The 57,671-nt window shown below is 57.1% G+C and carries 52 protein-coding genes and 1 pseudogene (1 of these 53 running past the window's edge); 29 read left to right on the forward strand and 24 right to left on the reverse strand.

Annotation, left to right across the window (positions count from 1 at the left end; genetic code table 11):
• On the forward strand, positions 1–201 hold a 201-nt coding region (locus J7412_RS17655), incomplete at its 5' end, for a hypothetical protein (RefSeq protein ID WP_209079897.1).
• 217 nt (positions 202–418) lie between these two features.
• Here J7412_RS17655 and J7412_RS17660 read toward each other — a convergent pair.
• Positions 419–808: a hypothetical protein gene (locus tag J7412_RS17660; protein ID WP_209079899.1), complete on the reverse strand. Its 390-nt coding sequence runs from the start codon at positions 806–808 to the stop codon at positions 419–421.
• Between the two features lie 53 nt (positions 809–861).
• Here J7412_RS17660 and J7412_RS17665 point away from each other — a divergent pair, with 53 nt between their 5' ends.
• Complete coding sequence (locus J7412_RS17665; protein ID WP_209079901.1) at positions 862–1,074, forward strand: hypothetical protein; 213 nt, start codon at positions 862–864, stop codon at positions 1,072–1,074.
• 774 nt (positions 1,075–1,848) lie between these two features.
• Here the strand turns inward: J7412_RS17665 and J7412_RS17670 are convergent.
• The 3 genes from J7412_RS17670 to J7412_RS17680 are packed head-to-tail and all read right to left on the reverse strand — an operon-like array spanning position 1,849 to position 5,170.
• A complete protein-coding gene (locus J7412_RS17670; RefSeq protein ID WP_209079903.1) occupies positions 1,849–2,880 on the reverse strand; it encodes an AbrB family transcriptional regulator in 1,032 nt (343 codons plus the stop codon).
• Positions 2,881–2,908: 28 nt separating this feature from the next.
• Positions 2,909–4,420, reverse strand: coding sequence for a M81 family metallopeptidase (locus J7412_RS17675; RefSeq protein ID WP_209079905.1), 1,512 nt, complete (start codon positions 4,418–4,420; stop codon positions 2,909–2,911).
• Positions 4,421–4,471: 51 nt separating this feature from the next.
• Positions 4,472–5,170: a GntR family transcriptional regulator gene (locus J7412_RS17680; RefSeq protein ID WP_209079907.1), complete on the reverse strand. Its 699-nt coding sequence runs from the start codon at positions 5,168–5,170 to the stop codon at positions 4,472–4,474.
• 44 nt (positions 5,171–5,214) lie between these two features.
• On the opposite strand from J7412_RS17680, the gene J7412_RS17685 reads away from it, so the two are divergent.
• The 7 genes from J7412_RS17685 to J7412_RS17715 all read left to right on the forward strand — a co-directional run bounded on the left by J7412_RS17685 (position 5,215) and on the right by J7412_RS17715 (position 13,115).
• Positions 5,215–5,982 (forward strand): RraA family protein, encoded by a 768-nt coding sequence (locus J7412_RS17685; RefSeq protein ID WP_209079909.1) that lies wholly within the window; start codon positions 5,215–5,217, stop codon positions 5,980–5,982.
• Positions 5,979–6,806: a creatininase family protein gene (locus J7412_RS17690; protein WP_209079911.1), complete on the forward strand. Its 828-nt coding sequence runs from the start codon at positions 5,979–5,981 to the stop codon at positions 6,804–6,806. Before J7412_RS17685 ends, J7412_RS17690 begins: the two co-directional genes overlap by 4 nt.
• Entirely contained in the window at positions 6,782–7,762 is a 981-nt protein-coding gene (locus tag J7412_RS17695) for a tripartite tricarboxylate transporter substrate binding protein (protein WP_209079913.1), read from the forward strand. Before J7412_RS17690 ends, J7412_RS17695 begins: the two co-directional genes overlap by 25 nt.
• A 66-nt stretch (positions 7,763–7,828) precedes the next feature.
• Entirely contained in the window at positions 7,829–8,356 is a 528-nt protein-coding gene (locus J7412_RS17700; protein ID WP_209079915.1) for a hypothetical protein, read from the forward strand.
• A gap of 34 nt (positions 8,357–8,390) precedes the next feature.
• Positions 8,391–9,908 carry a tripartite tricarboxylate transporter permease gene (locus tag J7412_RS17705; RefSeq protein WP_209079917.1) on the forward strand — a complete coding sequence of 506 codons (1,518 nt, stop codon included), beginning with the start codon at positions 8,391–8,393 and terminating at the stop codon, positions 9,906–9,908.
• An 86-nt stretch (positions 9,909–9,994) separates the two neighbouring features.
• A complete protein-coding gene (locus J7412_RS17710; RefSeq protein WP_209079919.1) occupies positions 9,995–11,164 on the forward strand; it encodes a M20 aminoacylase family protein in 1,170 nt (389 codons plus the stop codon).
• A gap of 556 nt (positions 11,165–11,720) precedes the next feature.
• Complete coding sequence (locus J7412_RS17715; protein ID WP_209079921.1) at positions 11,721–13,115, forward strand: pyridoxal-dependent decarboxylase; 1,395 nt, start codon at positions 11,721–11,723, stop codon at positions 13,113–13,115.
• A 51-nt stretch (positions 13,116–13,166) separates the two neighbouring features.
• On the opposite strand, the gene J7412_RS17720 is transcribed toward J7412_RS17715, so the two are convergent.
• The 5 genes from J7412_RS17720 to J7412_RS17740 form a co-directional block, all read right to left on the reverse strand.
• A complete protein-coding gene (locus J7412_RS17720) occupies positions 13,167–13,577 on the reverse strand; it encodes a PaaI family thioesterase (RefSeq protein WP_209079923.1) in 411 nt (136 codons plus the stop codon).
• Positions 13,578–13,765: 188 nt separating this feature from the next.
• Positions 13,766–14,206, reverse strand: a complete 441-nt coding sequence (locus J7412_RS17725; protein ID WP_247743997.1) for a peptide chain release factor-like protein — start codon at positions 14,204–14,206, stop codon at positions 13,766–13,768.
• Between the two features lie 189 nt (positions 14,207–14,395).
• Positions 14,396–15,526: an RNA ligase RtcB family protein gene (locus tag J7412_RS17730; RefSeq protein ID WP_209079925.1), complete on the reverse strand. Its 1,131-nt coding sequence runs from the start codon at positions 15,524–15,526 to the stop codon at positions 14,396–14,398.
• A gap of 300 nt (positions 15,527–15,826) precedes the next feature.
• Positions 15,827–17,242, reverse strand: coding sequence for an RtcB family protein (locus J7412_RS17735; protein WP_209079927.1), 1,416 nt, complete (start codon positions 17,240–17,242; stop codon positions 15,827–15,829).
• Positions 17,243–17,245: 3 nt separating this feature from the next.
• The gene (locus tag J7412_RS17740; RefSeq protein ID WP_209079929.1) at positions 17,246–18,229 is read right to left on the reverse strand and encodes a hypothetical protein; all 984 of its coding nucleotides are present in this window, start codon (positions 18,227–18,229) and stop codon (positions 17,246–17,248) included.
• Between the two features lie 283 nt (positions 18,230–18,512).
• Here J7412_RS17740 and rtcR point away from each other — a divergent pair, with 283 nt between their 5' ends.
• On the forward strand, positions 18,513–20,078 hold the full coding sequence (rtcR, locus tag J7412_RS17745) for an RNA repair transcriptional activator RtcR (protein WP_209079931.1): 1,566 nt from the start codon (positions 18,513–18,515) through the stop codon (positions 20,076–20,078).
• A gap of 296 nt (positions 20,079–20,374) precedes the next feature.
• On the opposite strand, the gene J7412_RS17750 is transcribed toward rtcR, so the two are convergent.
• Both J7412_RS17750 and J7412_RS17755 read right to left on the reverse strand, forming a co-directional pair.
• Positions 20,375–20,587 carry a hypothetical protein gene (locus J7412_RS17750; protein WP_209079933.1) on the reverse strand — a complete coding sequence of 71 codons (213 nt, stop codon included), beginning with the start codon at positions 20,585–20,587 and terminating at the stop codon, positions 20,375–20,377.
• Positions 20,588–21,082: 495 nt separating this feature from the next.
• Positions 21,083–21,226: pseudogene (locus J7412_RS17755) on the reverse strand (integrase); the annotation flags it as partial.
• Between the two features lie 62 nt (positions 21,227–21,288).
• On the opposite strand from J7412_RS17755, the gene J7412_RS17760 reads away from it, so the two are divergent.
• The 6 genes from J7412_RS17760 to J7412_RS17785 all read left to right on the forward strand — a co-directional run bounded on the left by J7412_RS17760 (position 21,289) and on the right by J7412_RS17785 (position 26,116).
• On the forward strand, positions 21,289–21,636 hold the full coding sequence (locus tag J7412_RS17760) for a hypothetical protein (RefSeq protein ID WP_209079937.1): 348 nt from the start codon (positions 21,289–21,291) through the stop codon (positions 21,634–21,636).
• A gap of 3 nt (positions 21,637–21,639) precedes the next feature.
• Positions 21,640–21,954, forward strand: coding sequence for a muconolactone Delta-isomerase family protein (locus tag J7412_RS17765; protein WP_209079939.1), 315 nt, complete (start codon positions 21,640–21,642; stop codon positions 21,952–21,954).
• Between the two features lie 17 nt (positions 21,955–21,971).
• Positions 21,972–22,367, forward strand: coding sequence for a VOC family protein (locus tag J7412_RS17770; protein WP_209079941.1), 396 nt, complete (start codon positions 21,972–21,974; stop codon positions 22,365–22,367).
• 248 nt (positions 22,368–22,615) lie between these two features.
• Positions 22,616–23,950, forward strand: coding sequence for a radical SAM protein (locus J7412_RS17775; RefSeq protein WP_209079942.1), 1,335 nt, complete (start codon positions 22,616–22,618; stop codon positions 23,948–23,950).
• The gene (locus J7412_RS17780; RefSeq protein WP_209079944.1) at positions 23,947–24,777 is read left to right on the forward strand and encodes a DUF547 domain-containing protein; all 831 of its coding nucleotides are present in this window, start codon (positions 23,947–23,949) and stop codon (positions 24,775–24,777) included. Before J7412_RS17775 ends, J7412_RS17780 begins: the two co-directional genes overlap by 4 nt.
• A 478-nt stretch (positions 24,778–25,255) precedes the next feature.
• Positions 25,256–26,116: an alginate lyase family protein gene (locus J7412_RS17785; RefSeq protein WP_209079946.1), complete on the forward strand. Its 861-nt coding sequence runs from the start codon at positions 25,256–25,258 to the stop codon at positions 26,114–26,116.
• 74 nt (positions 26,117–26,190) lie between these two features.
• Here the strand turns inward: J7412_RS17785 and J7412_RS17790 are convergent, their stop codons facing one another.
• The 5 genes from J7412_RS17790 to J7412_RS17810 all read right to left on the reverse strand — a co-directional run bounded on the left by J7412_RS17790 (position 26,191) and on the right by J7412_RS17810 (position 32,098).
• The gene (locus tag J7412_RS17790; RefSeq protein ID WP_209079948.1) at positions 26,191–27,069 is read right to left on the reverse strand and encodes an isocitrate lyase/PEP mutase family protein; all 879 of its coding nucleotides are present in this window, start codon (positions 27,067–27,069) and stop codon (positions 26,191–26,193) included.
• Positions 27,070–27,076: 7 nt separating this feature from the next.
• The gene (locus J7412_RS17795) at positions 27,077–28,351 is read right to left on the reverse strand and encodes a TRAP transporter large permease (protein ID WP_209065404.1); all 1,275 of its coding nucleotides are present in this window, start codon (positions 28,349–28,351) and stop codon (positions 27,077–27,079) included.
• Positions 28,348–28,845: a TRAP transporter small permease gene (locus tag J7412_RS17800; RefSeq protein WP_209079955.1), complete on the reverse strand. Its 498-nt coding sequence runs from the start codon at positions 28,843–28,845 to the stop codon at positions 28,348–28,350. Before J7412_RS17800 ends, J7412_RS17795 begins: the two co-directional genes overlap by 4 nt.
• 48 nt (positions 28,846–28,893) lie before the next feature.
• On the reverse strand, positions 28,894–29,877 hold the full coding sequence (gene dctP / locus J7412_RS17805; protein ID WP_209079956.1) for a TRAP transporter substrate-binding protein DctP: 984 nt from the start codon (positions 29,875–29,877) through the stop codon (positions 28,894–28,896).
• A 325-nt stretch (positions 29,878–30,202) separates the two neighbouring features.
• A complete protein-coding gene (locus J7412_RS17810) occupies positions 30,203–32,098 on the reverse strand; it encodes a methyl-accepting chemotaxis protein (protein WP_209079958.1) in 1,896 nt (631 codons plus the stop codon).
• Between the two features lie 818 nt (positions 32,099–32,916).
• Here J7412_RS17810 and J7412_RS17815 point away from each other — a divergent pair.
• The 3 genes from J7412_RS17815 to J7412_RS17825 all read left to right on the forward strand — a co-directional run bounded on the left by J7412_RS17815 (position 32,917) and on the right by J7412_RS17825 (position 37,280).
• Positions 32,917–33,621 (forward strand): AraC family transcriptional regulator ligand-binding domain-containing protein, encoded by a 705-nt coding sequence (locus J7412_RS17815; protein ID WP_209079960.1) that lies wholly within the window; start codon positions 32,917–32,919, stop codon positions 33,619–33,621.
• Between the two features lie 38 nt (positions 33,622–33,659).
• Positions 33,660–33,953 carry a helix-turn-helix transcriptional regulator gene (locus tag J7412_RS17820; protein ID WP_280637752.1) on the forward strand — a complete coding sequence of 98 codons (294 nt, stop codon included), beginning with the start codon at positions 33,660–33,662 and terminating at the stop codon, positions 33,951–33,953.
• Between the two features lie 120 nt (positions 33,954–34,073).
• Entirely contained in the window at positions 34,074–37,280 is a 3,207-nt protein-coding gene (locus tag J7412_RS17825) for a hypothetical protein (protein ID WP_209079964.1), read from the forward strand.
• Between the two features lie 6 nt (positions 37,281–37,286).
• Here J7412_RS17825 and J7412_RS17830 read toward each other — a convergent pair whose 3' ends face one another.
• Positions 37,287–38,339: a LacI family DNA-binding transcriptional regulator gene (locus J7412_RS17830; protein WP_209079966.1), complete on the reverse strand. Its 1,053-nt coding sequence runs from the start codon at positions 38,337–38,339 to the stop codon at positions 37,287–37,289.
• A 102-nt stretch (positions 38,340–38,441) separates the two neighbouring features.
• Between J7412_RS17830 and J7412_RS17835 the strand changes: the two genes are divergently transcribed.
• The 4 genes from J7412_RS17835 to J7412_RS17850 are packed head-to-tail and all read left to right on the forward strand — an operon-like array spanning position 38,442 to position 44,606.
• Positions 38,442–40,769: a DUF1989 domain-containing protein gene (locus tag J7412_RS17835; protein ID WP_348540509.1), complete on the forward strand. Its 2,328-nt coding sequence runs from the start codon at positions 38,442–38,444 to the stop codon at positions 40,767–40,769.
• A complete protein-coding gene (locus J7412_RS17840) occupies positions 40,766–41,821 on the forward strand; it encodes a glycine betaine/L-proline ABC transporter ATP-binding protein (RefSeq protein ID WP_209079968.1) in 1,056 nt (351 codons plus the stop codon). The genes J7412_RS17835 and J7412_RS17840 overlap by 4 nt, the downstream gene beginning before the upstream one ends.
• Positions 41,818–43,620 carry an ABC transporter permease subunit gene (locus J7412_RS17845; protein WP_209079970.1) on the forward strand — a complete coding sequence of 601 codons (1,803 nt, stop codon included), beginning with the start codon at positions 41,818–41,820 and terminating at the stop codon, positions 43,618–43,620. The genes J7412_RS17840 and J7412_RS17845 overlap by 4 nt, the downstream gene beginning before the upstream one ends.
• A gap of 32 nt (positions 43,621–43,652) precedes the next feature.
• On the forward strand, positions 43,653–44,606 hold the full coding sequence (locus J7412_RS17850) for a glycine betaine ABC transporter substrate-binding protein (protein ID WP_209065395.1): 954 nt from the start codon (positions 43,653–43,655) through the stop codon (positions 44,604–44,606).
• 97 nt (positions 44,607–44,703) lie between these two features.
• Here the strand turns inward: J7412_RS17850 and J7412_RS17855 are convergent, their stop codons facing one another.
• From J7412_RS17855 to bhcA, 5 genes are all read right to left on the reverse strand, one after another.
• On the reverse strand, positions 44,704–45,939 hold the full coding sequence (locus J7412_RS17855; RefSeq protein ID WP_209079972.1) for a urate hydroxylase PuuD: 1,236 nt from the start codon (positions 45,937–45,939) through the stop codon (positions 44,704–44,706).
• A gap of 269 nt (positions 45,940–46,208) precedes the next feature.
• Positions 46,209–47,174 (reverse strand): iminosuccinate reductase BhcD, encoded by a 966-nt coding sequence (gene bhcD, locus J7412_RS17860; RefSeq protein ID WP_209079974.1) that lies wholly within the window; start codon positions 47,172–47,174, stop codon positions 46,209–46,211.
• Between the two features lie 112 nt (positions 47,175–47,286).
• Positions 47,287–48,450, reverse strand: coding sequence for a 3-hydroxy-D-aspartate aldolase BhcC (gene bhcC / locus J7412_RS17865; protein ID WP_209079982.1), 1,164 nt, complete (start codon positions 48,448–48,450; stop codon positions 47,287–47,289).
• A gap of 55 nt (positions 48,451–48,505) precedes the next feature.
• Positions 48,506–49,462, reverse strand: coding sequence for a beta-hydroxyaspartate dehydratase BhcB (gene bhcB, locus J7412_RS17870; protein WP_209079984.1), 957 nt, complete (start codon positions 49,460–49,462; stop codon positions 48,506–48,508).
• A 16-nt stretch (positions 49,463–49,478) separates the two neighbouring features.
• Entirely contained in the window at positions 49,479–50,669 is a 1,191-nt protein-coding gene (bhcA, locus tag J7412_RS17875) for an L-aspartate--glyoxylate aminotransferase BhcA (RefSeq protein ID WP_209079985.1), read from the reverse strand.
• A 169-nt stretch (positions 50,670–50,838) separates the two neighbouring features.
• Here bhcA and bhcR point away from each other — a divergent pair, with 169 nt between their 5' ends.
• Positions 50,839–51,687, forward strand: a complete 849-nt coding sequence (gene bhcR / locus J7412_RS17880; protein ID WP_209079987.1) for an HTH-type transcriptional regulator BhcR — start codon at positions 50,839–50,841, stop codon at positions 51,685–51,687.
• A gap of 81 nt (positions 51,688–51,768) precedes the next feature.
• Here the strand turns inward: bhcR and J7412_RS17885 are convergent, their stop codons facing one another.
• Both J7412_RS17885 and J7412_RS17890 read right to left on the reverse strand, forming a co-directional pair.
• Positions 51,769–53,349, reverse strand: coding sequence for a xanthine/uracil/vitamin C permease (locus J7412_RS17885; RefSeq protein WP_209079989.1), 1,581 nt, complete (start codon positions 53,347–53,349; stop codon positions 51,769–51,771).
• 61 nt (positions 53,350–53,410) lie between these two features.
• Entirely contained in the window at positions 53,411–53,719 is a 309-nt protein-coding gene (locus J7412_RS17890) for a hypothetical protein (protein ID WP_209079991.1), read from the reverse strand.
• A 340-nt stretch (positions 53,720–54,059) separates the two neighbouring features.
• Here J7412_RS17890 and J7412_RS17895 point away from each other — a divergent pair, with 340 nt between their 5' ends.
• From J7412_RS17895 to J7412_RS21900, 5 genes are all read left to right on the forward strand, one after another.
• Positions 54,060–55,214, forward strand: a complete 1,155-nt coding sequence (locus J7412_RS17895; protein ID WP_209079993.1) for an ABC transporter substrate-binding protein — start codon at positions 54,060–54,062, stop codon at positions 55,212–55,214.
• A 66-nt stretch (positions 55,215–55,280) separates the two neighbouring features.
• Complete coding sequence (locus J7412_RS17900; RefSeq protein ID WP_247743998.1) at positions 55,281–56,342, forward strand: iron ABC transporter permease; 1,062 nt, start codon at positions 55,281–55,283, stop codon at positions 56,340–56,342.
• Positions 56,339–57,112, forward strand: coding sequence for an ABC transporter ATP-binding protein (locus J7412_RS17905; RefSeq protein ID WP_209079995.1), 774 nt, complete (start codon positions 56,339–56,341; stop codon positions 57,110–57,112). The genes J7412_RS17900 and J7412_RS17905 overlap by 4 nt, the downstream gene beginning before the upstream one ends.
• A 225-nt stretch (positions 57,113–57,337) precedes the next feature.
• Complete coding sequence (locus tag J7412_RS17910) at positions 57,338–57,640, forward strand: hypothetical protein (protein WP_209079997.1); 303 nt, start codon at positions 57,338–57,340, stop codon at positions 57,638–57,640.
• Positions 57,641–57,643: 3 nt separating this feature from the next.
• On the forward strand, positions 57,644–57,671 hold the beginning of the coding sequence (locus J7412_RS21900; protein WP_247743999.1) for a hypothetical protein. The gene runs 1,136 nt beyond the window's last position; the window shows 28 of its 1,164 coding nt (coding positions 1–28); its start codon is at positions 57,644–57,646; its stop codon lies beyond the right edge, outside the window.

Below are 57,671 nucleotides of genomic sequence, written 5' to 3' on the forward strand. Positions count from 1 at the left end.
ACCGTGCTACACAACGCAGCAAACTCAAACACACTGGTCACACACCCCCGCACTGCACCACAAGCCGCCCAAGGGCGGCTTGCTGCGTTTGCGCCCCAACCAAGTGGAAGCACCCTGGAAGCAATTGAAGCCAAAACTGAAACCAAGAGCATGGCCTCCGTCAGTACTGTCAGCACCGGCAGCAAAGTGAATGGCTGCTGAGAGCCCAAAGCGCAAAATTCTGCGCTGTGTATTGACAGCCGCATATCTCAAAAGCGGACGTTGGCACCGCTAAGAATGGTCCTTTTGAGTCGTTCGTCATGTGAAGCCATGCCGCTATTTGACTTCACCGAACCAGACTTTCGCTGAACCCACGAAATCTTGTTGTGCTCGAACTTACGGTCTGCGGACTTTGCACCAACTCGCTGCGCCTTGGCGACTACCTAGAAGGGCAACCGCTCAAAACAGACGATGCCAAATCGCTCACTTCACGAGATGCTTGAAAATGAGCGTCAAGTAAACGTTGTACTTCGGCGACTACAATCCGTGTTTCTGTCTCAGTCAATGTTACGTCGTCCCAGTTCTTTGACGTCAGGCTCGTAAAACTCAGATCAACTTGCGCCGGGTCAACAAAAAACATCAGGTTCACAGAATCTAGCGCGGGGTCGAATTCGTATTCGTCTAGTCGTCTTGCTAATGCTTCGCCTGCTGGAGCCTTGTTGAGAAGGTTGCAGCGTTGGCGCTGAGGGAACAAGGCGATGTTTAGGGCGTATGCCGCCAGCCTAGCAGGCCGCGCGATGTGGGTGGGCGTAGCAAAATTGGCTGTCATCCACGCACTGCTCGCAATGCACATTACCTCGCTGCTCTTTGAGGGGAGCCGTGATGTCAGGCGATGAACTAGAGGACACGGTCACTTTCTACTTCCGAGTTTCCTCTGAACAGGCGGATCAATTCAATCAACTTGCTGCCGCACAGTTTGGCATGAAAAAAGGTGCGAAGAGGCAGATGTTCTTGAAGCTGCTTGATGACCACCTGCGGTCCCAAAAGATTGCCCAATTGAAAGAAGAAATCTCGGTGCTTGAGAGGGAAGGGTGATAGGGCAGTTGTACGCGACGAATGGAGCAGCCAATGCGCGGTAGGCGCCAATTGCGTGTTTGGAGTTGGGCCGCTCAGTGCGATCCTGCCAAACATCTATTTGCTAAAAAAACGTGGGTGAATGCGAGTATCACTCGCAGAGGGCAACGCCCTTTTGAGAGCTTTTTTGGAGATGCCGCAGATTTATCATCTACTGCTCCGGAGCAAACAAAAACGGCTACGCAGGCTAACGGCTTGTAGTACGCGCTGCGCGTCTACTCCAACCCATACCTGCCTCCGAAGCGCCGCAAGCGGACCTCGGAGAGGTGGATGGATGCTAGGCTCATGGAGCTGAATTGATAGCGCAATTTGTAGGCAGGTGAGGAGGCCGATTTGGGGCGGAAACTGGCCATTTTCTGCAATCTGCAATAGTGTCCGCTGTGCGCAGAAAGCGAGCTTTGCAAAGTTCAGTTTTCATTGGCGGCTGTGCGGACAAACCCGCCTTTTGCTCGCACCCCGTTGCTGACCCAGCATCCGCTCGCATATGCGGCACGCCTGTTGTTGCGGAGCGGCGCAAATCACCGTTCCGGTCGTTCACGGCCATCAATTCCATCCGCAACATTACCGCTCTTTCTCTACAAGCTGATCAGATCATCGAGAGGCGGACAATGCGGACGATCTAGCCGATGGGGTGAACTTCTGCTTATGTTCAGCTTGATTGGATGAAACAGATCAGCAGCGTGCACGCGGCAAGTTGAACCTAGCTGACCGTAAGGGCTGAGCCCGGAGTTTACGCTAATATCTTGACCGGATTTTCAAAGTTCGAAACATGATCGGAGCAGCTGCGATCACCAGCAGAATTCTAATTATGTGCGCGGTCGCCACGAAAGCGATATCCGCGCCCATTGCAAGGGTCAGCAAACTCATCTCAGGCAAGCCTCCGGGGGCAAACGTCAGCAGGGTCTGCTTGATGTCGATACCTGTTTGCTGGCTGACCAATATCGCGCAAAGGCATGCGGCAAACATCATGCCCGTCGTCGCGATAATCGCTAGACCAATATCTCGCCAGATTTCGCTGATCGGAACACTCAAAAAGCGACAGCCGACAACCGTTCCCATGACCAACTGCGCAATATTTACGGCAGCCGTAGGGGGTGCGCTTTGCGTCAGCCCGGCCAGATGCACAAGCGAGGACAGGATCATTGGACCGATAACTTGCGCCGCTGGGAGGCGAAGTTTGGGGCCGACAAAAGCACCGACAACGGCACAAGAAATCAAGAGCGCGTACTCCTGCTGGCTTAAATCTGCGAACCCCACGCTTTGCGTGGACTGCCCCGTTGAGTGGACGTCAAAGAAGTACCAGAAGATGAACGACATGCTTGAGACAACCATCAACACTCGGCTGGCATGGGCCAAGGCAATACGAAGCTCGATACCGCCTGCTTCAGCTCCGATCAGCATCATGTCGTTCAAGCCGCCTGGAGCGGACGAGAAATATGCCGTGATAGGATCGAAGCGACCTATAAATCTATAGACTGCGAATGCCGACGAGAATGCCATGACCACGAACAGGGGAATGTAGGCAATCGTTTCTGCCCATTGCGCGATCTGTTCAAACGCCTCGGGGTGAAAACCAGACCCGAGCATAACCCCCAGTATTGGCATAATTACTTTGCGAATCTGAAGGGGTGCTTTGACCGGCGCGCCACCAATGGCGGCCAATGTCACCAAGACCATCGGACCCAACATCCATGGAAGAGGAAACCCAATCCCAACGGCGATTAATGCTCCCGCAAGCCCGATGGAAAGCGCGGTCACGTGGCCCATAGGATCAGGTTTACCTTTTTCTTGCTAGTTAGGGTTGACCGGCTACCAGGCCATCTTCGTCGGCGCGCCACTCTACGCCGTTGTCAATCGGGTGAATGGGGCGCGGCGTTTTCTGAAAATCTATGCGAGCCAATTCAGGGGAAGTTAGGCCGGGGCCGTCGATCTCAACCACTTGCGCCGGGTTAAAGAACTCATCGAATCCAGCCCTGAAGTGGCCGCGAGATTTCACGACGAGGGTATTGAAATTGGCGATGTTCAGTCCGAAGCGCTCGACGAAGGCAGGTTCGCACAATTGGCGGCGAATGCTTGACACAATGATCAATAGACCTGCGCAGCGTAGCAGCGCGCATTGGCCGAGATTCTGACTACTTCCGGCGTATAGACCGCGTCTGCACGCGACCGGACCGTTTGCCAGCTTCACAACTTCAACCTCTGCAACATGGTGCCCCGATTGCGCATCCGTCTCGCTGCGATTGAATTCGGCATAGAACTTTGCCCCCTCGCCATGTTGCACGGCCTCGGCGGCAAGATCCGGATCAACGTGCATACCGACAAGTGCGTTTTCGACGCCTGCTTCGAGCATCGCACGCAGAATGGAAATAGTGTTCCCGTGCCCACCGCCGCCGGGATTGTCGGCGACATCTCCGTAAATACGAGGGGTCTGCTCGTCCGACATTAGAGAGATGGCATCTTCAATTGAGGTTAGATTGGTCTGAAACTCTTCGCGGTCGTCCCAAAATGTCTGACCGATTTCGCGCGCCGTTTTCAGCGCCACGGAAGAAGTGTCAGCCGTAACGGTGACGTTCACGCCCGCTTTCGACGAATCGCCGACCGAGAACCCCGCGCACAGAGATACATTCCAGATCGGGTCGACCGCCCGAGCCACGGCATCTTTCATCATTCGCCCATAAGGCCCGCGGGTCGTGTCCAGTGTGGTCGAAGGCGGAATAAACGGCAAACGAACCAACGCGCGGCCGGTTTGCTGTCCGGCCAGAAGCCGTTTCATGGCGCCGGCGGCTTCTTGCCCCCTTTCAAACTGATCCACATGTGGGTTGGTCCGGTAGGCGGCGATAAAGTCTGCACCCTCGATCATGGCCTGGCTGACATGGGCATGCAAATCCAGCGTCACCACAAGCGGCGTGTTCGGCCCGACAATATCGCGGATCAGAGAAATCAGCGTCCCGTCGGGGTCTTCGTCATTGGTTGCGATGCAGGCCCCGTGCGCGTCCAGATAGACACCATCGACGTCAAACGGAAGCCGGTCCCGCACCGCTTGCAAAAGTTCGTCGAAAAACGCGCCATCCATCATGCCGCCCGCACCTGCGAATGCCGCAAAAACCGGCACAGGTTCAAAATCCCCGAAATCCTCTTGGAACCCTCTGATACCAGCGGATGCCAATACCGGCCGCTTCTCAAGATCTTGAGCGAAGTCTTCGCCGATGGCTAAGCCTTGGGCAGCAAAATCCGAGCGCTCGGTTAACGGCGCGGCACGATTGCTTTCCAAGTGGAAGTGGATCAGGGCAATGCGTGGCAGGGGCATGGTTTCAGCTTTACTTTATAAGGTGTATCGACAAGCAGTTCAGGTCCGCTGCTAGCGACCTTCCAATGCAATCAGCAGATCGGTTCGAGACCTTGAGCGGTGTTTTTTCAGTGCTTCGGCGGCTTCCTCGGCCCGACGTTCCAGCGCGAGGCGCATGATCTGCTCATGTTCCTCATCGACCACGCGAACGTATTCCGGCTCGAAGATCCTCTTGGGCAGTAGAATGCGGCGATACCGTTCAGAATGCAGGCTCAATGTGCGGATAAAGAATTGATGCCATTCAGATGTGTGCGCTCCGATCAAGGCCAGATGAAACTCCCTATGATAGTACTCCCGCTCGATCAAAGAGGTTCCCTCGCGAACGCGTTCCCTTTCAAGGCGATGAAACGCCAGAACCAGACGCTCTTCCCACTCGGTATCGCCATGCTGGATTGCTTGCACAAAGGCCTGCGATTCGAGTTGATCCCTTAGATCAAGCACTTCCACCAGATCCTGCGAGGAAAGATCGCGAACACTAAAACCAGTCATGCCCTTCGTTTGCACGAAACGTTCGCCAGAGAGCCGGTTTAACACTTCCCGGCATGAGCCGGTACTGCCACCATATTCGGACGTCAGTTCACGAACCTTAAGCTTTTGTCCCGGTTCAAGTTTTCCAGACCGAATGTCTTCGAGAATCGAATCATAAATCCGGTTCGTTATGGGTTCTTTGGCGGCAGAGGTCGTTGAGGGGGGCAGAATATCACTACGCATTTTTCTTTTTTAACATGCGATCGGGGATCAGAGAATAGTCGATTTTGAATTTATTGACCGAATATTTTCTATCTGATACATATTTCATAATCATCGAAATAATGAAAATGTTCGAACATATGACTGAGCGCTACCAAATTGCCCCCATGCCGGACCAGATCGGCAGCGAAATCTTGGCGATGTTGTCAAGCGTATCCGTTGCAACGGTCGGTCACCTGACCTGGAGCGGTTTTCTGGACCATCGCCACATCACCCCGCGTCAATCTGACAAGCGCATTGTGGGAACGGCCATTACGCTGCGGCTGCCCACTCCGGATTCAACGCTGTTGCATTATGCATCGGGGCGCGTGCGCCCAGGTGATATCGTCGTGATTGATCGTGCAGGCGACACACGCCTGGCCTGCCTGGGAGGCAATGTGGCATACGCTCTTGTGCGGGCAGGCGCAGCGGGCGCCATTGTCGATGGCCCGATTTGCGACCCGGACGAAATCCGTGAACATGATTTTCCGGTGTGGTCCTCTGGCGTCTCGCCGATCACAACGCGGCGAACGGGCCCTTCTGGCAGCCTGAACCTTTCGGTCAATTGCGGCGGTGTGGTGGTGCATGCGGGCGACCTGATCATGGCCGATGAAAGCGGCGTCATCTGCATTCCGCGCGCCGAAGCCCCTGCGCTTGCTAAGGCTGCGGCGGCAAAGGAAAGCACAAGCACTCAACGTCGGGCTGCTATGCAAGCAGGTGCAACTTTGGGTGCATTGTCCAGTGCAGATGAACTGGTTGCTCAACATGGCGTGAATGTCGGAGCTTCGTCATGACTATGCTTGCCGGAACCACTGCCCCCAACGCACGCCGCGCCTTTGCCTCGGACGTGCCCTTTCTGATCCCCGTCGGATCGACCGAGCCGCATGGGGGATCTACCCCGATGGGCGACTATCGGCTGGTGGAAGCTTTGGCACAGCGCCTCGCGTCTACTTCTGATTGCATTGCAGTGCCCACGCTGCCCTTTGGTCATGCCACATATTTCCAGAACGTGCCGGGCGGGATCGCGTTGTCGGCTGAGACCTTTGCCGCGGTGTTCGCGGAAATCGTGAATGGCCTCATTCGTGATGGTGCGCGGAATATCCTTGTTCTGAACGGGCATGGGGGCAATTCTGCTATCATCGCCGATCAGCTTCGGCTGGCCCGCGACAAGCATGGTCTTGTCATCCCCTCGGTCAATGTCTGGGGAAAGTTCGACGACGCAATCTGGGAGAGGGCGCATCCTCAGCTTGGCATTCGCGCCAAGGGCCACGGGACCGAGCCGATGGGCTCGCTCAGCCGTTACCTGTTTCCGGACGACTGCCCGGAACAGAAAGATGTGCACCGCTCCGGGAAGGGTGAGCTAACTGGGCTTCCGCTGATGTCCATGCATCAGGGCAAGTTCGAAGACCTCGACATTAACCTGCCAGTCTACGCTGAAGACATCAGCGAAGACGCAAAAATCAATGGTGAAAACGTGCCGTTCAGTGCCGAGGCAGGCAAAATCTTCTTCGACGACATCCTGCATAAACTCACCCGCTTCGCGGATGCCTACTTCAACCGCAAATCAGGAAAGATCAACCAAGGGAGTGAACCATGTACAGAACTTTCAAAAGCCTAGCGGCCGGTGCGAGCATCGCGCTGGCAGCCATGTCAGGGGCGGCGGCCGCTGACGATTTCCCGAACGGCCCGGTGACAATCGTTGTGGGCGCAAAACCCGGCGGCGGTCTTGATACGCTCTCGCGTATCTTTGCGCCTGCATTGACCGAAGCGTTGGACAATCAACCCATCGTCGTTGCAAACCGTCCGGGCGCAGGGCAGTTGATCGGCCTGAAGTTCACCAAACCTGCAAAAGCGGACGGCCAGACTGTCGTGATGATCTCGGGCTCAGCCATGATCGCTACCATGGTCAAGGAAACCGGAGTGGACGTTCTGAACGACTTCAAACCGGTGGCGCATGTTGCTGTGGCAAACCTCGCTGTTGTTGCACCCAAGGCGCGCAACCTGAACTCGGTTGCTGATCTGAAACAGGCCATCCTGGACGCGGATGCGGCGGGCGAACAGCTCCGCTGGGCGCATACCGGCAAGGGCTCGATCACCGATGTGGCGATGACAAGCTGGTTGCTGGCAAACGGTTTGCAGGACAAGGTGCAGGACGTGCCATTTGCCGGCGGTGCACCTGCTCGTGCTGCAATCATCGGCGACCAGGTAGCCTTTGGCGTGGTCGGCACGCACCACTATCTTGCCAACCTCGACACCATGAGCGCCATCGGTGTTATGGCCGAGGAACGTGATGGTCTGGCTCCCGACATGAAGTCTTTCGCTGAACAGAACACCGAGTTCGTCGCCATGCCCGCGCCTTACATCGTGTTGGCGCCGAAAGACACGTCTGATGAGGTTGTCGAAGAGCTGACGGCGGCATTCAAATTCGCCATCGATGACCCGGCCACTCAGGAAAAGGTCAAGAACGCCAACCTGAACGTCGTCTTTATGGACGGTGCCGAGACGCATGAACACATGAAAGACCTCATGAAAGCGTGGCGTCCGACGACCGACTCGGTTGCGGGCTCACTCTGACCGCGCTGATGAGTAGGGACTGTAGGCAGGTAAGCTGCCTACAGTCATCAGAATAGGGAGGGAACAATGCCAAAGAGGCTTGACGGAGAGGTCCTGTTCGGGCTCTTCATGATCATTGTTTTTCTGGCAGGCGCATATGATCTGCTGTCCGTCGGTGGCTTGGCTGGCATTGCCCAAGACAGCGGAGTTGCCTTCGCATTGGCCATCATCGTGTTGTCGGTCATTTTGCTGGCAGTGGTTGTGCTCTCACCATCTGCGCGCGCAAGCCTTGAAGAACGCGAGAACCCGGACGCCTATTTGCCCTTCATGACACGGCGCGGTGTCCTGATTGCTTTGGTAGGCTGTTCCTATCCAATCCTGTTTTGGGCCGCGGAGTACATCATCGCAACGGCCATCGTAGGTTTCGTCGCAATCAGCCTGTTTACCGGCGAATTCGGCCGCAAGCAGGTGACGCTCGCGCTGTACTTCACCCTGTTTTCTTACCTGCTGTTCTTCTTTGTCCTGGGCATCACCGAAAGCGACGGCGCGCTGATTTCAACCGGATTGAACGACAAGGTGCCCACATGGCGCCGCGATTTCTTTGCCGCGTTTTGAACGCAACTGAAGACCGATCAAAAGGAAATAGAAAATGTCTCCATTCCTGGATGGTATGTCAGCGTTCATCACCAGCCCCAGCGCTGTATTTGTCGCCATCGTCGGCTCGGTTGCGGGTATTCTCGTCGGCGCGGTGCCCGGGCTCAGCGGGACAACGGCTGTTGCTTTGCTTTTGCCTTTCTCGTTCTATCTGGATCCGCTGATCGCGTTGATCCTGATGTACACGATCTCAAAATCATCGGATTTTGGCGGCTCGATCCCCGGAATTCTCTTTAATACTCCCGGGACTCCTTCTGCGGCTGCGACCATGATCGAAGGTCATCCGCTGGCGCGGAAGGGTTACCCGGTAAAGGCGCTGCGTGCGGCCACAGCGGCGTCGGCAACCGGTGACTTCTTCTCGGAGTGTCTGCTGATCTTTGGCGCGGCCTATCTGGCGGTCTATGCTGTAAAAATCGGCCCGCCGGAACTGGTGACGATTTATATCATGGCCTTTGTCGTGATCTCATCAATCATTGGTGAATCGATGATCAAAGGCATCATCAGCACATTGTTTGGTATCACCATGGCTTTGGTTGGCTTCGACCCGATCTCGGGTAACCTGCGCATGACGTTTGATCAACTGCCGCTTATGGATGGTCTGCCGCTGGTTCCGGCATTGATCGGGATTTTTGTCGTCGGCGAAGTATTCCATCGCTTTGACGTCAAGGACTTTGGAGCGACCTCGCACAAAGATCGGAAAGAAGAGGTCAGCAAACCCGACGACACGTTTGGTTTGACGGATTATCTGCGCGTTCTGCCGACAATCATACGGTCCATGTTCATCGGCGCCTCCGTCGGGATGTTTCCCGGCATCGGTGCATCGGTCGCGTCCTTTCTGTCGTTTGGCGAGGCAAGACGTCAGGCAAAACCGAATGACGATTGGGGCAATGGCGAGGTCAAGGGCGTTGCCGCCTCAGAGGCTGCCAACAACGCAACCTCCGGGGCCAACCTGATCCCGCTGCTGACACTGGGTATTCCCGGATCGACGCAAGCGGCGTTGCTGGCCGGGGCTATGCTGATCCACGGAATTACCGTCGGGCCACAGGTATTCACCGAAGACGCCAACCTGATCTATGCGCTGTTTAGTGCCGGTCTGTTTTGTATCGTCGCCTACTTTGTTGTGGGCTTCTGGTTCAGTCCGATGATCGGACGGATCATTCTGGCGGTGCCTGCGCGGATTACCTATTCGCTGATCCTGATGATTTCGGTCTCGTCGGCATACGTATTGCACTCGTCACTGTTTGACGTGTGGATCATGGTTGTGTTCGGCGTCCTTGGTTATCTGTTCCGGCGTTATCACTATAATATTCCCGCCTTCATGATCGCCCTGCTTCTCGGCGGCGGCATGGAGCGCGCAGCGCGTCAAACCATGCTGTTGGACAATGATGGCCTTTGGATCATCTTCCAGCGCCCGATTTCACTGACGATCCTGATCCTGACGATGATCATGATCATCATGCGGATCAGAAAAGCACGGATGAACAAGACGCTGGCCGCCATTCAGGACGATTGATCCCGAGACTTTAAACAACCGCCAATACCGCCCTCTGCCGTCACGCGCGCAGAGGACGGGCACCTTTGAAGATTTGAGGTATTCTTATGGCCATTCCTTCCGAAATTGCCGCCCTTGCCAGCGAAATGACGGGTTGGCGCAGGTATCTGCATGCGCACCCAGAGCTAGGATATCAAGAGTTCAAAACCTCAGACTTCGTTGCACAGCACCTGACGGAATGGGGAATTCCCTTTGAACGCATAACTGAAACCGGCATTGTCGCCACCCTGCAAGCGGGTGATGGCAACGGCGCGATTGCTTTGCGCGCTGATATGGACGCGCTACCGATGGAAGATCAGGGCGACGCGCCGTGGGTTTCGACCGTGCCGGGCGTTATGCATGGCTGCGGCCATGACGGGCATACCGCGACGCTTTTAGGTGCGATGAAATACCTTTCGCAGACGCGGCGCTTCTCGGGCACCGTTCACGCGATCTTTCAACCCGCCGAAGAGGGACTTGCCGGGGCCAAAAGCCTGATCGACGCCGGTCTGTTCGAAAAGTTCACCGCCGATATGGTGTTCGGCCAGCACAACGATCCACTGTTGCCCGAAGGGGTAATGAGCGTGGTCAAAGGCCCGACAATGGCCGCCTCTGATCGATTTTCGATCAAGGTCAAGGGCAAGGGTGGACACGCTGCGCGCCCTCATCACACCTTAGACCCGCTGATTGCCGGAGCGCAGGTTGCTTTGTCGCTGCAAACAATCCTTTCGCGCCGTATTGATCCTTTGGAAAATGGGGTGGTTTCAGTGACGCAATTTCATGCGGGCACAACGGGTAACGTGATCCCCGAAGTAGCGGAGTTGGCCGGTACAGTCCGCACCCTCAAGCCTGAAGTTCAGAGCGAAATCGAAGCCTTGCTCTTCGAGGTCGCAACGAGCGCAGCGGCAACGGTAGGCGCAGTGGCAACAGTTGATTATCGGCGCGGATATCCCGCGGTAATCAACGCAGATGGTCCGACCCGGATCGGTGCAGACGCCGCCGCCGAAATTGTCGGAGAAGGTAAGTTGGTAAGAAACCGCCCCCCGGCAATGGGCGGCGAGGATTTCGCTTTTATGGCCCAGGCCCGCCCTGGATGTTTTGCCCGCATAGGCACCGCGAAGGAGGGGGAGGAAACTGCGCCTTTGCACAGCCCTCGCTATGATTTCAACGACTCGATCCTGCCTGTCGGAGCCGCCTGGTTCGCAACCATCATCGAAAAAGCGCTTAGCGCTGATTAAAACCGTCTTTTGATCGCGGCGCATTACATTACACGTCGAATCCACTGGAACGCCCTGTGCAGACCGGCTTTGTTGCGCACCCTGTGAATTTGGTCTTAATCTTCGCTGAGTTATGCGCGAATGGCCGAGTTTTGCGCTGCGCTGCAGATTAGATTTTGATGTCTGTTCAGACAGATCCTTCCACTTTGCTTGTGCAGCAGAATTCTGACAGGTCCGGTGAGGGCTCAAAGTGAAGTTTCACTGCGGTCTGCACCAAAGGCCGCTTCGGGCTGGGAGTTGCCGTTAGACGGGTTTCGCACCAAGGTCCGCTTTGGGCCGTGCCTTTCGTCATTTCCTATTTGGTTCGGCTCTGAGCTGCGCCGCATCCGAGGTCTGCTTAGAGCCCTCAGTGACCAATGCTGCGCCTCGCTCATTTTGAAGCGATTTGCGGAAAGCCGTCATTGGTCCAGTTCGGGATAGTAATTTGGCAGTATTGCCGCGTGAATACCGCATGTTTCGGGTCGATGAACTTATTAAGCACGGATAGTTTCACACCAAACAACCTCAGGATTTCTCGATGCACGGACGCGACGCACTCTTCCCGGATTTTGATCAGTTAACGGATGCGGAAAACGCGTTGACTGAACGTTTAAGCCAGGCACGCCGCAACTATGCCAGTCGCAAGGCCACCTCGGTTGAGTTGACGCCTGATTGGTTGGAAGAGCTGCAGTCCAAACGGTTTGACCAAGCAGAAGACCTTGAACCGCTGATGGACTGGGTGATTGATGCGCTCGACACTGGCAGCGTGCAGATGACGCATCCGGGGTATCTCGGCCTGTTCAATCCGGCACCTGCGTTTGCCGCAGAATGTGCGGACCGGATTGCATCAGCCTTCAATCCGCAAATCTGTGTGTATTCTCATGCGCCTGCTGCTGTCGAAATCGAACGACATGTCATCAATGAACTGGCCCGGCGCGCCGGGCTTCCCAAGGGGGCCGGCGGGCATTTCACCAATGGTGGGGCCGAAGCCAATTCGACGGCTGTTTTATGTGCCTTGCAGGCCAAATGCCCGGAGTATAGCGACAAGGGTATCTATGAGTTCGCTGGCCAACCAACGATTTACGTTTCGAAGGAAAGCCATCTTGCATGGTTGAAGATGGCGCATTCTGCGGGCATCGGGCGCAACGCCGTTCGATTGATCGCAACTGACGGCCAAGGCCAGATGGACGCAAGTTGTCTTGCGGCAGCCATTGATGAGGATTCGAAAAACGGTTGTGTCCCGGTCCTGATCGTAGCTACGGCTGGCACCACGAATGCCGGGATGATCGACCCCCTCAAACCTTGCGGTGCTCTGGCGCGAGAGCATGGTATGTGGTTTCACGTCGATGCGGCATGGGGTGGGGCAATGATCGCCAGCACTGAAGGGCGATCCGCACTGGACGGCATCGAACGAGCGGATTCGATCACGATTGACGCCCACAAATGGTTCGCCACCACGATGGGCGCAGGCATGTTCCTGACCTCGCGCCCCGACATGCCCGCACAGGTTTTCCGTATCTCGGCCAGCTACATGCCGGAAAGCGAGGCAGCCAAGGATTTCTATGTGAATTCCAATCAGTGGTCACGCCGCTTCGTAGGATTGCGCCCGTTCCTCGCCCTTGGTGCTGCCGGATGGGACGGCTACGGAGACCATGTTGAACGCTCAATTCGCCTGACTAACCGGTTCACGAAAAACCTTAGAAAGGCAGGTTGGACGGAGGCAAACCGGTCTCTCATGGGGGTGAGTTGCATGGTTCCGCCAGAAGGGAACGACGCTGTACAACGTTATGTCGATGCAGTTCATGAAGATGGCCGATTCTGGATTTCCAAGGCGGTGTTCGAGGGAGAACCGGTTTTGCGGGCCTGCGTTACCAATGGACGCACGGATGAAGCGACCATTGATCAGTTGACGGCTTTCCTGACGACACTTTGAGGCAAGGAAATGCGCGCCCGCCGCAAGTACCGCGGGCGCCTATCCAACTGGTCAACCGGCGCGCAGATGCGTAGTTGTCATGTCGATCAACAAACGCCCTGTTTCTCCGCGAACCTCGGTGCGAATGACAATGAGCTTGCCACCGCGTTTGACAGTCGTGGAGGTTGCAATCAGATCGCCTGCCTTTTCATTGCCCGACAGCACGGTATGAAGATCAACGGCGAGCGGAAAGCCTGACCCGTCTTCACCAATACTGTCCAGGTCGCCGATGGCACACAAGGTTGCTGCGATATCAGCAAACCAGATCAAAGCGCCCGCGTGCATCGTTCCAAACGGGTTCTTTGCGGCTTCAGTTACCGGCATTCTGGCAATCACGCGTTCAGGCTCGCGGCTTTCAATGGTGAAGCCGATTTCGCCTTTCCATTCATTCTCAGCCAGTTTTTGTCTGATGTTCAATTCCATACCCTCAACTTACTGTGGCAAGAGCAGGCTTGCATCTGAGATACCTGAATTCGACCCGGAACTTGCGCATTTTGTCTTACCGAACCGGTTATGAGAGCGCTGCAACCTGACACACGAGCAACTGTGGTGAAGGGCCGGAAGCACAAAATCCAGAGTTAGAATGGAGCGGCTTGATGCCGCCCCGTTCCTCATTTTGACTGCTTAAATTCTCTTCCTTCGAACACATAGCAAGGGTCGCCGCGTTGAAGTTGGGTGTGGAGCGCCCGAGACTCGCTCTGCCGTGCAGCCTGGGCCTCTGTGATTTCGGCACTGGCGAGGGCGGCCAAACGGTCGAGCGCGACGCGGCGGTTTTGATGCTGCGAGCGATTGTCGCGCACCACAACGGCGTAAGTCTTTCCATCAGGGCGGGTCCAACGGGCTCGGATTGCGCTAGAGGTCTTATTCTGATGCTGCCCGCCGGGACCGCCTGCGCGGATGGCTTGCATCTCGACCGAAGCAGGATCGATCGGGACCCCACTGGCCGCTTGCGGCAGGCGGAACACTTGAATGAACCAGTTTTTGCGCTTGTGTTTTGGGCGCATTTGGCTCTGACAGCGCCATTGGATTACACCCTCGACGGAGCGCGCCAAATCGCTAGCACCTCTGCCCCGCAAAAGCACAACCGCAGAGGTCGGGCCATGGGAAGCAGCGCGCGGACACATCCAGATCAACACCACTATCTTGGGCCCGTTCCGCCAACCAATCCAAGAAAAGGCTGACGGCCTGTCGACATTCTGCTGGGCCGTTCCCGCTCGACAGCAAAAGCGCTTCACTCACATTCATTTTGCACCTCCTGTGGTCTTGAAGGTTACGAGCGGGTGCAGACGTGCCACAGGATTTGCCAGACCAAAGGCAGTCAGATCTTTCAAGACCAGATTTGGATCCTTGTAAGCCTGCCCTGCCTCTTCCAACAGCAAATCGCGATCCCCGCAGATGACCCGCCCGCCAAACCGGGTGCGGGTCAGCGCGGCAAGGTCAGAGCGGGTTTTGCGAATGCGTCCGTGCATGGAAGCGCGATCATATTTTCGACCTGCGCCGTGTGAAACAGAGCCAAGCGCCTCGGGTACCGCATTGGGCACAGTGATGAGAAAACTGGGCGTCTCGCGCGATCCGGCCAGTGGAACCAGCCCACCATCAGGGCTGGCCGCCCCTTTGCGATGCCGCCAGCCGTTCGCCTGCATGGCAACATGGTTGTGGACCGTGTCGCAGATCAGCCGCGCCTGCGTCCCAAGCGCTTCGGCCGCGATTTCGGCGATCAAGGCTCGATTCACGCGCGCCCAGGCCGTGGCGGCATCATGCATCGCGAGGTAGCGCGTTGCAGCGTCACTCCCTGAGGCGAACCCGTGTTTCCAGCTGTCATCGAGCTCTTGGAAGATACCGGCCCCACGCCCCCGCGATCCCGAATGCACCAGCAAGCACAGATCATCCTTGCGCAGGCAATGGGTCTTGGCGGCCAAGATCTCGCTCACCACCTGCACTTCGCAGAAATGGTTCCCGCCACCAATGGTGCCGAGCCCATCCGGGCTAATGCGCCCGGTCAGGCCAGCCGCGTCAAGGGCGGCATTGGCATGATCTGGGTTGGCTCCACGCTCCAGCACAGCCAATCGCCGCGCTGCCTTGTCGAGTTTGAGCCGACGGCGCGGCAGCTCAAGGCGAAACAGCGCCATGCCGCAGCCAATATCAGGCCCAACCAGTTGCGGCCAAATGCGGTCCGCCAGAAACGCTGCACCGACAGGACCATAGCGCCCAAGATGCAGGTCAGGGAAGCCTGCAACGGCGACCATACCCGGCCAACCTGCTACGTGTTCAAGTTGTTCTTCTGCGCGACCTTCAATCCAGGCCGCGCGATTGTAAAATGTGGAGATACGGGCGCGCGCGGCGCTTCCGTCCCCCGAAATGGGAGTGCCCATCGTTCATCTTTCCATAGCAAAAGAAGCGACCAAAAGCGGTCGCAGAAGGATCAACACGATGGGAGACAGCCCCGAGAGGGGATCAACGCCGCGTCAGATCCTGCGGAAGGGAAGTGGTGACGGATACAGTCATGTCTTGCCCTCCTGTCTGTTGCGGGTGAAAAGTTAGCGCCTAACTACCGTTCAGTGTCCGGATTGGAAAGCCGCCGCTGAACCAAGCCGTTTTAGTGATGCAAACACGCGACAGTGCGGTCGCCGTACAAAATGGCAGGGGAGGAGGTTTTCCTCTCCCACCAAATCTTATCTGCGCCTTTTTTTCCGATTCAGCCAGAATGCTGGCACATCGCCCGCCATAACGCAGCCGTAAGGATCAATGTAGTCCTCGATTTCGGCGAGCCCGTAGTCCTTGATCTGCTCAACCACCGACGCCGCGCTTTTGTAGCTCGAGGGCAACTCAGAAGCATCGATCCCGCCCGCGTGGAAACGCACGTCCAACCCTTTGGTCTCAGCCTTCAGTTGCTCTTCGGGGGTTATATCCCCCATGCGGCGGCGATGCTCAGACCGCGAGAAGTTGCGCCCTGCCCCATGCGGGCTAAAGCCCAAAGCGTGATCAGCATCTGTCCCACGCACAACCAAAACAGGCTCGGACATGTTGAGCGGGATGAGCGTGCGCCCCGAGGCATCGGCCGAATAGTGATCCCAAGCAGGCGTCGCCCCCTTGCCGTGGAAATAAAGATCATCTCGTTTGAAGACGAAGTTATGCTCGTTCCAGATCCGCTCACCGACATCGCCTAGGCGGGCCATTTCGACGGTCGCCTGATGGATTGCGTTATGGTTGGCTTTGGTCCATTTGCGGATCAGTTGCAGCGCCTCCCAATAGGCGATCCCTTCTTCGCTAACAGCGGGAATCCAAGCGTTTTGTTTGAGCGTTTGGGGCGAGTGCCGCTTGCGAAACTTTTGCGCCACGTCCATGCCAAGTTTGTAAAGCACCGCACCGGGACCACGCGATCCATGGTGCGTCACCATCGCCACGCGGCCTGTGTTGCGCGAGCGCCCGACAAACAAGAAGTGATTGCCGTCCCCTTGTGTCCCCATATGCTCCTGGGCCATCCGAATGATCTTTGGATTGTTCAGGAACCGGTTCTCGCGGAAGGCATCCAGCAGCTTAAGCGAGGTCGTGAAACGCGCCCCGTTGCGCCGCCCACCGGGACCGAAATGCGTCACCGCCTGCGCGGCATCCAGCACCGCTTTTGGATCGGCATCGCCCAGATCGGTCATCATCACCGAACAACAAATGTCCGCAGAATGCATCCCCGGGTGGATCGCATTCTTGGTCGCCACGACACCGCCCACAGGGATCGTTCCTACAGGGCCCGCTGGGCAAGCATCGGGCATCACCGCACCGCTCACTACAGTCGGAGTGCGCATCACCGCCGTCATGGTCTCACGCACCTTGGTGATGTTGTCTTCCTCATCGGGAGAAGCCGCGCGGATGTTCTCATGGAACGGAACCACGCCTGTGGCATGGAGTGGTATTTTCGGCACCTCTTTGGGTTTCTCGACCTCAAGCGCCGCGCGAATTTCCTGCACACTTGCCCCTTCGGCCAGCTTCATGGCAGCGTGCTCCAAAAGCGCTGGGAATTGTGCACCGGGTATATGCCCCCATGCGATCAGGTCTTCGCCCGTGATCGTCTTCAATGTCAGGTCTTCAGTCATATTTTATCCAGTCATCAAAGTTTCTTTGTTGACCCATTTGCGGGTCATGAATTCCATCCGGCGGCGCACCGTGGGGATACGGTCGCTCTGTAATGTTGTGGCAAGCTCTGGCGCGATCTGTGGCCCGAGCCGGATGAAGGTGTCCGCCGCCAACTTTCGCAATGACGTCGTGCCTCGCCCGGCAGCGAGCAACACCCTCAGAGCAACGTCAGGCGTAACCTCATAAGGCCGTGTTTCGACGACGGGCTCCCAGCGGTAAAAATTTTCGCACTTACTGATCCATCGTTTGCGCCATCCGACCTGCCATTTCGCCTCCCCGTTCAACAGCACCGCGGTTGCCACGGCGCGAACCTGTGTCGAATGCGCCTGCGTGGCTAACTTGTACAGGTAAGGGTCGAGCGTCTCGAACTGCATTTCTGCACGCATCATTCGGGACAGAGGACCTCGATTCGCCTCTAGAAGAAACGTGTAAATGGTTTCGGCCCAATCCGGGTGCTGCCGCAGTGCCTTGATTGCAGACCCCGCGCCCCGTTGCCAGCTTTGCATTCGCAACAGGACGAACGGCAGCAGACGACGCAGCTGCACCACGTTGAGTTGTGGCACGAGTGCGACAAGCCGATCCATCGCCATCTGACGGACCTGCGGCACCCAGTCATTGCTGCGGACCAGCAAGAACGCCACCGTCACAAGGTCGTCGGGCTTGGTCGTCATGGCGCGCAGAGCTTTTTCACGAAAATATCCATCACCGGAGCAGGACACCAGCAGCGGCGACCGTTTGACCGCCCTATCGGTCAGCCCCCTGAGGCACCGCTTCGATGCTTCACGGCGCATTGCAGTGGCGCAGTCACGCTCTGCGCGAACTAGCTCGTCAGGCGAGAGTTGCGCCAGCTTTGCTTCGAGCGCAGCAATCTCGTGACCCCATGAGTCCCGGTAAAGTTGCGTCGCGGCGCGCTTGGCCTGTTCCGCAATAGTAAATATTTCAGTCATCTCGGGCGTTCCTTCGGGCGGCAAAATCTATAACCTCAGTCTCAAATCAGAGCCGGGGGCTTTGGGAATGGGCCCAGGGCCCCGGCGGCTCAACGGACACGGATTTGCCCGTTCTTCTCTCATCGCTCTTTCGGTTCCCTTTTGTCGCAAGGATCCGAATGGATTCGGAAAGAAAATTGCAAATACCTCAAGCGCTTGAAAATTAAGCAAAAATAACAAGTTTGCCACACACCCCTACACCTAATACGATACAAAAATATCGTAACTTATATGATTTGATATCATGCGCAATATTGTCATTGGATTTCTCGGCACTAAACTCGATATGGGCAGGAAACGGCGTTGGAAACCCACCCCGTCGCTGGTCACACATGACGGTTTTTCGGTGGATCGGCTTGAACTGCTCTATGATAACAATCACAACCGTCTCGCCCATTCCGTCAAACATGAGATTGAAGCAAACAGCCCAGAGACTGAGGTGGTCCTTAACCGCCTCGATCTGGATGATCCGTGGGACTTCGAAGAGGTCTACTCCAAGCTCTTTGACTTTGCGCGCAGCTATGGGTTTGACGAGGATCGAGAGCGGTATCACATCCACCTGACAACAGGAACGCACGTCGCTCAGATTTGCTGGTTCCTTCTCGCTGAAAGCCGCCACGTCCCCGCACATCTGTTGCAAACCGGGCCACCGAGTGGCGATTCCGGTCAGGCCAAGCTCGACATTATCGATTTAGATCTGCGCCGCTACAATGCGTTGCAACACCGCTTTGACCTGATCTCCCAAGAGTATAGCTATCTGCTGAAAGGCGGGATCGAGACCCGCAATAAGGCCTACAACAGTCTGATTTCCCAGATCGAACATGTGGCGGGGGCAACCCGCGCACCGATCCTCCTGCTTGGCGAGACCGGGACTGGAAAGACCCAGCTGGCGGAGCGTATCCACGCGCTCAAGCTTGATCACCGTATGATCAAGGGGCGCATGGTCCATGTGAACTGCGCCACGCTCAATGGGTCGGATGGGATTGCTATGCTCTTTGGTCAGCGGCGCGGCTATACGGGGCACGCGGGGTCGGAGCGCAACGGGTTGCTTCGCGAGGCTGATGGCGGTGTGCTGTTCCTCGACGAGATTGACGAATTAGGCCTGCGCGAACAGGCCGTCATTTTGCATGCAATCGAGACGGGTCGCTACTACCCGCTCGGCGCAGACTACGAGGTCACCAGCCAGTTTCAAGTGATCGCGGGCGCCAACCGCGACCTGCGCACATTGGCCGCCGAGGGGCAGTTTCGTCAGGATCTCCTGAGCCGCCTGACGGCTTGGACGTTTGAGATTCCGCCGCTACGGCAGCGGCGCGAGGATATCGAGCCGAACCTAATCCATGAACTCGCGCGGGCGGAGAAAGAGCTCGGCGTTCAATATGGCTTCAACCTTGATGCCCGCGCACGTTACCTGAAATTCTGCCGCGATCCCGCAACGCTGTGGCCCGGCAACTTCCGCGACTTCGGTGCCTCTGTGCGGCGCATGTGCGTTCTGGCCGCGCGGGGGCGGATCACCCGTTCGATGGTGGAGGATGAAATTCGCCGCCTGCGCGACCTGTGGTCTACCTCCCACAGCGACGGAGACGCCAGACTGCTTTCGAAGGTGATGGGGCGGGAGTCGGCGGAAATTGACCTCTTCGACCGCGCCCAACTGGCCGAAGTTGTCCGTGTTTGCCAACGCAGCGCATCACTGAGTGAGGCAGGCCGCACCCTATTTGCCCATTCGCGCGAGCGCCGAAAATCTACTAATGACGCGGACCGGCTGCGCAAATACCTCGCTAAATACGGCCTGGATTGGGAGCAGTTAAGATAAGAGCACTCTGGAAATTGTCGCATCGCATCAGCAAATTCCACCATGAGTGGCCCCGGTCAACGAGACGTAACCAATGGGCTGGTGACCTGCCCGTCACTGGTCCCTCAATCAAAATTAGAGGCTGTGGGGTTGGTCTTGATAGTCATTGGTTTCGGTTTGAGCAAGCGCGACCGGCGCGCAGCCGTCAATTCGCTCAAGCGCTTGGCGCGCTTGCAACGAATGTCTGCAATGCGGGCTGCAACCGCTGTATAGAAATGATGTGCCCAACGTCGGTTCTGGGCCGCTTCTAAAACGGCTCACGCCTCCCCAGAGAACTCAAGTGCTTGAACAGTAAAGTTTAGGACATCAGCCGTCGAAGAATTTACTACTTGGAACTCTTCCCAGGCTTCTGAAGGCAATAAAAATCGAGTGTCAGATGCTTGTGAGGAAATGCTCTCAAGAAAGTGGTTCATGCCGTCCAAGCTGATTAAGGCATTTACCACGACATCAATTTCATCCAGATCGAGCAAGCCAATAGCTGCCGCAAGCTATTCGGAAAACAACCTCTGTATTCGACCAACAGAGAGGAATCCATCGTTCGGGCGCTGAGCCTCAAGGTTTTTCTTTAGCGCACGTTGATAGTTTCGGAGTTCCGCAGCCAGTATTCGACGCAGTGATGTGTGCATGGATCCGAGCTGCTTTCTATGGTCCTCTCGCGCATTTTGGAATTTGCGCGTAGCGTCCAAATGACACCAACAAAACCGACAATACCCACGATTGTTGTTTGAAACTGCTCAAGGATTGTAAGGAACTCAGGGTTATCATCCTACGTCTGCAACTTCTTTGAAATATCAAGGCAACATGCTTTAGTGTCCGTTGGTAAACAACACTGAAACTGTACCGATTGCAAATTCTCGGCGCTTGATCGACTTCCATGAACGACTGCTTTGACGGGCCGCACTGCAGCAGCTCGCGGTGCCAGTGAGCATCAGCTCTGGGCCGCTCGTGAAAACGGTCCGGTAGGCTTAGATTTCAATGGCCTCAGCAATGGCAAGCGCATCTTCAAGCTCCACACCAAGGTATCGCACGGTGCTGTCCATCTTCGTGTGACCGAGTAGAAGTTGAACGGCACGCAGGTTGCCTGCCTTCTTGTAGATTTGGGTCACCTTTGGTGTTGTAGTGTCTCCTTCATTGTTCGATCAGAATTTAAGCTTCGTGCAAGCTGTACCGTGTGCGGACAACCGATCTGCTTGATGCGAGCCTGAGCGACGACGACCTCGCAGCCCGCGTCCAAAGATACGGAGACAAGGTCATCTCGGATGGGTCTACCTACATCACTGCGATGACAGACAACGCTCTTGGCGTCACAAAGCCCGATGGCACCTATGAAGTGCTGTTCCAATCCGACGAAGACCTGCCCTGGCCGGATGGCTTTTCGATGGGTGTCGACGGCTATGTCTATGCCACCATCAACGAATTGCACCGCTCACCGGTTCTCAATGGTGGCGAAGATGCCTCGATCGGCACCTATCGCATCGTGCGTTTCCCGGCGCTCGGCACTGCCATCAGTGGGAGGTAAAGCATGCTGTATCGACTGGACTTCACGGTGGAGTATGACGCCACATTGCAGCAGCAGGCCCTGTTGGGTGTCTGGGCAGAGGAGGCTGAGGCCGCGCTTGGTGCCAAATCGGCAGGCGTCGTGAAAGACCTGTGGAAAGTGGTCGGAGAGCGCAAAGTGCTGGCGATAGTCGATGTTGATACGCCAGACGCGCTTGATCAGATCCTATTTGATCTGCCGATCATGCAGAAGATGGGCCACCACGCTCAAGTCGACGTTCAGTCGCTGCATCGTTACGAAGACTTCGCAGCAGACGTCAAAGACCGCATCGGTCGCTGAAGAGAAAGGCATCTTTCATGGCAAAAATGGTTCACTCCTGTATCCGGGTTCTGGAGGATGACAGGTCGATTTCGTGGTACAAATCCGCCTTTGATCTGGACATCGTTGATCAGCTCGATTTCGAGAGCTTTCGTCTCACTTATCTCGCAAACAAAGAGAGTGGGTTTGAGCTGGAGCTGACGCTCAACAAGGGCCGGACCACACCTTATGAGCTTGGCGATGGCTACGCGCATTTGGCTTTTGTCGTGGAAGATGTCGTCGCCTATCACAAAACCATGATCGCAAAGGGGCTCGATGTTGGCGAGCTCGTCGAATTCGCACCTGATGGCGAACTGGTGGCGCGGTTTTTCTTCGCCACCGATCCGGACGGCTACAAGATTGAAATCCTGCAGGAGGCCGGGCGCTTCAAATAAACTAGGGTGCAAGCGCATTTAGGTGCGAGGCCGCAAAACAAGATGCGCCTGCATATCACAAACCTTCGGAGCCTTTAGGCAGAGCGAAAATGCAAGTGCTTTGCTCTGCTCGTTTCCCATTCTTCGCACAGTTCCCAGCCAACGATAGGCGCATACAACTGACCTGAACTCTCCGTGAGACAGGCTATCTCAGCAGAGTCCGCAGCTCTAAGCTTCAGGAGATTGCACGCCACGGGGCTCTGGACAGAATGCAAACACCACCCAAACCAAAAGACGCTCGCAAACCGCTTCGGGAGGGGTTGCAGGCCGCCGGTCAATACGATGCGCTTCAAACCGCGGGGCGGTTTTATCCCGTCGCCTGTGTCGCCTTGGAAATCACCCAGAAATGCAATCTGGACTGCACGCTTTGCTACCTGTCAGAACATGCGGAGCAAGCCCGTGATGTCCCTCTGGTGATCCTCTTCCAGCGCATTGCGATGGTTCATGCGCAATATGGGGAAGGCACCAATATACAGATCACGGGGGGCGACCCCACTTTGCGTGCCATCGATGATATCGAAGCCATTTGCAAAGAGATCAAGCGCCTGAACATGCGGTCCTGCCTGATGACAAATGGCATCCGCGCCACCCGCCCGCGTCTTAAGCGCTTGGCTGCGGCGGGACTGAACGATGTGGCCTTTCACGTCGATCTGACACAGGAACGTCAGGGGTATGACAGCGAAATTGCTCTGAACAAAATCCGGGAGAAATATATCGCAAGAGCGCAGGGGCTCGGTCTGCGCATTCTCTTTAACACAACGGTTTATGAGGGAAATCTCGCTGAAATACCTGCGCTTTGTGCGTTCTTTAAAGGACAATCCAGGCATTTGGCGTTGGTGTCTTTTCAGATGCAGGCGGACACAGGGCGCGGCACGGAGGACAAGCGTTGCACGGGGCTGACCCAAGATGTGCTGTCAAAGCAGATTGGCGAAGGATTTGGCGTGGACTTCCCCTCAAAGATCGGGATCGGCCATTTTGGGTGCAGCCGCTATGACCATCTGGCCATCGCAGGTGACACCGCTGTCTCGATCCTTTCAGACACGCAACTGGTCAAACGCGCCATCCGCGCTCTGGAAGCCGCAGACACCGATGAACACGCCGTGGCCAATTCACGCAAAAACTGGCGCAAGGCCCCGCTCTATGATCCCGGCCTGATCCTACATGCGGGCAAAACACTCCTGAAAGTACTGTGGCGCCTCAGATCGGGGCTTTTGTCCACTCGTCGCGTGCCCTCGCGGATGAGTGTGGTGCTGCATTCTTTCATGGATTCCAAAGCGCTGGAGCCTGAGCGCTGCGCCTCCTGCGTGTTTATGGTCGCCACAAGTCAGGGGCCTGTGTCCATGTGCGCGTTCAATGCCGAAAGGGACGCGCAGCTCTTTGCCCCGGTGGCGCTTGAACAGGGCACACAAAAGCTCTGGTGGAGCGCGGCCACCGGCGAGCTCACAGAAACCCCGGTAGAGGCACACCCCGAGGTGCCAAAATTCAAAAACATGAAAGGCCGGCAACGCGCAAAAGCTGCCAGCCAACGGGAGCATTCCACATGATGCGCTACCTTCTTTTCCCGCTACTTATGCTGCTCGGTGCTTGCGCCAGCATAGAGCGTGTGGCCCTGCCAAAGCCGACGCTCCTGTCGCCGGGTTTTGCGGTGGCTGAAGACGCCACACGCGCGCGCGTCGATCATGCCGCTTGGGATGGTTTTCTGGGCACATATGTCCGTCAGGATGTCCGAGGCATCAATCGCGTGGCCTATGGCGAGGTCACCGATGCCGATCGCAGGAAACTGCAGGGTTACTTGGCGGACCTTGAGCAGACCGAGGTTGAGGCTCTGACGCGAGAGCAGCAGCTGGCGTTCTGGATCAACCTCTATAACGCGGAAACCGTGGAGGTGATCCTGCAAAATTATCCGGTCACGTCCATTCGTGACATCACCGACGGGGCCTTGTCTTTTGGGCCATGGGACCGTCCGGTCACAACGGTGGACGGTCAGGAGTTGACCCTCAACGATATTGAGCACCGCATCATCCGCCCGATTTTTAATGAACCACGCATCCACTACGCATTGAACTGCGCCGCTGTTGGATGTCCGAATTTGATGAACCGCGCCTGGCGTGCCGCCACGCTTGAGCGTGATCTGGAGGCAGCGGAGCGCGCCTATGTCAACGACGACCGCGGCGTGCATGTCGACCCAAACGGCGCTCTAACGCTTTCCAAAATCTACATCTGGTTTCAAGAAGACTTTGGCGCAAACGAAAGAGAGGTCCTGGACCGCCTGCAAAAGGTGGCAGATCCAGAACGGGCAGTGGCAATCTCTGCGCGCAAAGGTGTGAAGCGCTACGCTTACGACTGGTCGCTGAATGAAGCTTTGCAGTGAGCGGGAATGCTAGAGTGAGAGCTTCTACCTCAGCCGGTTAACTTTCTTCTCGCAAAGCTGCCCTGAATGACCTGTCGCCTCCTAACCGGAAGAGAGCGCCGCGCGCGAAAGAGATACGCTAGCCACTCTCTTGTGCGCATCGCAATGTGGATGGTTTCAGAGCTATTGAGGGCTTTGTAAGGGCACTATAGCTGCCCAGAAATGAAGGCATATCTTTGTTCGATCAGTGCAGCCAACAAGCAGTAATATTCATAAGGCTTTTGCTCTTCAGCTTTGGGCAGGGCAGGTGATGCTAAGGCGGTTTATGAAGACCCTCGTGATGGCGTCCTGCATGAACGGGCTTGCCGGAGTTGCGCTTGCGAGTATGGATCAGGGGTGCGCCGCGGCACCGGAACCGGTTGTTTCGCTGGATCACGGCAGTCGCTACATCGCAGATGACAGCTCCCGCTCGATTGTTGATCCCACCTCAAACGCGGATGTGAATGCCCAACTTAAGCCGATCGATGCTTTTATCCGCAGCCTTGCCCAAGAAGCCAACAGCGTGCTTGCACAAAAAGGCGATCCTGCGCAAAGCGCCAATTGCGTGGTTGCTCAACTGGCCCACTGGGCCCGAGCGGATGCCCTTTCGGATCTCAAAAATCTCACAGCCAATTTCTCAGTTGGTTCTAGGTTGACCGGGTTTGCCTTCGCCTATGCGCAGGTGCGCCTCTATGCAGATTTAACCCAGGAAAAGACTGTCATTGAGGCATGGCTGCTGCAGCGGGCTCGCGAGCAAATGGCGTTTTGGGAAGAAGATGCGACGCCCGGTTCTAAGCGTGGCAACTTGCGGGCCTGGGCGACACTCGCAATCAATCTGGCGGGGTATCTGACCAAAGATGACAGTGCCTTGCGCTGGTCCGCTTGGTCGGCGACCTTTTTGCAATGTCAGGCTCTGGAGGATGGCAGTCTACCGCAGGAGATGAAACGCGGAAAATATGCGTTGCACTATCAATTGCACGCCATCGCGCCCTTGGTTGTCACAACTTTGTTGCTGGAGAGGCAAGGTTTGTCCATTCGGGGTGTTTGCGATGGTGCGCTCGTCAGAATTGTGAATTTTGCCGTGAATGACCTGAAAACGGGTGAGAAGAGCCAGGCTCATTCGGGAAAAACACAGAGCTTTTTTGACGGGTCTGAGAGTTTGGAAAAGTACCAACTGGCTTGGCTTGAAGCCTATCTGCTTCTCTACGAAGATGCGCGATTGGAGCATGTTGCCGAAAGCTTGCGCCCGCTGTCGCATTCAAAGCTTGGCGGACGGCAAGATATTCTCTGGCAGGCCTGGGACCCGCGACACGATTTCTAAAACTGCTCGAAATGTTTTTCAACATGTGCGGCTCCGTTCCGACAGAAACGGAGCACACATGGCATGCTCAAACATCATGTCTCCCGCGCGGAAGAGGCATAGCGTGCGGAAGCCTCATAGTAGTCCTCAAACCCGATCCGTTCGCGGAGTTCGCTGAACGCCATCAGACCCGGGCGACTGTCTTCTCGCATAGCCTGCAGACAGCTCACCATGGCCTGCATGGCGCTTGCCATGAGGGAGAGCGGGTAGGCGGCGATGGAATAGCCGATGTCTTTGAGAGCTTCGTTAGACAGATCGGGCGTTTCGCCGCCTTCAACGATATTGGCCATGTGGGGCAGCGAAGAAATGGCGCAGATTTCCCGCATTTCCGCTTCACTGCGCGGAGCTTCTACAAAAAGGATATCGGCGCCCAACTTGGCGAACTCCTCTGCGCGGGCAAGCGCTTCTGGTAGGCCATGTTCGTGGCGCGCATCCGTGCGTGCCAGAATAAGGATGTCGCTTCCTTGCGAACGGAGCTCTTCACGGGCATCGACTGCCGCGCGAATGCGGTCAAAGGCCTCGCCGCGTCCAACCACCGCTTTGCCGGGCGTGTGGCCGCAGCGTTTTGGGGCCAATTGATCTTCGATCATCACTGCCGCACAGCCTGCGCGGGCAAAGCCTTTCACGGTTCGTTTCACGTTCATCGCGTTGCCGTAGCCGGTATCGCCGTCGCCGATTAGGGGAATGTTGACCGCATCCGCAATATTGCGCGCCTGATCGACAACTTCGCCATAGCTCATAAGGCCAAGATCCGGCTCGCCGATGCGGCTGGCGGATGTGGCGAAGCCGGACATGAACGTCAAATCATAGCCTTCCTGTGCAATCAGCTTTGCGGACAAAGCGTCAAAACAACAGGGCATGATGTGGCATCGGTCTTCGGCGAGAAGCGCGCGGAGCTTTGCGGCTTGGGTCATAGAGAGGTCACCATTTGAAAGGAATGTAGAGCGCCAGATCTGGCACGATGTACAGAATTGCGACGGACAGCAGCATCAGCGCGAGGAACGGCCAGACGCCGCGTGCGACCTCCCCAAGCGAAACGCGCGCAACCGCTTGGATCACATAGAGGTTCAGGCCAACCGGGGGCGTGATCAGCGCACATTCGACCATGATCACCATGAAGATGCCAAACCAGATCGGGTCAAAACCGAGGCTCATCGCGGCAGGGAGCAGCACCGGCGTCATGATCAGGATCATCGACAGCGCTTCAAACACCAGCCCCATCACAAGCAAGACCACGCAGACCAGCAAAATGAACACAAGCGGCCCGTCGATATTGGCGGCAATAAAGGCTGAAATATCCTGCGGGATACGGTAGAGCGCGATGGCTTTGCCAAACACTTTCGCTCCGGCCACGATCAGCAGGATTGCAGTGGTTGTGATGGCGCTTTCCCGAACCGCTTCCCAGAAGGTTGCCCAGGTGAGTGTGCGCAGCCAGAAGACTGTGATCAGGATTGCTGCGGCAAATCCAACGGCGGCCGCCTCGGTCGGGGTGAATGCGCCGGAATAAAGTCCCAGAACGATCAGCAGCGCGAGAGCAAAGGAGGGCAGGGCGCGGACCGAGCTTTGCAGGCGCTGTGCCATGTCCGCTTTCTCAACCGGCGTGTAGGCGGGGGAAAGGCGGGCATAAAGCATGGCAAAGGCCACAAAAAGCGCAACCAGCAACAGGCCCGGGCCAATCCCGGCCAAAAACAGCGCGATGACGGATTCTTCGGCGACAAAGCCAAACACAATCATCGGGATGGACGGGGGGATCAGAATGCCGAGTGTGCCGCCTGCCGCAAGCAGCCCATAGACAAAGCGCTTGTCATAGCCACGGCTGACCATTTCCGGAATTGCGACTGTGCCGATGGTTGCCGCTGTGGCAACGGACGATCCGGAAATCGCGGCAAAGAGTCCACAGCTCAGGATCGTGGCCACCGCAAGTCCGCCGGGCCAGTGACCTACCCAGGCTTGCACCGCCGCAAAGAGATCGCGCCCGACACCGCCTTTCAGCAGCACGTTGGACATCAGGAGAAACAGCGGAACGGCCAGCAGGATAAAACCATCCAGCGTAGAGAGAACGGCCTGCGGTGCCATCAGCGGGGAGAAGCCACCCAGCATCAACATGCCAAGCCCAAGCCCTCCGAGCGCAAAGGCAACAGGCACACCGATGAGCAAGAGAGCAAACAGGCAGGCGAGGATCAGAACAATGGTCATTCGTGGCTCGCTCCCAATGAGGCGACATGCTGAAAACGCAAAGAGAGCAACTCAACTACGGCCTGAGCCGTCAGCAGGCCAAAGCCAACGGGAACGGAAAGCTCTGCAATCCAGCTGGGTAGGTTCAGGAGCGATCCGGTGGTGCGACCGCGCTCCCAACTGTCGTGAAATATGCCCCAGCCCCAGTAGGCGACGCAGGCGGAAAAGAGAATGAGCACCACCAAAGACAGCGCCACGCAAATGCGCTGGGCGGTAGGGGGCAGCAGCGCAGTGATCGCATTTACCGTGATATGACGACGGATGCTGAGCACCCATCCCAGCGAAAGCAAGCAGCCCCAGATCAGACAGAGCTGGCTGAGTTCTGCGGCCCAGATGGTGGGTTTGATAAAGAAATACCGCGCGATGACCTCATAGGTCAGCATCGCGCCCGTTCCGGCCATCAGGCACGCGCCAAGCAGCCCGGCGAAGCGCGACAGAGTCGTAATCATATGCATGAAATCAGAAGCGGGCGGCCCTCATATAGCGCCGCCCGAACCCTTTTCTTAGTCGCTACCAGCGGCGTTGAGAACGGTTTGACCAGCCTCACCGGACGCCGCGAGATAGGCATCATAAACAGGCTGTGCCACGGCTTTCCACTGCGCGAGCTCATCATCGGTCAATTCAACGATGTTCATGCCGTTTTCCTTCGCTGCGGCATAAGCCTCAGCCTCAATAGACGCCATCTTGTCTCGTACACTGGCTTGAGCGACCGCTGCGGCCTCGGTGATGTCACCGCGAATGTCGTCTGACAGGCCGTTCCACCACTCATTGTTGACCACCACAACAAACTCGATGTCGGCATGGTTCGTGACCGTGATGGTGTCCATGACTTCCCAGAGTTTGCGGGATTTCACGCCGGAAACGCCGGTCATGCCCACATCAACGGTGCCGCGCTGATAGGCAAGATATTGTTCTGAGCCAGAGATCAGTGTTGGTGCGCCGCCCGATGCTGTCACGAAGTCTCCAAGGGTTTTGCCGAAAACGCGCACCTTTTTGCCTTCCATGTCTGCCGGGGTGCGGATCGCGCCTCCGTTGGACAGCATGATCGCGCCACCGTAGGCTTGCCAATAGAGGACCTGCCCACCGGTCTTTTCGATCTCGGCTTCAATGGTCTCGCGCACCTTGGAGCCTTCAGCGACCGCCGCGCGTACTTTGTCTTCATTGTTCAGCAGGAACGGCATGTAGAAGACATCCACCACCGGTGCATCGCCGACATAGCGGGTCAGAGATGCGACGCCGGCTTCAATGGCACCTGAGCCGACCGCCGCAGGCACCTCTTTGTCTTTATAAAGCGTTGCGCTGTCATAGATTTCCACATCGATCGCGCCGTCCGTGCGGGCCTCCACTTCCTTTTCAAACAGAAGCAGGTTTTGACCCAGATGGCTTTTAAGCGGAAGCTGAAGCGAAATCCGCATCTTTTCCTGAGCCACAACCGCAGAAGCCGTAAGGGCAACGCCAGCGGCGGCCCCCAAAATAACTTTGAACATAATTTCCTCCCAAAGAATGCCCGCAGCACCGCGCGCAATTCACTGAACAATGCAATCAAATTTCTGTGAGCTTGGCAAGAATAAAGCCCCGTAGGCGTGTGGAGCGTCAATTGTCTTCGCTCCAACATCAATGTGAGGTTTCAAAATTCGCCGGATCTCACAGTCAAGGTTCTGGAGAGGCAGGTTGAGCCGCCTATGGGTCGGCTCCGAGGTCGTGTGGCGCTTGATCACAGGATCGAGCGCCACAGGTTCTGTTCAGAAAATCGGAGAAACGGAGCAGTCAGCAGTCTTCTCCCGCTCGCTGCCCCGTCCCCAAAGCAAGGCGTTACGCGGCCATATCATCGCGCATCTCTGCGCTGCTTTGCTGGCTGCCGATATCAAACGTCGCAACAGTGTCGCGCAGCTTGCTGGCATCCTTGGTCAGCGAGTTTGCTGTCTGCGAAGATTCATAGACCAGGCTCGCGTTCTGCTGCGTGTTGTGGTCAAGGTTTGACAGGGACGCAGACACCTCAGACATCTGAACAGACTGCTCCTGTGTTCTGCCCGAGACCGCCGAAATCAACTCATTGATATTGTCCATTTCGGTTTTCACAGCCTTGATCAGCTCATCAACACGTCCCGCCAGACCTTTGCCTTCCGATACGCGATCGTTGCTGGTTTTGCTCAGATCACTGATCTTGGTTGCGGCATCCGAAGTATGTTGCGCAAGGCTCCTAACTTCGGTCGCAACCACGGCAAAACCGCTGCCGGATTGACCCGCGCGCGCCGCTTCCACACCGGCGTTCAGTGCCAAGAGATTGGTTTGGAAGGCGATGCTGTCGATCAAGTCAGAGATTTGCAGGATTTCGACCGAAGACTCGGCGATGGATTTCATTGCGTCCATCACGCGGTCAAACTCTTCGGCCACATTGTTGGCGCTCTGGCCCGCTGTTTGTGCGGCTTCCCGCACCTTTTCCGCATTTTGCGAGGTTTGGCGGACAGAGTCGGTCAGCGATGTGGTCACCGCATTGGCTTCTTCCAGAGATGCCGCGTGGTCATTTGCAGCCCGTGAGACGCCATCCATCATTTTGGAGAGATAGGAGGCGCGATCGTCAAGCGTATCCGCACCCATGCGAGCCTTCGACACGATCTGCTTCAACTCAGACCGAGCAGTTTCCGCATAGGACAGAAGCTCTGAATAGCGACCTTCGAGGTCTGTCGAGACCGGTTCGGCCAGGTTGCCCGTGGCGATCTTTTTGAGGATTTCGGAGATTTCGCTGAAGGCTTTGTCCAATTTGGTCATCAAGCCGTTGGTGGCATCCACGATGCCTTCACCGCCGGAAACACTGGTCTGAATGCGGCCGGAGAAATCACCAAACTGTGCACGCTCAGCAATCTCCTGAACCTCTGCGCTCAACATCTCATTGTTGCGCGCAGCTTCGATCGCAACATTCAAGCTGCGGGCAAGCTCGCCAAACTCATCCTGGCGCTTCGCACCGGGGACTTCATCAACGGCCTCACCCTTGAAGTGGGACTGCATGGTGCGTGTCAGCAACCCAAGGGGGCGCAGCATACCAAGCATAACCATCAAACCCATCAGCAGCACCGCGGCGATGATCACAAAAACCGAGATTTTTGAGGCCTGTTCCGCAGACTTATACTCTTCGGTCAAAGCAGAAATCTGGCCCGAAATCCGAAGCTCTGGTGACGCGAGGAACTCGTCCAGCGGTGCCATGATGTCTGCCTTATACTGGTGATACTGTTTGGAGTGCATCAGATCACGCGCGAGCGCAAAATCTGGCTCGGCGCTCACGGTATAGGCGCCGGTGCTGTCCTGATAGATCCCTTTCACCGCATTCATCGCCCGGACTTCCAGAGCGACCAGCCCATCGGAATTTGCCTTGGCCTGCGCCAAAAGTTCGAACTCTGCGTCGGTAAAGCCCGCGTCTCTCATGAGGTCTTCAAGGGAGCGCGTAATACCACTGCCTGCGGGCACCGGACGGCCCGCCGCCACAAAATCCCAATAGATGCGATGATAATCCGAGGGTCTTTCTTTCTCACCGTTCCGGATGGCGAGAATGTCCATATATTGCGCTTCGTAGGCCGGATCGGCCGTCACCACATAGGTCCGCGCGAGCCGAGTGAGGTCATCGCTGGACTGGCGCAATTCGTCTGCAAGAAGGTATGATGTATATTGCTGCTCATAGGCGTTGCGCAGCGCTTCGCCGGATTGGGTCCGCATACTGCTGGTTGTATAGACCAAGAGCGCGCTCAGGAGGCCGATGGCGCTTAGAGCGATGCCTAAAATGCTAATTCGATTTCGAGCAAACATTTGATTCCCCGTTGGTGCATGTTCAGGGACCGCTTTTGCATGGCGTTCGTTGATAACTAGATAATCAAAGGATGAAATTTTGAGCAGAAATGCTGTGTTTCTGGAGCTGTTTTGGCTGAATTTAGCGAATTTAAGGGGAAATTAGGATTTATGTCGGTTGGCGGAAGATCTTGATAAATATGCGAAAAAATTCTTCCACAGGTTGTTTTTGATGTCCGTGGTCAAGCAGGCGGTGTTCTCAATCGGTGAACCCAATAATTTTGAGTGTCTGAAGCGTTTACATGTCTGATCGTGTCGCCTGTCTAGAGCCTCAAGCTGAGACTTTGCTGTGAACGGCGGCGATCATGCGGCGTTTCGAGATAGTTCGCCTAAAAAGGAACCGAAGCGCCGCAGATGGGTTTTCGGTTTGGCGGGCGGCGCAGATGTTTTGCGTGTGTTGTGGCAATTGGATCAGAGACAACAACGAGAGACGGTCAAATCTGCAAGCGGAGCGACAGCAAAGGCTTGCCACATTGACCTGACCAGATTTCAACCACTTGTTGTGCGTTGCAGGTAACATGATCGCCGTTTTTTCAGCTTTCTACGTGTCCGGACCACCGAAAATTGGCAGCCTTCGCTGCAAAGTGATACGGAGATCCAAAGGCACATTGGATCCGTCCTTTCGGAAGGCGCTCAACAAGACGGAAGGCAAATGCATTTTCTGAGCTCTGGTTACCGTACGGGGTGCCATGCCCGGTATTGAAACCCTTGATGTGGTGCCCAACCACTGGGTGCGATCCATTCTCGCGCTGCCACATCTTTCCGAGCACCGGCAGGAGGCGCTCGACGCCGCGGGGCTTTCTCACAGCAGTCTGGAAGATATTGGTGGCCCGATCCCGCGCGGCTCTGAAACAGCTCTGCTCGATTTCTTTTCCGACCGTCTAAAAAGCGCCTACGTTGGGGCCGAGATTGGCGTTGCGCTTGATCCGCGCAACAACTCGCTGCTGACATACATTCTGTTCAACTCACACACATTGCATGACGCGATCCACCATGTGCAGCGGTTCACGCCCATCACCCGGCCGCGCGCACGGATTGAGCTGCGAGAAACCAAAGATCACATCGATTTTATTGTCGACGGGGTTGGTCCGAACCTTCTGCTGAACCTCCACCTGATCGAATTCTCGCTTGGCGCGATGTTGGGGGCGCTGCGGACGGCCACCGACACGGCGGGGCTGGCAATCCAGGTCGGTCTGGCCAATCCGCGTCGAAACGGCCGGCGGGAGCTGGCAGAGATCTACGGATGCCCAGTCGAGCTGGGCGCGGATCAGAACTATTTGCGCTTCCCTGTCTCGGTTATGGACACAGCCATTCGCGGGGCTGATGAGCATCTTCTGGGGCATCTGACCAGCTACGGCGAAGTGCTGCTCAGTCGCAATAACGCCATCCCGTAACGCTCGCTGAAACCGTTGAACGGCATCTGTTGCATGGTATGGCATCCGGTCGCCCCAAGCTTGGGGATACCGCAGATGCGCTGGGGATGTCTGAGCGCACCCTCAATCGCCGCCTTCAGATGGAAGGCACCAGCTTTCGCGCTCTGGTGTCCAACACGCAGATGAAACTGGCGCGTGCCTTTCTGAGTGATCCAAATCTGTCCTTGGCGGAAACTGCGCATCTTTGCGGGTTTTCGGATCAAAGCAGCTTTACGCAGGCCTATCGCCGCATGACCGGAAAAACGCCCAAAGCTGACAGAATATTGCTCATTAAAAGCAACGGGTTGCGATAATCCGCCGATGGCGAATTTCCTAAAAGGAATGGCCGTACATCAACATAAAATCTGTGTTTCAGTTGACCCAAGCGACCACCACTCGCGGAACGACTAACTTGAAACAAGGGCAAACAATTGATGTCAAACGGCACTTTCTCCGACTTCCTATCGGCACTTCTGGCGTTTGAATCGGGCTGGGATCGGGATCGGTATGAAACCGGCGTCATTCAGGATTGGCAATTGGACACTTGGGCCGGAGGTCCGGTCAAGGATTTCTTCCCGGGCTACAACAGCTGGGGCGACCTGAGCGACAGTGAATGGGAGGCGATGGCCTATCGCTCAACCAATTCGCTTGGCTTTGTCGGGTTTCAATTTGGCGAAGCCCTTCTGATCGATCTGGGCTACTATGACGACGATCAGTTCTATGGCAACGGCGCCTCTACCAACACATGGGATGGAAGTTGGACGGGGAAAAACGGCGTGACCTCTCTAGAAGAGTTCATGACCAAAGAGGCGCAGACGGTCGCCATTCAGGAGGCGTTTGGCCTCAACCTTCAAATCATCACCAACGGCTTGGAAAACGCGGGACAGAGTCTCGATGATTTTCTCGGTCAGACCACGACCTATACGGATGGGAGCGGCAATACCGTCACGGTGGAGCTGACGCTGACAGGCATTCTGGCCGCGACCCATCTGCGGGGCGCTTACGGCACGCTGAATCTGTTGCAAAGCGGTGCTGTTTCCACAGACGAATATGGCACGTCGATCCTGCAATATATCGACCAATTTGGCGGCTATGATGCGGCGTCAGTGGAAGACATGATTGCGTTTTTTGAGGATCGCAAAACCGGCGACGAAGGGCTGGGGTCCCCGGACGGAAGCACTGGTGGGGCAGACGGGGGTAATACTGGCGGGGAAACTGACAGCGGCTCCGACGGCACTGGGGCTGGAACCACGGGGACAGCGGTCGGCACCGGCACTGCTGGTGTCGACAAAGACAGCGCAAATGTGGTGCTGACATGGACCTATGGGGTGGCCGCACAGGTCACGGATTTTGATCCGGCCACAGATACAATCTTCGTGGATTGGATCTCCGCAAGCGATCTTGAAATGACGGAAGCTAACGGCTCTGTTGTGTTTTCGGTGCCCTCCAATCAGCAATCGCTTACGCTTGTTGGCGTCACATTGGCGGACTTGTCCGCAGCCAATTTCACCATTCTTGATAACTCGGCGGCGCAGGAAATCCTGAGCCTCATTGGGGATGGTGACAACACGGGAGACAACACCGAGCCAGATATGGACAGTGGTGCCGGCGATGGGGGTGAGACCGGAGGCGGCACTGGCGACACCGAAACCGGCGCCGGGGACAGCGGCAGCAGTGACGATGGGACGGATAGCGGCCAAGGCGAGGGCAATGCGCCTGAGCCGGCGCCAGGCGGATCAGCTGAGGACTTTGACAATCCGGCGATCACCAAGTCAAACGCGGACGTCGTGGTCACCTGGGCCTACGGCACGGCGCGTGTTGTGACGGATTTTGATCCTCAGAATGATACCATCTTCATTGATTGGATCGGTGCGGATGCGCTTGAGATCACCGAGGAAAATGGCTCGGTTGTGATTGCGGTGCCGTCCAACGCGCAGTCTCTGACTTTGCAGGGTGTCACGCTGGATATGCTTGCGACGAGCAACGTTCACGCGCTCGATGCGACCGCGCGGGCTGAGCTTTCCACGATTGTCGGGCAAGGCGATGGGCACGACGGTGGCTCAGATACCGGGGATGGGGACACCAGCCACGGCAATGGCGGTCATGGGGATAATGGTCATGGAGGTGACGGCGACGGCCATAATGGTGGCGCTGGGCACACCCATATGCATGTCACGATCAGCTATGACAGCCCCGCGCGTGTTATTGATGGCTTCCTGCCCAATATGGGGGATGTGATTGAAATCAGTGCGGATGTGGCCGCCGCAGACTTTGAGATCTTTGAGGAATCCGGCGATGCACTGGGTCAGACCGTGCGGGTGGCGATCACCCAAAACGGCGTGACAACACAGACCATCCTGACCGGATTTGGCTTAGATGACCTCTCCATTGCCAATTTTTCGGCGGACAATCAGGGTGTGCTCAACGAAATCGCCAGCGCCATAGGCACCCAGATTTCCACCCCAAATGCGGGCGGTTACACCCTCAGCTATGATGCCGACGGCTCTAACCCGGCAGAAGTCACGGGCAGCACGGATGCGGGCGGACGGATCTTTCGGGCTGACAGCAACGCGGATGACATCGTCGGGTTTGATGCCTCCGTCGATCAGATTGATTTTGGCGGCACGTCGGTCCACGGCATGATCGTGACCAAATCTCTTTCGGGCGAAATTGTCATCGACAGCCCTTGGTCCGAGGCCGCCCAGATTGTTCAGGGGGTCACTTACCAGGATGTCAGCATCGAAAGCTTCGGCATCGTCGGGAACGAGCATTTTCGGCAGGACATGGGCGGTGTGATTTCCTGGGAGCAGGGCATTGGCCCCCGCCAGGCGGACACAGTCTATATCCGCAGCCACGAATACGGCAGAGCAGAGGTGATCGACAATTTTGATCCCACCTCAATGAAAATCAGCTTCCTCTACTTCGGCACCCGGGAACGATTGAGCGTTGAGGATACCGAAGCGGGTTTGATGATCTCCTCACTGCCCAGCGGGCAAAGCTTTACCTTCACGGGGGTGAGCAAGGCTGATCTGATCCCGGGCTTGGTCGAGTTCCACTTCGATCAGGTGATGGAGGACAATCTGGAAACGCCGTTTGGCTTTGATCAGAATGAGGTCACGCTTGTCGACCGCACGGTTCTTCTGACGCCGGAGGCCCCTCTTGGGGCTACCACAGATGGCTATCAGACCCGCACGGGCGATTTGACGGGCAGCACGGGTAATCCTGATGGAGCAGGAGGCGATGGCGGTGCAACCGAAACCGGCGGCAGTCCTGATGACACTTCTGGTGGCACAGGGTCAGGCGTGGGGCCCAGCGGTGTGGTGACCCTTGGAGAAGGCGTCGATGTTGTTGATATTGATTGGAACTGGGGCGCGCGCACCACAATCGATGGCTTCAATCCCGATGAGGATATCTTTGATTTCAAGTCTCTCAACGGAGACCAGGTCGACATCAGCGAGTTGGACGGCGATTTGCAGATTGAAGTCCTCAACAATGGCGGAAACGTCACCACATTCACCGGCCTTCAGGCCGAACAGCTGAGCCTTGGTAATTTCACCGCAAGTCCAAACAACCCAATCCTTGATGAGGCTGGTTTGTTGATGGCGCAGCTGATCGAATATGGTTTTGATCCATTGGGGTAACCTGTCTCAGGTAGGGGTGGCGTGCTGCCCCTTCTTCCCAATTGCTCCGGATTTGTCGCCCACAGTTTCGCGTTCGATAAGTCTCGACTGAACTTCAATTGGCGCTGGCGGGCGTTGATCAACAACCCAATTTGCAATGCCTTCGGCCGCCTCCCTGCCCATCTGTTGCACCGGCAAATGCACAGTCGTCAGACGTGGATAGGTTTCCGCAGAGGCGGGCAAATCCTGAATACCCATGACTGATATATCTTTGGGCACAGATTTTCCGGCCCGGTGCAGAGCGTTCAGAACGCCAAATGCGATGACATCTGACAGGCACAAAATGGCGTCATAGTCATTTGGATGGCTGAGCAATTCCCGCACAGCGTGTGCCCCTCCCGCGACCGAAAGCTCCGTTTCCAGCGCGTTGTGCAGCGCGCGGCCTTGCAGCTCAGAGATGGCGTCAAGACGCGCTTGTGTGCGGTCATTGAACGCTGTTGGGCCGTGAACCACCGCGATGTTTTCATGCCCCGATGACCTGAGGTGCTGATAGGCCAGTGCGGCTGCCTTGTGGTTGTCATATCCAATTGTGGGCAACCGATATTCCGGATCAAAACAGGAAATCACCAAGGCTGGCACGTCTCGCCGCTCCAGCATGTCAAAGAGCGCCTTTGTGTGGGATTTGCCGGTGAGAACCAGTCCTTCCACCCCATTGTCCAAAAGCTCTATTGCTTTGCGGGTTTCTTTTTCGGGGTCTTCATCCGTCGTCGCGACCACAAGTGAAAACCCCAGCTCCACAAGGCGGTTTTCCATCGCATTTAAGGTGATCGCAAAGATGTCGTTGTCCAGTGTGGGCACCAGCGCCCCAAGGATTTGAGTGCGGCCTGAATTGATGGCCCGCGCCGCGGCGCTTCGCACAAACCCAAGGTCGTCGATCACCCTTTGCACACGGGATCTGGTGGCTTCTTGCACCAGGTCTGGCGTGTTCAAAACGCGGGAGACCGTTGCCACCGAAACCCCTGCTTCGCGCGCGACGTCGCGCAGGTTGGCGCGTTTTTTGTGAGAAGGTGGCCGTGACATTCTGCGACAATAGGAGGGTTCTGTAACTGGTTACAGGAAAATCTTGACTCGTTGCGATTTTCGCCATGTAACTAGTTACATCAAATTGAAAAGGGGAGTTGCGTGCAGCAAACGCCGGTTCTCAGAGAGTTTAGCAATATGGGGTTTGATGGCACCCGCCGCCGTTTCCCCGGCTTTCCCTCGCGTGCCCGGTTGCAGTCACAGGCGCTCTTTCCGCGAGAGGCCAGTCGGTTTGAGTTGAAGGCCGGTGACCTCCTGTCTTTTGAAACACCGCTGAGCGCGCAACAGATCACGTTGTTGGTTTTGGATGCCCGAGGCCAGATTGCTCCCGGCGCTTTGGGCCTGACTGCGAACGGGCGGCTGGATCTGGAAAGCTTTGACCACCGCGCGCTGCTCGGCTGGAATGCCGGTCATGGCGGTGGCGATCTTGATGGGGCCGCTGTTACTGAGGTCGAGGCAGACGGGCTGCTGGTGTTTGCGGCCAAGACAGTTTGCACGGTTTGGGTAATCCGCGCCTTGCCGGTGGCGGCGCTGGTTTCCGGTGCGCATGTTGGCCAGATCTTCGTCACACCTACCGCCGACACCCCGAATATTGAGGACCTCCTCCCGCCGCCATTGGGGGAGATAAGAGATGAGTTCACGGTCAAGCGTGGCACAGCCATGGCCTATGAGCTGGCAGGAGGCGAGACCGTTCAGATCATCGATGTCGAGGGGCAGCAATGCTCCGATTTCACGGCACTCCGGGTAGATGCGCTCGACCGGGGGCTGGAGCGCGACATCGACAGCACCGCGACCCGGACAATGGTGCGCGGCGCCTATCCGGGGCCGGGGCTGCTGGATAAGTTCTATGATCGCGATCTGAACCCCATGATTCGCGTGCTGCAAGACACATGTGGCCGGCACGACGCCTTTGGCATGGCCTGCACCGCGCGCGGCTATGAGGAACGCGGTTTTCCCGGCCATTTGAATTGTTCTGACAACATCTCCCACGCAGTTGCCTCCTACGGGGTTGGGGCGCGTGTGGCGTGGTCCGCGATCAATTTCTTCTGGAACACTTGGGTTGATCACCAGTCCCATCAACTTCAGACCGAAGAAAGCCACTCTCGGGCCGGGGACTATGTGGCGCTACAGGCATTGCAGCCTTTGGTCTGTGCCTCAACGGCCTGTCCGGACGATCTTGATCCGATCAACGGCTGGAACCCCACCGACATACATGTGCGCATCTACAAAAAAGACGCACCGATCCGCCATGCCGTGGCCTACCGCGAAAAGGAAGATGCGCCCATGTCGATCAGCCAGCAGAGCGCCTTTGCGCCGGAAACATCCAAGCTGACCAAGCATTTTGCCCCGGCGCGTGATCTTTGGGCGCCCGTCAGCTTTCCGGCCACCGGCACCATCGGAGAGTATTGGGCCTGTCGCGAGGCGGTCACAATTCAGGACATGTCCGGCCTCAGGAAATTTGACATCATCGGCCCGGATGCGGAACGTCTGCTGCAACGCGCCACCACCCGTGATGTTTCCAGATTGGCGGTTTGGCGCGGCAGCTACACTTTGATGTGTGATGAGGCGGGGCAGGTCATTGATGACGGCACGCTCTTCCGGCTGGGGCCAGAGCTGTTCCGCTGGTGCTGTGGCTCTGAGGAAAGTGGACGACAGCTTGATGCGCTCGCCAAGCAAGAAGGCCTGCAGGTGCGTATCCATGCGATGGGCAATGCCCTGCCCAATCTGGCCGTTCAGGGACCAAAATCGCGTGACCTCCTGCGCAAGCTGACCTTTACCCAAAGCACGGTTCCGGCTCTCGATGATCTCAACTGGTTTGGCGTCACCGTGGCACGGGTTCAGGATCGGGATGGCATCCCCTTCATGCTCTCTCGCTCCGGCTACACCGGGGAACTGGGCTACGAACTCTTTTGTGCGCGCGAAAATGCTGCCGCGCTCTGGCGGGCTGTTGTGACCGCGGGTGCGGAGTTTGGCATCACGCCCATGGGATCAGCGGCCTTGGAGCTTTTGCGTGTGGAGGCGGGATTGGCCGCCGCACAGGCTGAATTTGCGGCCGGTGTGGATGCCTTTGAAGCCGGGCTGGGCTTCGCCGTCAGCCTGAAGAAAGATGGTTTTGTCGGCCATGCCGCTCTGAGCCGGAACGCGCAAGCTCCGCGCAAGCTGTTGCGCGGGCTGTGGTTTGAAGGAGATGACGTGCCAGCACATGGCGCGCCAGTCTTCGCCGGAGAGCGTCCGGTGGGCCAGATCACATCTGCTGTGCGCTCGCCAATGTTTGAGCGCGCCATCGCCATGGCGCGGCTCTCAGTGGAGTTTTCCGCGACCGACACGGCTTTGGAAGTGGGCCAGCTGGATGGCCATATGAAACGTCTCCCCGCCAAGGTGTGTGACATCCCATTTTACGACCCGAAACGAGAGAAGGCCCGAGCATGAGCGATGCGGTTGTCGAAATAGACGGCGTCTGGAAAATTTTTGGTGCTCAGGCGGATGAGGCCATGGCCGCGATCCGGTCAGAAGGCATTGGCAAAGCAGAGGTGCTGGAGCGCTTCGGCGCGGTTGTGGGCGTGAAAGACGCCAGCTTTCAGGTCGCTGAGGGAGAGATCTTCTGCCTGATGGGGCTGTCAGGCTCCGGCAAGTCCACACTTGTGCGCCACATCAACCGATTGATTGAACCCACCGCCGGTGCCGTGCGCATTCTGGGCGAAGACATTGGCAAAATGCGTCAGGACGCCCTGCGGGCCGTCAGGGGCACCAAGATCGGCATGGTATTTCAGAACATGGCCTTGCTGCCGCACCGCTCTGTGCGCGACAATATCGGGTTCGCCCTCGAGCTGCGCGGCATGGATGCGTATCACCGCGCACAGCTCGCAGATCAGGCGCTCGAAACGGTGTCGTTGCACGGCTATGGGGACAGGCTTCCCTCAGAGCTCTCCGGTGGGATGCAACAACGGGTGGGGCTCGCCCGGGCATTGGCCGCAGATCCTGAGATCCTGCTGATGGACGAGCCGTTCTCCGCACTGGATCCGCTCATTCGACGCAACTTGCAGGATGAGTTTCTTGGGCTGTCCGAAAACCTGAAAAAGACCACGGTCTTTATCACCCATGACCTCGATGAAGCGATCCGGATGGGGGATCGCATCGGCATCATGAAGGACGGCGAGATTGTTCAGATTGGCACCGCCGAAGACATCGTCACCGCTCCGGCTGATGATTACGTGGCGGATTTTGTCGCGGGCATTTCGCGTCTCAAGCTGGTGTCAGCGTCCAAAATCATGGTGCCGCCAGGCGCCTATCAGGCCAAGCGAAAGCCGCTTGATCTGGCACTGGACCACCCGGTGGCCCGGCCGGAGGATGATTTGGACACGCTTGTTGAGCTGAGCACGCACTCAGACCTGCCGGTCCTCATCAAGGCAGACGGCGCGCTTGTGGGCGTGGTCGACAAAAACACACTGTTGCACGGACTTCAGGGGAGTGCAGACCAATGAGCATGCAGGCGAACACAGGGGCCGAACAGCGCAACATCGAGGACCGCGACGTCTCGATCGAGGCGTTCTGCGTCACCAAAGCGGACTACTACGCCCCAATCTTTGAGCGCCACCAACGCGGGCAACTGCCACGCTGGCATATGAATATCTGGGGCGTGATCGCGCCTTGGCTCTGGGCTGCCTGGCGGGGTGTCTGGCTGATGTTCTGGGTCTCACTGGCAATCGACATCGTTGCCATCGTTTGCCTCATGCAGGTGATCAAGTTCGCGCCGCTTCTGGCAGAGGCACAACTTGATCCCAATGCCAACAAAACGCTCATTCCCCGCTACACCAACTGGATAAGCACCTACGGCACCATCGGCTGGATGCTCCTGATCTTGGGGCGTATCTGGATGGGGAGCCAGGCGAACCGGTGGTATTACGACCAATACAACCGCTGGCGCATTGATCCCACTGTGGCCAGCGGCGTCACGCCAAAACGGTTGGGAATGGGATTGGTCATTATCCTGATCTGCAGCCCGATCACTACCTACCGCGCGACACAGCTGCGATTGGATGAACGGGCCTGTTTCAACCAGATCCGGGCCGCCGAAAGTGTCGAGAGCCTGATGGCGCAGTACCAGCTGCCCGACGTTGCCACGCTCAGCACAACGGTGCGCGCTGATGCCACTGCGGCACAGGCGCTTTATGACCAGCTGAACGCGATTTCTGACCGCACCGCAGAGCAGAACACCGCCCGCAGTGCCGCTCGCCGCGATGCGCGTGACCTTGGTCGCAGCGCCGATCTGGTCGAGGAATATGCGGCCATCACAACACGGGACCGGTTTGACTGCTTCTTTATTGATGATTTCCCCACACTGGCGCGCCTTGATCCACCGGAAGACGTGACCTACCGCCGTGTCACGGATGATGCGGGCAACACCGAGGTTGTCGCGCAAATCAAACCACCGGTTCAAGGCCGCAAAGTCACGCTGTTCACCTATTCTGCAGAAAGCATCGACATCTCCATCAACTGGCTGCGCGCCTCCTTTGCCGGAGCCTTTGACGCGATGACCAATGTTTTGCGGCAATCGCTCATCCGGGTGGAGGTAGCCTTCATGCAGACCCCCTGGCCGGTTGTGGCCTTCCTGTTTTTGGTTCTGAGCTGGACCTTTACCGGCATGGGCACCACGGCTTTCGTGGCCTCGTCTCTGACCTTTCTCGCGCTATTTGAGCTGTGGCAGATTGCCATGCAAACCATGGCGCTTGTGGTGGTCTCGACCGCGGTCTGTGTCTTTGTCGGGCTGCCAATCGGCATCTGGATGGCCAAAAACAAAATCGCGCGTTTCATCACCGAGCCTATACTGGATGTGATGCAGACCATCCCGTCGCTCAGCTATCTGGTGCCGGCGGTGGCCTTCTTTGGCATCTCACAGCCGCCTGCAGTTTTGGCCACGGTGGTCTTTGCGATGCCCCCCATGATCAAGCTGACAGCGCTTGGCATTCGGCAGGTGCCTGAAAGCACCAAAGAGGCCGCGCTTGCCTTTGGCGCGTCAGAACGACAGCTCCTGCGCAAAGTGGAGCTGCCAATGGCGGTGCCTTCAATCATGGCCGGCCTTAATCAAACCATCATGCTGGCCCTCTCCATGGCCACCATATCCGCCTTCATCGGCGCCGAAGGCCTTGGCGCTATTGTGACGGCCGCGCTGGGCGATGCTCAGGCCGGCAAAGGCCTGCTTGCGGGGATCGCCATCGCGCTGGTTGCGATGATGATCGACCGCATCCTGCGCGGCATTCGAAACTCGTTCAGCCGTATCTGACCCAACCAAAAAACACACAGGGAGAACCACTCATGAAAACTCTTAAGACATCCGTTGCGCTGGCGGCCCTGCTCGGGGCGGCTGCGGGGGCCTCTGCTCAGGAGAAAGTCACCTTCTCAGATCTGAGCTGGAACGGCGCCCAGGCCATTGGCCATGTGCTCTCCACCATCATCGAAGACCAGATGGGTGGAGACGCGGAAATCGTGTCCGGTATGAACCAGGCCGCCGTGATCATGGCCGGCATGGACAAGGGCGATGGTTCTATCGACGTCTTTACCGACCTTTGGATGCCAAACCAGCAGGCGCTTTGGGACGAATACATCGATGGCAATCAGACCGTTGTGACCAACGCGCCTTATCAGGGCACGTCCAACATCTATGTGCCGTCCTACATGAGCGACACGGTCAAAAGCATTGAGGACCTCAAAAATCCCGAAGTGGCCGCTATGTTTGACACCGATGGCAACGGCAAAGGTGAATATTGGGCTGGCGACGTCACATGGGCTTCCACCAAGCGCTGGCAGATCAAGTTCAAATCCTACGGTCTGGACGGGCTGTGGGAGCCAAACATCGTGTCTGCCGACACGTTTAAGGCAGGTCTTGAGGCCGCGTATACAGCGGAGAAACCACAGCTTTTCTACTATTGGACCCCCGAAGCCATCCACGTCAAATATGATCTGACAGCCGTGCAAGAGCCAGCCCGGACCGATGGCTGCGAGGATGTGGATCTCGATGCAGAGGACTGGCTCGAAGTGTCCGAATTCAACTGCGTGATTGCGTCCAACGACATCTACGTCGCCTACTCAAAATCACTGGAAGAGCGCAATCCGCCGGTCGCGCAAATGCTTTCCAACGTTCAGTTCACCGGCGATGAGATCAACGGCTGGATCGTTGAGATGTTTGAAAACAAACGTGATCCGCGCGAAGTGGCCGAAGACTGGATCGCAGACAATATGGACACTGTGAAATCCTGGATTGAGGGCTAAGCCCGAGCTGTCTTCAAACGAAAACAGGCCGCATCTGATGCGGCTTGTTGTTTGAATTTGAGTGCGGACGTTTCGAGTGATCGCCGAAAGAGGGCGCTTAGTTCTGCCCACGTGCTTCTTTGACCCAAGCCACAATCAGCTCGCGGGAGTCGCGATCCATCTCGACCGCGTTTGGCGGCGGCATGGCGTGAGACAGACCGGCCTGCAGATAAATCTGATCCGCATGACGCGCCACATCTGCCTCGGTTTCCAGCACAACGCCCTTTGGGGGCCAGTGCATACCCTCCCATGAGGGGTCGCGCGCATGGCACATTGAGCAGTTCCCGATCACCGCATAATAGGCATCTTCAAAGCGCTCCGCAGATGCGTATTTCTGCTCGTAAGGCGTCAGCTGACGTGCTTCTGACACCTCATAGCTTTCACCTGAGCGCGCGGTGGACAGCCACGCAATCACCACCATGAGCACCGCAGTGGCGAGCCAGGTCCAGTTCGGTCCTTTCCCGGTTTTGTGCATGGTGTTGAAGTAGTGGCGGATGGTCACGCCGGTCAGGAAAATCAGGCTCGCGATGATCCAGGAATACTCCGTCGCAAAGGCCAGAGGGTAGTGGTTGGACAGCATCAGGAACACGACCGGCAACGTCAGGTAGTTGTTGTGGGTCGAGCGGACCTTGGCAATTTTGCCGTATTTCGCATCAGGCGTCCGGCCGGCTTTCAGGTCTGCCACCACAATCCGCTGATTGGGCATGATCTGAAAGAAAACATTGGCGGTCATGATGGTCGCCGTGAACGCGCCCAGATGCAGCAGCGCCGCGCGGCCTGTGAACAGCTGATTGTACCCCCAGGACATGAACACGAGGATGGCAAACAGCAGCAACATCAACAGGGTGGGTTGTTCGCTCAGTTTGGATTTGCACATCGCGTCATATGCCAGCCAGCCAATCGTCAGTGAGCCACCGCTGATCAAAATCCCCTGCCAGAGTGCCAGATCGGCTTTGGTCGGATCGAGCAAAAAGAGTTCGCCGCCAACCCAGTACACAATCATCAGCAACGCGGCACCAGACAGCCAGGTCGTGTAGCTCTGCCACTTGTGCCATGTCAGGTGCTCGGGCATCTCAGCAGGCGCCACGAGGTATTTCACAGTGTGATAAAATCCGCCGCCATGGACCTCCCATTCCTCGCCAAACGCGCCCTTGGGCAGGTGCTCGGCGGGTTTGAGCATCAGGTCGAGTGCGATGAAATAGAATGAGGCCCCAATCCAGGCCATCGCTGTGATGACGTGAAGCCAGCGTACTGAAAATGCGATCCAGTCCCACAAGATTGCCATATCGTACATGGCGGTCCTCCTAAAAGTCGTGTTCTGACACACTCTATTGGAGGCATGTTTATTCTGCTATCGCAGTCAAAAGCCAAGCAGTATCAAAAAAAACGAAACAATGGTCGGCTTTCGGGCCAGCTGCACCGGGATGGTGCGTATGAATTGGGCGGATAGGCGGTTTCTGCGCGTCAGGATTGGCGGGGTCTGGGACGCAAAAAAGCCCGGCGTCATCAAGACACCGGGCCGCGCATGCAGTCAGGGGGAGTGAGTGGAATGCGCAGAAAGCGTTAGAAATCAACCTCAATGGCGACGCCTTTTTTGACAGCCAGATCGACAACCGCCGCCGCAACCGCGAGATCCTGAAGGCCGACACCGGTGCCATCAAACAGCGTGATCTGATCTGGCGATGTGCGGCCGGCAATCGTGCCGTTGATGACCGCGCCGATCTCGGCAACATCAGTGTCTTTGATAAGCCCCTGACCAACCGCGTGCTGCGCTTCGCCGATGGATACCGATTGGGCGACTTCATCGGTGAAGACATTGGCCCTGACCAGAAGTTCCGCCTCAACCTCTTGTTTGCCCTTGGTGTCGGTGCCCATACAGGCGATGTGGGTGCCCTCTGAAATATGACCCGCCATCACCGAAGGTGAAAATGCCGAGGTGATGGAAATGATCACATCCGCCTCTCTCAGATCGGGCAACTCGACCGCCTCAAACGGCAGCCCGGCCTCATTGGCGACCTTCTCAATATTTGGCAACATTTCAGGGTGATAGTTCCAGCCAATCACCTTTTCAAAGTTGCGCTGTTCCAGCGCCGCGCGCAGCTGGAATGTGGCCTGATGCCCGGCGCCAACCATACCAATCACCTTGGCATCTTCGCGCGCCAGATGTTTGATCGACACAGATGAGGCAGCAGCGGTGCGCAATGCGGTCAAGAGGTTGCCGCCAACCATCGCTTTGGCTTTCCCTGTGTCCGGGTCAAACAGAAATACCGTGGACTGGTGGTTGATCAGATTGCGCTTTTCCAGGTTGTTGGGCCAATAGCCGCCCGCCTTCAACCCGAGGGTCAGCCCCGCTTGATCAAAGCCTCCTTTGAAACCGTAGAGCGCCTCCTCATGGCCGATGGCTTCGCGCACAACCGGGAAATTGTTGGCGTTGCCTGAGGCCATGGCTGCAAAGACACGCTCCACAGCGTCAAAGGCCGCCTCCCGCGTCATCAGGTCGGCAATCTCGCGTTCAGGAACAATCAGCATATTTTTCTCACTTTGCATTGGTGCGCCTGTGCGTCGGATCGGAAGAGAAACCGGCTCACGGGCGTCTTTCTGGCAGCTTCACCCTGCCGGAGCTTCTGCCTCAGGCGTTCAATCAATAGGCCCGGCCGCGCGCTGACACCGGCCAGACGCATTCCACCTTGCCGTTGCGCACTCCGACGTACCAATCATGGACATTTGCGGTTGGGTCACAGTGCCCCGGCACCAGTTTGAGCTTGTCATTCACTTTCAAGGCGCCGTTCGGATCCATGACAACACCGTGTTCGTCAGAGCATTTGATGTATTCCACGTCATCACGCCCAAAGATCACGGGCAGCCCTGAATCGACGGATTGTGCCTTGAGGCCTGCGTCCACAATCGCCTTGTCGGATTTTGCATGGCTCATCACGGAGGTCAGGATGAAGAAGGCGTTTTCCCATTCGCCCTGATCAATACGGTTGCCCTCTTTGTCCAGAATGCGGCCATAGTCCGCGTCCATGAAGGCGTAAGAGCCGCATTGGAGCTCGTTGTAGACGCCCGAATTGGACTCAAAATAGTAGGACCCGGTGCCGCCACCGGAAACCAGCTCACATGTGATGCCCGCTTCCTTCAATCCGGCAACGGCGTCTTCCACCATGGCAATCGCGATATCCAGTTTGGCTTTGCGATCATCATAGCTGTCCATATGTTGCATGGCGCCCTGATAGGCCTGAATGCCGCTGAATTTCAGGTTCTCCGCCGCCTTGACCGCCTTGGCGATTTTTACAACCTCCGCCGTGGAGGTCACACCACAGCGCCCTGCGCCACAGTCGATCTCGATAAACACTTCCAGTTCTGTGCCCTGCAGCCCTGCAGCTGAGGACAGGTCGGCGACATTCTCCAGATCATCGACACAGACAATGGTGCGGCTGCCGAATTTGGGCAGGCGGGCCAAACGGTCAATCTTGGCGAGGTCACGGACCTGATTGGACACAAGAATGTCTTTGATCCCGCCGCGTGCAAACACCTCGGCTTCCGAGACTTTCTGGCAACACACGCCAACCGCGCCGCCCAGTTTCTCCTGAAGCTTGGCCACTTCCACCGATTTGTGCATCTTGCCATGCACCCGATGGCGCATGCCGTGCGCCTTGGCATAGTCCCCCATTTTCTTGATGTTGCGTTCCAGCGCATCAAGATCCAGCACCAATGCCGGTGTCTGAATATCCGCTTCGTCCATCCCCGGTTTGGCGGGAATGTCATAGCCGACTTCGAAATCATTGAGGTTGCTCAGGTCTTTCATTTCATGCTCCTCCGTCAGAATTTGCCCGCGCCTTGGGGCTGTCTCGATGTTTGGGTCAGGGGGTCGTGAGCCAGGGCAGGGTGTCGAGATCGACATTCCCACCGGTGACAATCAGACCGACACGTTTGCCTTTGAAGGCCTCGGGGTTCTTCAGAACCGTGGCCATCGGCACCGCACTTGAGGGCTCCATCACGATCCTCAGGTGTTTCCAGATGAGTTTCATCGCGTCGATGATCTCCTGCTCAGAAGCGGTGTAGATCTCGCTCACGTGGTTGGACACAAAGTGCCATGTCAGATCTTTGAGCGGCACAAGCAGACCATCCGCGATCGTCTTGGGGGCATCATCAGCAATGATATGGCCCGCCTTGAAGCTGCGATATGCGTCGTCGGCCTGTTCCGGCTCAGCGGCAATCACCTGTGTTTCCGGCGCCAGCGTGGCAAGTGTCAGGCAGGTGCCCGAAATCATCCCGCCGCCGCCAATGGGCGCCACAACCGCATCGAGCCCGTCCACCTGCTCGACGAATTCCTTGGAACAGGTGCCCTGACCCGCGATCACCCGCGGATCGTTGTAAGGATGGACAAAATCGCCACCGCTTTCCGCCTGCACCTTGGCAAAGGTCTCCTCGCGCGAAGATGTCGAAGGCGCGCATTCGGTGATTTTACCGCCATAGCGGCGCACAGTGTCTTTCTTTGCCTGCGGGGCCGTGCTCGGCATAACGACATTGCAGGGAATGCCGCGTTTCATGGCGGCGTAGCTCAGGCAGGAGGCGTGGTTGCCCGAAGAATGCGTCGCCACGCCCTTTGCTGCCTGCGCGTCGTCCAAGCCAAACACGGCATTAGTCGCGCCGCGCACTTTGAACGCGCCCGGCTCCTGAAAGTTCTCACATTTGAAGAACAGCTTGGCCCCGGTCAGCTCATTAAGATAGTCTGATGTCCGCACCGGTGTTTTACGAATATAAGGCTTGATCCGCGCGTGGGCGCTCAGCATGTCGTCATAGGTCGGGATATACATTCCGGCTGCCTCTCTCTTATGCGGCGTCTTGCCGGGGCACAGCTGTGTTGCCGCGGTAATAGTCCTGCGCTGCAGCGACGCCTGAGCCCAGTGTGATATCCAGTCCCAAGTCGGCCATGCACATTTCAGCCGTGGCAATACCGGATAGGGCCATCACATCGGTGAGGCTGCCCAGATGGCCAATGCGGAACACCTTTCCGGCCACCTCGCCAAGTCCAACTCCAAAGGCGACGCCGTATTTGCTGGCTGCGTGGGTCACGATATCGGTGGCATTGAAGCCCTCGGGCGTGCGGATGGCGCTGACCGTATCTGAATAAAGCGACGGGTCGGTGGCACAAAGGTCCAGCCCCCAGGCCCGCACAGCCGCCCGCACACCTTCCGCGATGCGATGGTGGCGTGCAAAGACGTTTTCAAGCCCCTCATCGAGCAGCATGCTGCAGGCTTCGTTCAGACCATTGAGCAGACCAACGGCAGGCGTGTAGGGATAAGCGCTATTGGCATAGCCCGCGCGCATGTCGGCAATATCAAAGAAGGTGCGTGGCAGCGCAGCGCTCTGGCTGGCCTCAACCGCTTTCGGGCTGAAGCCCACAATAGCCAGACCCGCGCTCAGCATAAAACCTTTCTGTGAGCCGGTCACCGCAACATCCACGCCCCATTCATCCATGCGAAAGTCCATCGACGCGATAGAGGACACGCCGTCCACAAACAGCAGCGCAGGGTGGCCCGCCGCATCCAGCGCCCGCCGCACGGCGGCGATGTCAGACTTCACTCCGGTTGCGGTCTCATTGTGTGTGGCCAGCACAGCTTTGATTTCATGCTGCGTGTCTGCGCTGAGGATCTCTTCATAGCGCGCCGCTGGCAGGCCTTCTCCCCACGGGGTCTCCACAACCTGAACATCCAGGTCATGACGCTCGCACATGTCGATCCAGCGGTGGCTGAACATCCCATTGCGCGCTGCAAGAATTTTGTCGCCAGCTGACAGGCAGTTGGTCAAAGCGGTCTCCCAGCCTCCGGTGCCGGTGGCGGGAAAGATGAAAATCTCCGCGTTTGCGCTTTTGAGAACCTCGCGCACACCTTTGCGGGCCGGATGCAGGATTTGCCCAAACAGGGGGGACCGGTGGTCAATCGTCGGCATGTCGCAAGCCTTGCGCAGGCTTTCGGGAATGTTCGTCGGGCCGGGGATGAAGACGGGGTTTTGAAAGCTCATGGATAATCTCCTTGCGTCACAGAAACGACCATAAGCAGGAGTCCGGCACCCCGATATTTTTTTGATTTTTGGTCGTGAAGTTCGGATGGATCAAAAAATCTGTTTGTTGTCATATGCTTGGTTTTTTCATATAATGAATTTGGTTTTCACTTCGAAAATGTGAGTATTTATGGATTTTCAAGATAATCAGGTTTCGAGCGCTCGAAAGTCCCGAGGGCGGCCTCGTGGGTGGGATGACAAGACCGCGCAAAACACGATCAAATCTCTGGATCGCGCCATGGAGGTCTTCGAATATCTCAGCGAGGCGCAGGGCAAGCCTTTGTCTCAGCTCGCCGATGAAATGGGGCAATCTCCCGCCACGGTTTACCGGGTGCTGATCACGCTTGAGGGCCGCGGTCTTGTGGAGTTTGATCGCTACGAGCAGGTCTGGCACATCGGCCCCCGCGCCTTTGTGATCGGGGCGCGGTATCTGCGCCGAACCAGCTTGGTCGATCGCGCCCGCCCAATCATGCGCCGTCTTATGGAAGCAACAGGTGAGACCGCCAATCTCGGCGTGGAACGTGAAGGCGCGGTGCTGTTTCTCAGTCAGGTCGAAACCCATGCCAGCATTCGGGCGTTTTTTCCGCCTGGCACCCTGTCTCAGATGCACGCCTCTGGAATTGGTAAGGCGCTCCTCGCCCATATGGATGCGGACCGGCTGGAGCGTGTGCTCTCAGCCAACGCGCTTGAGGCCTTCACCGATTTTACCATCACAGATCAGTCTGCCCTGCACGCCGATCTCGCGCTGATACGCGAGAGGGGGTATTCGGTGGACAATGAGGAGAAAAATATCGGCATGCGCTGCATCGCTGCGCCGGTGTTTGACCTTAACAATGAAGCGGTTGCCGGGATTTCGGTCTCCGGACCGACAAGCCGGGTCGGCTCTGAAGAGATCACCCGTTTCAGCCAGCCGGTGGTGGAGGCTGCCCAAGCTCTGACCGAGGCCATCGGGGGAGAAGCGGCGTCAAGAACGTCCTGAGGCTGACTTATCCGGGCTTAGTGTGCAGGCCATCCAAAGAAGGTGTTTGGGCAGCCTGCATATTTGGTGTCTTGGGGGGGCTTATTCCGCCGGTGCCGGGGCGTCTTCCACCACCGCGTTCTGGTTCACCATGTCGTCCTCACGGTGAAAGAGCGGATAGATATAGAGGAAGGCTGCGGAGATCAGGTAACCGGCGGTCACACCTGACAGCTCGGGCCAATGCAGGCTTGCGCCGTGGATGATACCAACCGCTGACATGGCAGATGCGGCCAGGGCAAACCCTCCGGCATTGCGGAAGCGGCCATCAATCACACTCGCAACAATCGCGCCCCAAATGAGGCCCGTCAGAATGGCCCCTTGGGATAGGGCGAGATGGCCTTCAAAATGCGCCCCTTGCTGAAGCAGGGCGGCGGTCAGCGCCTCGTCACCCAGTTGGGGCAGCCCGGCAACCCCGACCGCGCCCAAAGCGCCCATGAGGGAGCCCCATTTGACCATAAGAAAGGCTGAGACATGCGGCATCATCGCGATGGTCACAGCGGCCATATGCTCGGTCTTGACCGAATGCGCGGTGTTGGTGATCAGGCTCAGCGCCACAAACACCAGAACCGGCGCGGCGGCGGCCACTGGGATCAGGTTGTTGAGGAAGGCCAGCAGCCCCAGAAAGGCAGCGAGTGGAATGACCACGCCAACCCCGATGATATAGCCCGCACGCGCGCCCATGCGCTTGTAAGCCGGATGCCCGATATAGGCCGTGGTTGGGAAGGGCGAGCCAAACACCGCGCCCACCATCGTGCCCAGACCATCGGTGATCTGGCAGGTTGCCACAGGATAGTGATCCCCTGCCGCTTCCGCGCTCTCCACGTTGTTCATCGTCTCAATGAAGTTGTAGATCTGGACCGGTATCAGCACCAGAAACAGCTCCGGATTGGCAAACAGATGCTGGATGCCGGCAATCAGATCGCCGAAATATGGCAGGGGCGCATAGAAGCCAACGCCGTCCGCGCTCAACTTGGCCTCACCGATGCTCAGCGCAACGATTGTGCCCACGATCAAAGCCAACAAACCTGCTGGAATATTGTACGGAAGACGGAACCGTCCAACGAGGCCCCAGAGAATGATGATCATAGAGGCAAAGCCGATGAACGGGTTCTCAAACACGGTGGCGAGCGGCACGGTGCCAATGAACACCAGCGCGATGCCGCACAAGGTGCCCAGCATCCCGGCGCGCGGCGTGACCCGTTTGAGCCAAGGGCCAATCACCGCCCCCAGAGCCGCGACGATGCCCCCCATAAAGCCCGCACCAATCCCGACCTGCCAGGCCAGCATCGGGTCATTGGTGGACCAGTAGATCGGGCCGATCACACCAAAGAGATAGACAAACATAACCGGTGTTGAAATGCCGTAGGGCATCGCGGTCACATCACGCCCATGCTGGGCGGCGGCGCGTTTGGCGAGGCCGACATAAACCGCAATACCGGCGAGAATGGCCACTGCAGCGCCCGGCACGATCCGGCCGTAAACGATATCTGCGGGCATGTTGAACACGAACTGACAGATCCCTGCTAAGACCATCAGATTGATCAGGTTGTCGGTAAACAGCGCCCAAAACGCGCTGAAATCGCTGCGGTGAAACAGCTTGTAGGTATAACTACCATCCCTCATTGGGACCTCCATCTGTAAGCCGTGTGGGCGGTTTCTCCTCAAACCGCGCCCCCGGCGTTTCTCACTGCGCCGCGATATGCGGAACAGAGCCCCAAACTTGGGGAATTGCGGCAGTTTCAGAGGTCAGAGCAGTAATGACGTCGGCTTGAACAGTCGCGCCAATCACCGCAGGCCGCTTGTCGCGGCTACCGCCTGCCCCGATGGGGCAGATCAAGGGTGCGATGGATCGCCCATCGCAGAATTCAGCACATCCGGATTTGAACCGAGCGCGTTTGGTTTGAGAACCGGTGAGGCAGACATAGGCGTCGACTCCTGTCACAGGAAGCGCATCTGCACCACTTTGGCAGCGTATTTCGTCCTGATGCGCCATGTGCCCTAGAGGCCTCCTCCGGTCCTATCCGAGGTTTTCAGATTGTCGGCAGTCTAGGGATTCTGATTGCGCAAAATAGCGGTGGCTTTCCCGAAATATTTTCAATGGATTTTTGATAAAGCGCGCCACGAGTCAGACATGCTCTGCGCTGTTTGACGTAATTAGAACGCGCCTGCAACCAAGCGAATCCGCATGGGATGCTCGGGTGAGGTGTGGTCTCAAAGAAACGCTTCGCGGCCTCGCAAACGCCAATTTGGTAACTTGACAAAAATACTAAGATAAACCTATCAGTGCGCAGTCCATGGCCACCGCCATGGGAAACATTTTCAGGGAGAGACCCATGTCCGTCACATCATTGACGCGGGGTCTTTGCTCCGCCGCCGCAGCTCTGACGCTATCCATCGCGTCCGCCACGTTCGCATTTGCAGAGACCATCAAGTTGACCGACATCGCCGGGCGCGTTGTCGAAGTAGAGAAAAATCCGTCCAAAGTGGTGATTGGCGAAGGTCGCATGATCTACTCCATCGCTCTGCTGGATCAGGAAAACCCGTTTGCCCGTGTCGTCGGCTGGAAAGACGACATGATCAAGTATGATCCGGATGCCTACCGCAAATATCTGGCAACTTATCCAGAGATCGCAGATCTGCCGAGCTTTGGCAGCCCCTATTCTGACGAGTGGAATCTTGAGGCCGTGATCGCGCTGGGCACCGAGGTTGTGTTCATGAACCTCGGCAACCTGCTCAAGGCGCAGGAAAGCGGCATCATCGACAAACTGGAAGAAGCCGGTGTTGCGACCGTCTTTGTGGATTTCCGCCAGAACCCTACAGAAAACGCCCTGCCCAGCATTCAGCTGATGGGCCGTATCTTTGACAAACGCGACGAAGCAGACGCCTTTGCCGATTTCTACCAGCAGCAAACCAAGCTGATCTACTCCCGCGTGGCGCAGATCCCGGCGGAAGAGCGCCCCATCGTGTTCATTGAAAATGCTGCGGGCTACAATCCTAACAAATGCTGCTCCACTTACGGCGCGGCAAACCTGGGCCGCTTGGTGGACCTGTCTGGTGGTCGCAACTGGGGCTCGCTCAAATTCCCGGGCTTTAAAACCAATGTCAGCCTTGAGGCCATCTTTGCGGATGACCCAGACGTGATCATCGGCACCGGTGCCAACTGGTCAGAGGCCAACCCGGACACCATCGCCGTGCTCTTTGGCTATGAGGCCGACGCCGCCACGGTGCAGAAACGTCTGGCAGGTCTTGCCGCACGTGAGGGATGGCCAGAGCTGTCTGCCGTGAAGAACGGCCGTTTCCACTCGGTCTACCACCAGTTCTACAACAGCCCTTACCACTTTGTGGCGATGCAGGCCTTTGCCAAATGGCTGCACCCGGAGCTGTTTGCCGATGTAGATCCAGAGGCCACCATGCAAGAGCTGCATGACCGCTTCCTGCCGATTGACTATTCGGGCGTCTTCTGGGGCACCCTGAAATCCGGCAGCTGATCACGCTGCTCTTTGCCCCGATTGGCTTTGTGCCAGTCGGGGCTTTTTGCCTTAAGAGGATTTTTGATGAGTGCGGAACTGACAGCGCAGCAGATGCGGCAGAGCTATGGCGCGCAGGTCGCCCGGCGATATGGCATGATTGGCGTGATCGCCACGCTTCTGGCTATAAGCTTCTTTCTCGATGTGGCGACCGGCCCCGGGCATTATCCACTGTCGACAGTGGCCGAGGTGTTTCTTGACCCGCTCTCGCACGGCGTTCGGTTGAAGGTGATTGTCTGGGACTACCGCTTGCCGGTGGCGGTGACCGCCGTGCTGGTCGGCGCGCTGCTGGCCGTGGCCGGCGCGCAGATGCAGACCATCCTGAACAACCCGCTGGCAGAGCCTTTCACATTGGGCGTGTCTGCGGCGGCCAGTTTTGGCGCCTCCTTGGCGATCGTGCTCGGGGTTTCGGTGATCCCGGCGGTCGGCCCGCTGCTTGTGACAACCAACGCCTTTGTTTTTGCGCTTGCCACATGTGGGTTCATTCTCTTGGCCACACGCCTCAAAGGCGTCGGCTCTGAAACCATGATCCTCTTTGGCATCGCCATTTTCTTCACCTTCTCGGCGCTTCTGGCGTTGATGCAATATATGGCTTCTGAGGATCAGATCGCGCGGATTGTTTTCTGGATGATGGGCTCTCTCAGCCGCGCGAGCTGGGAAAAGATCAGCATCGGCGCGCTTCTCTTGGCCGTCGCAATCCCGTTCAGCCTGCTGCGGACCTGGCCCATGACCGCCCTGCGCATGGGCGAGGCCACTGCAGAAAGCCTGGGGGTCGATGTGGCCCGCTTGCGTGTGGAGATGCTGATCTGCGTATCGCTGCTGGCCGCGACAGCGGTGTCCTTTGTGGGTACCGTTGGTTTTGTCGGCCTTGTCGGGCCGCATATTGCCCGCCTTCTGGTTGGGGAAGATCAACGCTTCTTTGTGCCCCTGTCCGCCCTGGTGGGCGCATTGGTGTTGTCGCTCACGTCGCTCATTTCCAAATCCATCACCCCGGGCATCATATACCCGATCGGCATCATCACCTCGCTGATCGGTGTGCCGGTCTTCATCTCCATCATCCTCAGCACACGACGGGAGAAATTGTCATGACGCTGCGTGTCACAGATGTGAATGCCGGATATGGCAAGGTGCAAATCCTGCGCGATGTCTGCCTTCCCGACATCGCCCCTGGCAGTTTTGTAGGGCTGATCGGCCCCAATGCAGCAGGCAAATCCACGCTCTTCAAAGTGCTCGCCGGCCTGCTTGCGCCGTCTTCAGGACAGGTGATGTTGCAGGGGCAAGACATCACCCATCTATCCCGCAAAGAACGGGTGCGCCGCATCGCCTATATGCCGCAGGCCTTTGGCTGCAACGCTTTGCTTACGGTGTTTGAAAGCGTTTTGCTGGCGCTCAAACAAACCACGGGCTGGCGCGTGCGCGATGACAATCTGGACCGCGTGGCCGACACGCTCAACGCGCTTGGCCTGTCTCATCTTGCAGATCGCGGGATCGCGGATCTGAGCGGCGGTCAGGCACAGATGGTGGCCGTTGCCCAAACCATCGTGCGCGCACCGGATGTGATCCTGCTGGATGAACCAACCAGCGCGCTGGATTTGCATCATCAATTGTCGATCATGACCTCAATCCGCCGCGAAATGGAGCGCAAGCACCCCATCGTGATTGCCGCTTTGCATGACCTTAATCTCGCAGCCAAATTCTGTGACCGTCTGGTGCTCCTGCGCCAAGGCGCCATCCTCGCAGATGGGACGCCAGAAGACATTCTTGCTCTGTCAGAGATCGGCGCCACCTACCGGGTGCAAACCGATCTGGAGCGCACCAAACGCGGCGTGCTCTATGTGGACGCAAGACTGTCTGCATAATCGCAATCAAACGAAGAGGGGGCGCAGATCTGATCCGCGCCTCCTTTCATACCTTCCGCCTGCCCATCAATTTCACCAAATAACCTCTTCTGTCCGCCATCAGGTGGCGCGTGACGGCAACTCTTGCGTCGGCACGGGCGCCTGAACCCCGTTTTTTGTTTACCGGTTGTTTTGTTGGCGGCTAGGCTTGTCGCAGGTTGCACCTTTGGTTTTGGTATGTGCTCTATGCGGTTGTCTTTGCGTGTTTGCGCCAGTTTTGTTCTCTGTTTGGCGGTTTGGGCTGCTCCCCTGCGTGCGCAGAGCTGGGATGCGCAAGCCACCCACAGCGTCCAAGGCGTCACCGTTTATGACGCCGACGTCCTGCTCACCTTTGCTGGCCAGGTTGCCTTTGAGCGTCACGGGCAGATCACAGCAGAACAGGTTGCCGCCGCGATTTCCCAGATCTATCGCGAGGACGGCTATTTTCTGGCCGAGGCCCGGATGGCGTCTGATGGCCGCGCAATCGTGGTGGATGAAGGTCACCTTTAGGAGGTGATCATCGAAGGCGTTGATGCCCGCA

The organism is Shimia sp. R9_3 (genome assembly GCF_017743755.1).
Lineage (GTDB): Bacteria > Pseudomonadota > Alphaproteobacteria > Rhodobacterales > Rhodobacteraceae > Shimia.

What these genes read in the sequence shown, in the direction of transcription:
- J7412_RS17660 (WP_209079899.1), bottom strand. Translation starts at nt 808, where the DNA reads ATGACAGCCAATTTTGCTACGCCCACCCACATCGCGCGGCCTGCTAGG.
- J7412_RS17665 (WP_209079901.1), top strand. Translation starts at nt 862, where the DNA reads ATGTCAGGCGATGAACTAGAGGACACGGTCACTTTCTACTTCCGAGTT.
- J7412_RS17670 (WP_209079903.1), bottom strand. Translation starts at nt 2,880, where the DNA reads ATGGGCCACGTGACCGCGCTTTCCATCGGGCTTGCGGGAGCATTAATC.
- J7412_RS17675 (WP_209079905.1), bottom strand. Translation starts at nt 4,420, where the DNA reads ATGCCCCTGCCACGCATTGCCCTGATCCACTTCCACTTGGAAAGCAAT.
- J7412_RS17680 (WP_209079907.1), bottom strand. Translation starts at nt 5,170, where the DNA reads ATGCGTAGTGATATTCTGCCCCCCTCAACGACCTCTGCCGCCAAAGAA.
- J7412_RS17690 (WP_209079911.1), top strand. Translation starts at nt 5,979, where the DNA reads ATGACTATGCTTGCCGGAACCACTGCCCCCAACGCACGCCGCGCCTTT.
- J7412_RS17695 (WP_209079913.1), top strand. Translation starts at nt 6,782, where the DNA reads ATGTACAGAACTTTCAAAAGCCTAGCGGCCGGTGCGAGCATCGCGCTG.
- J7412_RS17700 (WP_209079915.1), top strand. Translation starts at nt 7,829, where the DNA reads ATGCCAAAGAGGCTTGACGGAGAGGTCCTGTTCGGGCTCTTCATGATC.
- J7412_RS17705 (WP_209079917.1), top strand. Translation starts at nt 8,391, where the DNA reads ATGTCTCCATTCCTGGATGGTATGTCAGCGTTCATCACCAGCCCCAGC.
- J7412_RS17710 (WP_209079919.1), top strand. Translation starts at nt 9,995, where the DNA reads ATGGCCATTCCTTCCGAAATTGCCGCCCTTGCCAGCGAAATGACGGGT.
- J7412_RS17715 (WP_209079921.1), top strand. Translation starts at nt 11,721, where the DNA reads ATGCACGGACGCGACGCACTCTTCCCGGATTTTGATCAGTTAACGGAT.
- J7412_RS17720 (WP_209079923.1), bottom strand. Translation starts at nt 13,577, where the DNA reads ATGGAATTGAACATCAGACAAAAACTGGCTGAGAATGAATGGAAAGGC.
- J7412_RS17730 (WP_209079925.1), bottom strand. Translation starts at nt 15,526, where the DNA reads ATGGGCACTCCCATTTCGGGGGACGGAAGCGCCGCGCGCGCCCGTATC.
- J7412_RS17735 (WP_209079927.1), bottom strand. Translation starts at nt 17,242, where the DNA reads ATGACTGAAGACCTGACATTGAAGACGATCACGGGCGAAGACCTGATC.
- J7412_RS17740 (WP_209079929.1), bottom strand. Translation starts at nt 18,229, where the DNA reads ATGACTGAAATATTTACTATTGCGGAACAGGCCAAGCGCGCCGCGACG.
- rtcR (WP_209079931.1), top strand. Translation starts at nt 18,513, where the DNA reads ATGCGCAATATTGTCATTGGATTTCTCGGCACTAAACTCGATATGGGC.
- J7412_RS17765 (WP_209079939.1), top strand. Translation starts at nt 21,640, where the DNA reads ATGCTGTATCGACTGGACTTCACGGTGGAGTATGACGCCACATTGCAG.
- J7412_RS17770 (WP_209079941.1), top strand. Translation starts at nt 21,972, where the DNA reads ATGGCAAAAATGGTTCACTCCTGTATCCGGGTTCTGGAGGATGACAGG.
- J7412_RS17775 (WP_209079942.1), top strand. Translation starts at nt 22,616, where the DNA reads ATGCAAACACCACCCAAACCAAAAGACGCTCGCAAACCGCTTCGGGAG.
- J7412_RS17780 (WP_209079944.1), top strand. Translation starts at nt 23,947, where the DNA reads ATGATGCGCTACCTTCTTTTCCCGCTACTTATGCTGCTCGGTGCTTGC.
- J7412_RS17790 (WP_209079948.1), bottom strand. Translation starts at nt 27,069, where the DNA reads ATGACCCAAGCCGCAAAGCTCCGCGCGCTTCTCGCCGAAGACCGATGC.
- J7412_RS17795 (WP_209065404.1), bottom strand. Translation starts at nt 28,351, where the DNA reads ATGACCATTGTTCTGATCCTCGCCTGCCTGTTTGCTCTCTTGCTCATC.
- J7412_RS17800 (WP_209079955.1), bottom strand. Translation starts at nt 28,845, where the DNA reads ATGCATATGATTACGACTCTGTCGCGCTTCGCCGGGCTGCTTGGCGCG.
- dctP (WP_209079956.1), bottom strand. Translation starts at nt 29,877, where the DNA reads ATGTTCAAAGTTATTTTGGGGGCCGCCGCTGGCGTTGCCCTTACGGCT.
- J7412_RS17810 (WP_209079958.1), bottom strand. Translation starts at nt 32,098, where the DNA reads ATGCGGACCCAATCCGGCGAAGCGCTGCGCAACGCCTATGAGCAGCAA.
- J7412_RS17815 (WP_209079960.1), top strand. Translation starts at nt 32,917, where the DNA reads ATGCCCGGTATTGAAACCCTTGATGTGGTGCCCAACCACTGGGTGCGA.
- J7412_RS17820 (WP_280637752.1), top strand. Translation starts at nt 33,660, where the DNA reads ATGGCATCCGGTCGCCCCAAGCTTGGGGATACCGCAGATGCGCTGGGG.
- J7412_RS17825 (WP_209079964.1), top strand. Translation starts at nt 34,074, where the DNA reads ATGTCAAACGGCACTTTCTCCGACTTCCTATCGGCACTTCTGGCGTTT.
- J7412_RS17830 (WP_209079966.1), bottom strand. Translation starts at nt 38,339, where the DNA reads ATGTCACGGCCACCTTCTCACAAAAAACGCGCCAACCTGCGCGACGTC.
- J7412_RS17840 (WP_209079968.1), top strand. Translation starts at nt 40,766, where the DNA reads ATGAGCGATGCGGTTGTCGAAATAGACGGCGTCTGGAAAATTTTTGGT.
- J7412_RS17845 (WP_209079970.1), top strand. Translation starts at nt 41,818, where the DNA reads ATGAGCATGCAGGCGAACACAGGGGCCGAACAGCGCAACATCGAGGAC.
- J7412_RS17850 (WP_209065395.1), top strand. Translation starts at nt 43,653, where the DNA reads ATGAAAACTCTTAAGACATCCGTTGCGCTGGCGGCCCTGCTCGGGGCG.
- J7412_RS17855 (WP_209079972.1), bottom strand. Translation starts at nt 45,939, where the DNA reads ATGTACGATATGGCAATCTTGTGGGACTGGATCGCATTTTCAGTACGC.
- bhcD (WP_209079974.1), bottom strand. Translation starts at nt 47,174, where the DNA reads ATGCTGATTGTTCCTGAACGCGAGATTGCCGACCTGATGACGCGGGAG.
- bhcC (WP_209079982.1), bottom strand. Translation starts at nt 48,450, where the DNA reads ATGAAAGACCTGAGCAACCTCAATGATTTCGAAGTCGGCTATGACATT.
- bhcB (WP_209079984.1), bottom strand. Translation starts at nt 49,462, where the DNA reads ATGTATATCCCGACCTATGACGACATGCTGAGCGCCCACGCGCGGATC.
- bhcA (WP_209079985.1), bottom strand. Translation starts at nt 50,669, where the DNA reads ATGAGCTTTCAAAACCCCGTCTTCATCCCCGGCCCGACGAACATTCCC.
- bhcR (WP_209079987.1), top strand. Translation starts at nt 50,839, where the DNA reads ATGGATTTTCAAGATAATCAGGTTTCGAGCGCTCGAAAGTCCCGAGGG.
- J7412_RS17885 (WP_209079989.1), bottom strand. Translation starts at nt 53,349, where the DNA reads ATGAGGGATGGTAGTTATACCTACAAGCTGTTTCACCGCAGCGATTTC.
- J7412_RS17890 (WP_209079991.1), bottom strand. Translation starts at nt 53,719, where the DNA reads ATGGCGCATCAGGACGAAATACGCTGCCAAAGTGGTGCAGATGCGCTT.
- J7412_RS17895 (WP_209079993.1), top strand. Translation starts at nt 54,060, where the DNA reads ATGTCCGTCACATCATTGACGCGGGGTCTTTGCTCCGCCGCCGCAGCT.
- J7412_RS17900 (WP_247743998.1), top strand. Translation starts at nt 55,281, where the DNA reads ATGAGTGCGGAACTGACAGCGCAGCAGATGCGGCAGAGCTATGGCGCG.
- J7412_RS17905 (WP_209079995.1), top strand. Translation starts at nt 56,339, where the DNA reads ATGACGCTGCGTGTCACAGATGTGAATGCCGGATATGGCAAGGTGCAA.
- J7412_RS17910 (WP_209079997.1), top strand. Translation starts at nt 57,338, where the DNA reads ATGCGGTTGTCTTTGCGTGTTTGCGCCAGTTTTGTTCTCTGTTTGGCG.